General features: G+C 70.1%; 55 protein-coding genes (1 of these 55 running past the window's edge). 37 read left to right on the plus strand and 18 right to left on the minus strand.

Features of this window, described 5'->3' with window-relative positions; genetic code table 11:
• Positions 1 to 78: 78 nt before the first annotated feature.
• Positions 79 to 1,902 (plus strand): phosphoenolpyruvate carboxykinase (GTP), encoded by a 1,824-nt coding sequence (locus tag IE325_RS09280; protein ID WP_190069295.1) that lies wholly within the window; start codon positions 79 to 81, stop codon positions 1,900 to 1,902.
• Between the two features lie 249 nt (positions 1,903 to 2,151).
• Here IE325_RS09280 and IE325_RS09285 read toward each other — a convergent pair whose 3' ends face one another.
• The 6 genes from IE325_RS09285 to IE325_RS09310 form a co-directional block, all read right to left on the minus strand.
• Positions 2,152 to 2,778 carry a hypothetical protein gene (locus IE325_RS09285; RefSeq protein WP_190069296.1) on the minus strand — a complete coding sequence of 209 codons (627 nt, stop codon included), beginning with the start codon at positions 2,776 to 2,778 and terminating at the stop codon, positions 2,152 to 2,154.
• Positions 2,765 to 4,303 (minus strand): substrate-binding and vWA domain-containing protein, encoded by a 1,539-nt coding sequence (locus IE325_RS09290; RefSeq protein WP_190069297.1) that lies wholly within the window; start codon positions 4,301 to 4,303, stop codon positions 2,765 to 2,767. The genes IE325_RS09285 and IE325_RS09290 overlap by 14 nt, the downstream gene beginning before the upstream one ends.
• Entirely contained in the window at positions 4,300 to 5,472 is a 1,173-nt protein-coding gene (locus IE325_RS09295; protein ID WP_190069298.1) for a toxic anion resistance protein, read from the minus strand. The genes IE325_RS09290 and IE325_RS09295 overlap by 4 nt, the downstream gene beginning before the upstream one ends.
• A 15-nt stretch (positions 5,473 to 5,487) precedes the next feature.
• Positions 5,488 to 6,552, minus strand: coding sequence for a substrate-binding domain-containing protein (locus tag IE325_RS09300; RefSeq protein ID WP_190069299.1), 1,065 nt, complete (start codon positions 6,550 to 6,552; stop codon positions 5,488 to 5,490).
• Between the two features lie 248 nt (positions 6,553 to 6,800).
• The gene (locus IE325_RS09305; protein ID WP_190069300.1) at positions 6,801 to 7,220 is read right to left on the minus strand and encodes an SCO4983 family protein; all 420 of its coding nucleotides are present in this window, start codon (positions 7,218 to 7,220) and stop codon (positions 6,801 to 6,803) included.
• Positions 7,221 to 7,318: 98 nt separating this feature from the next.
• Positions 7,319 to 8,530 carry a pyridoxal phosphate-dependent aminotransferase gene (locus IE325_RS09310; protein ID WP_190069301.1) on the minus strand — a complete coding sequence of 404 codons (1,212 nt, stop codon included), beginning with the start codon at positions 8,528 to 8,530 and terminating at the stop codon, positions 7,319 to 7,321.
• Between the two features lie 126 nt (positions 8,531 to 8,656).
• Here IE325_RS09310 and IE325_RS09315 point away from each other — a divergent pair, with 126 nt between their 5' ends.
• Positions 8,657 to 9,337: a hypothetical protein gene (locus IE325_RS09315; RefSeq protein ID WP_190069302.1), complete on the plus strand. Its 681-nt coding sequence runs from the start codon at positions 8,657 to 8,659 to the stop codon at positions 9,335 to 9,337.
• A gap of 86 nt (positions 9,338 to 9,423) precedes the next feature.
• Here the strand turns inward: IE325_RS09315 and IE325_RS09320 are convergent, their stop codons facing one another.
• Positions 9,424 to 11,424: a glycosyltransferase family 2 protein gene (locus IE325_RS09320; protein ID WP_190069303.1), complete on the minus strand. Its 2,001-nt coding sequence runs from the start codon at positions 11,422 to 11,424 to the stop codon at positions 9,424 to 9,426.
• A 286-nt stretch (positions 11,425 to 11,710) separates the two neighbouring features.
• Between IE325_RS09320 and IE325_RS09325 the strand changes: the two genes are divergently transcribed.
• Entirely contained in the window at positions 11,711 to 12,646 is a 936-nt protein-coding gene (locus tag IE325_RS09325) for a S1 family peptidase (protein WP_190069304.1), read from the plus strand.
• 11 nt (positions 12,647 to 12,657) lie between these two features.
• Here IE325_RS09325 and IE325_RS09330 read toward each other — a convergent pair whose 3' ends face one another.
• Entirely contained in the window at positions 12,658 to 14,265 is a 1,608-nt protein-coding gene (locus IE325_RS09330) for an N-acyl-D-amino-acid deacylase family protein (protein ID WP_190069305.1), read from the minus strand.
• 11 nt (positions 14,266 to 14,276) lie between these two features.
• Positions 14,277 to 15,548, minus strand: a complete 1,272-nt coding sequence (locus tag IE325_RS09335; protein WP_190069306.1) for an amino acid deaminase — start codon at positions 15,546 to 15,548, stop codon at positions 14,277 to 14,279.
• Positions 15,549 to 15,686: 138 nt separating this feature from the next.
• On the opposite strand from IE325_RS09335, the gene IE325_RS09340 reads away from it, so the two are divergent.
• From IE325_RS09340 to IE325_RS09360, 5 genes are all read left to right on the plus strand, one after another.
• Positions 15,687 to 16,940, plus strand: coding sequence for a sugar kinase (locus IE325_RS09340; protein WP_190069307.1), 1,254 nt, complete (start codon positions 15,687 to 15,689; stop codon positions 16,938 to 16,940).
• A complete protein-coding gene (locus IE325_RS09345; RefSeq protein ID WP_190069308.1) occupies positions 16,937 to 17,698 on the plus strand; it encodes an IclR family transcriptional regulator in 762 nt (253 codons plus the stop codon). The genes IE325_RS09340 and IE325_RS09345 overlap by 4 nt, the downstream gene beginning before the upstream one ends.
• Positions 17,695 to 18,108 carry a RidA family protein gene (locus IE325_RS09350; RefSeq protein ID WP_190069309.1) on the plus strand — a complete coding sequence of 138 codons (414 nt, stop codon included), beginning with the start codon at positions 17,695 to 17,697 and terminating at the stop codon, positions 18,106 to 18,108. The genes IE325_RS09345 and IE325_RS09350 overlap by 4 nt, the downstream gene beginning before the upstream one ends.
• 113 nt (positions 18,109 to 18,221) lie before the next feature.
• Positions 18,222 to 19,703 (plus strand): GntP family permease, encoded by a 1,482-nt coding sequence (locus tag IE325_RS09355; RefSeq protein WP_190069310.1) that lies wholly within the window; start codon positions 18,222 to 18,224, stop codon positions 19,701 to 19,703.
• A 54-nt stretch (positions 19,704 to 19,757) separates the two neighbouring features.
• Positions 19,758 to 20,297: a hypothetical protein gene (locus tag IE325_RS09360; protein WP_190069311.1), complete on the plus strand. Its 540-nt coding sequence runs from the start codon at positions 19,758 to 19,760 to the stop codon at positions 20,295 to 20,297.
• On the opposite strand, the gene IE325_RS09365 is transcribed toward IE325_RS09360, so the two are convergent.
• Complete coding sequence (locus IE325_RS09365; RefSeq protein ID WP_190069312.1) at positions 20,298 to 21,644, minus strand: M14 family metallopeptidase; 1,347 nt, start codon at positions 21,642 to 21,644, stop codon at positions 20,298 to 20,300.
• A 366-nt stretch (positions 21,645 to 22,010) separates the two neighbouring features.
• Here IE325_RS09365 and IE325_RS09370 point away from each other — a divergent pair, with 366 nt between their 5' ends.
• From IE325_RS09370 to IE325_RS09385, 4 genes are all read left to right on the plus strand, one after another.
• Positions 22,011 to 24,374 (plus strand): ATP-binding protein, encoded by a 2,364-nt coding sequence (locus IE325_RS09370; RefSeq protein ID WP_190069313.1) that lies wholly within the window; start codon positions 22,011 to 22,013, stop codon positions 24,372 to 24,374.
• Between the two features lie 50 nt (positions 24,375 to 24,424).
• Positions 24,425 to 25,339: an anti-sigma factor RsbA family regulatory protein gene (locus IE325_RS09375; protein ID WP_190069314.1), complete on the plus strand. Its 915-nt coding sequence runs from the start codon at positions 24,425 to 24,427 to the stop codon at positions 25,337 to 25,339.
• Positions 25,340 to 25,415: 76 nt separating this feature from the next.
• Positions 25,416 to 25,913, plus strand: coding sequence for an ATP-binding protein (locus IE325_RS09380; RefSeq protein WP_190069315.1), 498 nt, complete (start codon positions 25,416 to 25,418; stop codon positions 25,911 to 25,913).
• Positions 25,914 to 25,918: 5 nt separating this feature from the next.
• On the plus strand, positions 25,919 to 27,241 hold the full coding sequence (locus IE325_RS09385) for an Nramp family divalent metal transporter (protein ID WP_190069316.1): 1,323 nt from the start codon (positions 25,919 to 25,921) through the stop codon (positions 27,239 to 27,241).
• Between the two features lie 13 nt (positions 27,242 to 27,254).
• Here IE325_RS09385 and IE325_RS09390 read toward each other — a convergent pair whose 3' ends face one another.
• Together IE325_RS09390 and IE325_RS09395 are read right to left on the minus strand one after the other, a co-directional pair.
• Complete coding sequence (locus IE325_RS09390) at positions 27,255 to 28,517, minus strand: hypothetical protein (RefSeq protein ID WP_190069317.1); 1,263 nt, start codon at positions 28,515 to 28,517, stop codon at positions 27,255 to 27,257.
• Between the two features lie 30 nt (positions 28,518 to 28,547).
• Positions 28,548 to 29,063 carry a SigE family RNA polymerase sigma factor gene (locus IE325_RS09395; RefSeq protein WP_190069318.1) on the minus strand — a complete coding sequence of 172 codons (516 nt, stop codon included), beginning with the start codon at positions 29,061 to 29,063 and terminating at the stop codon, positions 28,548 to 28,550.
• A gap of 121 nt (positions 29,064 to 29,184) precedes the next feature.
• On the opposite strand from IE325_RS09395, the gene IE325_RS09400 reads away from it, so the two are divergent.
• The gene (locus IE325_RS09400; RefSeq protein WP_190069319.1) at positions 29,185 to 29,568 is read left to right on the plus strand and encodes a hypothetical protein; all 384 of its coding nucleotides are present in this window, start codon (positions 29,185 to 29,187) and stop codon (positions 29,566 to 29,568) included.
• A 1-nt stretch (position 29,569) separates the two neighbouring features.
• On the opposite strand, the gene IE325_RS09405 is transcribed toward IE325_RS09400, so the two are convergent.
• On the minus strand, positions 29,570 to 31,285 hold the full coding sequence (locus IE325_RS09405) for a chitinase (RefSeq protein ID WP_190069320.1): 1,716 nt from the start codon (positions 31,283 to 31,285) through the stop codon (positions 29,570 to 29,572).
• A gap of 230 nt (positions 31,286 to 31,515) precedes the next feature.
• Here IE325_RS09405 and IE325_RS09410 point away from each other — a divergent pair, with 230 nt between their 5' ends.
• A complete protein-coding gene (locus tag IE325_RS09410) occupies positions 31,516 to 32,325 on the plus strand; it encodes a hypothetical protein (protein WP_229911764.1) in 810 nt (269 codons plus the stop codon).
• Positions 32,326 to 32,424: 99 nt separating this feature from the next.
• Here IE325_RS09410 and IE325_RS09415 read toward each other — a convergent pair whose 3' ends face one another.
• Positions 32,425 to 33,627, minus strand: a complete 1,203-nt coding sequence (locus IE325_RS09415) for an RNA-guided endonuclease InsQ/TnpB family protein (RefSeq protein ID WP_190069322.1) — start codon at positions 33,625 to 33,627, stop codon at positions 32,425 to 32,427.
• A gap of 155 nt (positions 33,628 to 33,782) precedes the next feature.
• Between IE325_RS09415 and cpaB the strand changes: the two genes are divergently transcribed.
• From cpaB to IE325_RS09490, 16 genes are all read left to right on the plus strand, one after another.
• The gene (gene cpaB / locus IE325_RS09420) at positions 33,783 to 34,490 is read left to right on the plus strand and encodes a Flp pilus assembly protein CpaB (protein WP_190069323.1); all 708 of its coding nucleotides are present in this window, start codon (positions 33,783 to 33,785) and stop codon (positions 34,488 to 34,490) included.
• Between the two features lie 9 nt (positions 34,491 to 34,499).
• Positions 34,500 to 35,765, plus strand: a complete 1,266-nt coding sequence (locus IE325_RS09425; protein WP_190069324.1) for a CpaE/TadZ family protein — start codon at positions 34,500 to 34,502, stop codon at positions 35,763 to 35,765.
• A 50-nt stretch (positions 35,766 to 35,815) separates the two neighbouring features.
• Positions 35,816 to 36,139 (plus strand): pilus assembly protein, encoded by a 324-nt coding sequence (locus tag IE325_RS09430; protein ID WP_229911765.1) that lies wholly within the window; start codon positions 35,816 to 35,818, stop codon positions 36,137 to 36,139.
• A gap of 1 nt (position 36,140) precedes the next feature.
• A complete protein-coding gene (locus tag IE325_RS09435) occupies positions 36,141 to 36,521 on the plus strand; it encodes a TadE/TadG family type IV pilus assembly protein (protein WP_190069326.1) in 381 nt (126 codons plus the stop codon).
• Positions 36,518 to 37,855 (plus strand): TadA family conjugal transfer-associated ATPase, encoded by a 1,338-nt coding sequence (locus IE325_RS09440; protein ID WP_190069327.1) that lies wholly within the window; start codon positions 36,518 to 36,520, stop codon positions 37,853 to 37,855. The genes IE325_RS09435 and IE325_RS09440 overlap by 4 nt, the downstream gene beginning before the upstream one ends.
• A 10-nt stretch (positions 37,856 to 37,865) precedes the next feature.
• Positions 37,866 to 38,813, plus strand: coding sequence for a type II secretion system F family protein (locus IE325_RS09445; protein WP_190069328.1), 948 nt, complete (start codon positions 37,866 to 37,868; stop codon positions 38,811 to 38,813).
• 13 nt (positions 38,814 to 38,826) lie between these two features.
• Entirely contained in the window at positions 38,827 to 39,726 is a 900-nt protein-coding gene (locus tag IE325_RS09450) for a DUF5936 domain-containing protein (RefSeq protein ID WP_190069329.1), read from the plus strand.
• Between the two features lie 90 nt (positions 39,727 to 39,816).
• Positions 39,817 to 41,085, plus strand: coding sequence for a sensor histidine kinase (locus IE325_RS09455; protein ID WP_229911766.1), 1,269 nt, complete (start codon positions 39,817 to 39,819; stop codon positions 41,083 to 41,085).
• A complete protein-coding gene (locus IE325_RS09460) occupies positions 41,082 to 41,798 on the plus strand; it encodes a response regulator transcription factor (RefSeq protein WP_190069330.1) in 717 nt (238 codons plus the stop codon). The genes IE325_RS09455 and IE325_RS09460 overlap by 4 nt, the downstream gene beginning before the upstream one ends.
• A 133-nt stretch (positions 41,799 to 41,931) precedes the next feature.
• Complete coding sequence (locus IE325_RS46010) at positions 41,932 to 42,123, plus strand: Flp family type IVb pilin (RefSeq protein WP_229911733.1); 192 nt, start codon at positions 41,932 to 41,934, stop codon at positions 42,121 to 42,123.
• The gene (locus IE325_RS46015; RefSeq protein WP_373315144.1) at positions 42,123 to 42,755 is read left to right on the plus strand and encodes a pilus assembly protein TadG-related protein; all 633 of its coding nucleotides are present in this window, start codon (positions 42,123 to 42,125) and stop codon (positions 42,753 to 42,755) included. Before IE325_RS46010 ends, IE325_RS46015 begins: the two co-directional genes overlap by 1 nt.
• Before the next feature lie 33 nt (positions 42,756 to 42,788).
• Positions 42,789 to 43,373 carry a hypothetical protein gene (locus IE325_RS09470; RefSeq protein WP_190069332.1) on the plus strand — a complete coding sequence of 195 codons (585 nt, stop codon included), beginning with the start codon at positions 42,789 to 42,791 and terminating at the stop codon, positions 43,371 to 43,373.
• A gap of 7 nt (positions 43,374 to 43,380) precedes the next feature.
• On the plus strand, positions 43,381 to 44,010 hold the full coding sequence (locus tag IE325_RS09475) for an OmpA family protein (protein ID WP_190069333.1): 630 nt from the start codon (positions 43,381 to 43,383) through the stop codon (positions 44,008 to 44,010).
• Positions 44,011 to 44,057: 47 nt separating this feature from the next.
• Positions 44,058 to 44,543: a PH domain-containing protein gene (locus IE325_RS09480; RefSeq protein WP_190069334.1), complete on the plus strand. Its 486-nt coding sequence runs from the start codon at positions 44,058 to 44,060 to the stop codon at positions 44,541 to 44,543.
• Positions 44,544 to 44,668: 125 nt separating this feature from the next.
• A complete protein-coding gene (locus tag IE325_RS09485) occupies positions 44,669 to 45,115 on the plus strand; it encodes a hypothetical protein (protein ID WP_190069335.1) in 447 nt (148 codons plus the stop codon).
• A gap of 14 nt (positions 45,116 to 45,129) precedes the next feature.
• Positions 45,130 to 45,705 carry a hypothetical protein gene (locus IE325_RS09490; protein WP_190069336.1) on the plus strand — a complete coding sequence of 192 codons (576 nt, stop codon included), beginning with the start codon at positions 45,130 to 45,132 and terminating at the stop codon, positions 45,703 to 45,705.
• 4 nt (positions 45,706 to 45,709) lie between these two features.
• Here IE325_RS09490 and IE325_RS09495 read toward each other — a convergent pair whose 3' ends face one another.
• The gene (locus IE325_RS09495; RefSeq protein ID WP_190069337.1) at positions 45,710 to 46,399 is read right to left on the minus strand and encodes a hypothetical protein; all 690 of its coding nucleotides are present in this window, start codon (positions 46,397 to 46,399) and stop codon (positions 45,710 to 45,712) included.
• Positions 46,400 to 46,487: 88 nt separating this feature from the next.
• Positions 46,488 to 46,853 (minus strand): DUF192 domain-containing protein, encoded by a 366-nt coding sequence (locus tag IE325_RS09500; protein WP_190069338.1) that lies wholly within the window; start codon positions 46,851 to 46,853, stop codon positions 46,488 to 46,490.
• A 34-nt stretch (positions 46,854 to 46,887) separates the two neighbouring features.
• On the opposite strand from IE325_RS09500, the gene IE325_RS09505 reads away from it, so the two are divergent.
• Both IE325_RS09505 and IE325_RS09510 read left to right on the plus strand, forming a co-directional pair.
• Positions 46,888 to 47,793: an LLM class flavin-dependent oxidoreductase gene (locus IE325_RS09505; protein WP_268256340.1), complete on the plus strand. Its 906-nt coding sequence runs from the start codon at positions 46,888 to 46,890 to the stop codon at positions 47,791 to 47,793.
• A 34-nt stretch (positions 47,794 to 47,827) separates the two neighbouring features.
• A complete protein-coding gene (locus tag IE325_RS09510; protein ID WP_190069340.1) occupies positions 47,828 to 48,313 on the plus strand; it encodes a GNAT family N-acetyltransferase in 486 nt (161 codons plus the stop codon).
• Here IE325_RS09510 and IE325_RS09515 read toward each other — a convergent pair.
• Complete coding sequence (locus tag IE325_RS09515; protein ID WP_190069341.1) at positions 48,298 to 48,798, minus strand: DinB family protein; 501 nt, start codon at positions 48,796 to 48,798, stop codon at positions 48,298 to 48,300. The genes IE325_RS09510 and IE325_RS09515 overlap by 16 nt on opposite strands.
• 51 nt (positions 48,799 to 48,849) lie before the next feature.
• On the opposite strand from IE325_RS09515, the gene IE325_RS09520 reads away from it, so the two are divergent.
• On the plus strand, positions 48,850 to 49,629 hold the full coding sequence (locus tag IE325_RS09520) for a class I SAM-dependent methyltransferase (RefSeq protein WP_190069342.1): 780 nt from the start codon (positions 48,850 to 48,852) through the stop codon (positions 49,627 to 49,629).
• Positions 49,630 to 49,639: 10 nt separating this feature from the next.
• Here IE325_RS09520 and IE325_RS09525 read toward each other — a convergent pair whose 3' ends face one another.
• A complete protein-coding gene (locus IE325_RS09525; RefSeq protein WP_190069343.1) occupies positions 49,640 to 50,806 on the minus strand; it encodes a winged helix DNA-binding domain-containing protein in 1,167 nt (388 codons plus the stop codon).
• An 807-nt stretch (positions 50,807 to 51,613) separates the two neighbouring features.
• Between IE325_RS09525 and IE325_RS09530 the strand changes: the two genes are divergently transcribed.
• From IE325_RS09530 to IE325_RS09545, 4 genes are all read left to right on the plus strand, one after another.
• Entirely contained in the window at positions 51,614 to 52,387 is a 774-nt protein-coding gene (locus IE325_RS09530; protein ID WP_190069344.1) for an isoprenyl transferase, read from the plus strand.
• Positions 52,388 to 52,752: 365 nt separating this feature from the next.
• The gene (gene phoH2 / locus IE325_RS09535; protein WP_190069345.1) at positions 52,753 to 54,078 is read left to right on the plus strand and encodes an RNA 5'-3' helicase PhoH2; all 1,326 of its coding nucleotides are present in this window, start codon (positions 52,753 to 52,755) and stop codon (positions 54,076 to 54,078) included.
• Between the two features lie 417 nt (positions 54,079 to 54,495).
• Positions 54,496 to 55,191 carry an aggregation-promoting factor C-terminal-like domain-containing protein gene (locus IE325_RS09540; protein WP_229911735.1) on the plus strand — a complete coding sequence of 232 codons (696 nt, stop codon included), beginning with the start codon at positions 54,496 to 54,498 and terminating at the stop codon, positions 55,189 to 55,191.
• Between the two features lie 139 nt (positions 55,192 to 55,330).
• Positions 55,331 to 56,417, plus strand: partial view of an AI-2E family transporter gene (locus IE325_RS09545; protein WP_190069347.1) — the 5' portion only. The gene runs 251 nt beyond the window's last position; only the first 1,087 of its 1,338 coding nucleotides appear in the window; it begins with the start codon at positions 55,331 to 55,333; its stop codon lies off the right edge, out of view.

Here is a 56,417-nt window from a genome sequence, read left to right on the forward strand (position 1 = left end):
GCGGCCCCCACGGGGCATACAAGGGCATAGTCGAACATCCTGTACAGCCAGGAAAAATCCCTCATTCTAGGAGCAACCGTGGCGCGCGACATCGCGGCTCCCCCCGTCGTCCCCACCAACCACCGCGAACTGGTCTCGTGGGTGAACGAGATCGCAGAACTGACGCAGCCGGACAGCGTGGTCTGGTGCGACGGATCCGAGGCCGAGTACGAGCGTCTGAGCGAGGAGCTCGTCGCCAAGGGCACCTTCAAGAAACTCGACCCGATCAAGCGCCCCAACTCGTACTACGCCGCCTCCGACCCGACCGACGTCGCGCGCGTCGAGGACCGGACCTTCATCTGCTCCGAGAAGGAGGAGGACGCGGGCCCGACGAACCACTGGATGGCCCCCGCCGAGATGCGGGACGTCTTCTCCGGTGAGAAGGGCGTCTTCCGCGGCTCGATGCGCGGCCGGACCATGTACGTCGTCCCGTTCTGCATGGGCCCCCTCGGCTCGAAGCTCTCCGCGATCGGCGTCGAGATCACCGACTCCGCCTATGTCGCGGTCTCCATGCGCACCATGACCCGCATGGGCCAGGCCGTCCTCGACGAACTCGGCGACGACGGCTTCTTCGTCAAGGCCGTGCACTCCGTCGGCGCCCCGCTGGAGGCCGGCGAGCAGGACGTCCCGTGGCCCTGCAACCAGACCAAGTACATCTCCCACTTCCCCGAGAGCCGCGAGATCTGGTCCTACGGCTCCGGCTACGGCGGCAACGCCCTGCTCGGCAAGAAGTGCTACGCCCTGCGGATCGCGTCCGTGATGGCCCGCGACGAGGGCTGGCTCGCCGAGCACATGCTGATCCTCAAGCTCACGCCCCCGCAGGGCGAGTCCAAGTACGTGGCGGCGGCCTTCCCCTCCGCCTGCGGCAAGACCAACCTCGCCATGCTGGAGCCCACCATCTCCGGCTGGACCGTCGAGACCATCGGCGACGACATCGCCTGGATGCGCTTCGGCGAGGACGGCCGCCTGTACGCCATCAACCCCGAGGCCGGTTTCTTCGGCGTCGCGCCCGGCACCGGCGAGCACACCAACGCCAACGCGATGAAGACGCTGTGGGGCAACTCGGTCTTCACCAACGTGGCGCTGACGGACGACGGCGACATCTGGTGGGAGGGCATGACGGAGGAGACCCCGGCCCACCTCACCGACTGGAAGGGCAACGACTGGACGCCTTCCTCCGACGTCCCCGCCGCCCACCCCAACGCCCGGTTCACCGTCCCCGCGTCCCAGTGCCCGATCATCGCGCCCGAGTGGGAGGACCCCAAGGGCGTGCCGATCTCCGCGATCCTCTTCGGCGGCCGCCGCGCCACCGCCGTACCGCTGGTGACCGAGTCCTTCGACTGGAACCACGGCGTCTTCCTCGGCGCCAACGTGGCCTCCGAGAAGACCGCCGCCGCCGAGGGCAAGGTCGGCGAGCTGCGCCGCGACCCCTTCGCGATGCTGCCGTTCTGCGGCTACAACATGGGCGACTACATGGCCCACTGGATCAAGGTCGGCAAGTCCGCCGACCAGGCCAAGCTGCCGAAGATCTACTACGTCAACTGGTTCCGCAAGAACGACGAGGGCAAGTTCGTCTGGCCCGGCTTCGGTGAGAACAGCCGCGTCCTGAAGTGGATCGTCGAGCGCCTCGACGGCAAGGCCGAGGGCGTCGAGACCCCCATCGGCATCCTGCCGGCCAAGGGCGCCCTCGACACCAACGGCCTCGAACTGGCCGAGTCCGACCTCGACTTCCTCCTCACCGTCGACAAGGAGATCTGGCGCGAGGAGGCGGCGCTCGTCCCCGACCACCTCAACACCTTCGGCGATCACACGCCGAAGGAGCTGTGGGACGAGTACAACGCGCTGGTGCAGCGCCTGGGCTGACGCCGCCCACCGAACTCCGCGGCCGGTTGGGATTGCCCTGACCAGTGATCGTCACGGCCGGCCGCGGTGCGAAACCGGCGAGGTTCCGTACAACGACGTACGGGGCTCTGGGCCTGTCGCCGCGTCCTCGTCCGCCCCGACGGAGACACGGCGGCAGGCCCTCGCCTGCATCTCCGGGGCTCGCGCTGAACGCCGACGGCACCTTCACGATCAACGACCCGCACCAGCGTCGACCGCCCCGGCCACTGTCTACGTCAGAGGCTGATCGCCGCCCGTCCCGCCCCGGTCCTCCAGATACCGGGTGTGGGTCTCCTGGCGGCGGGCCTCCACCTCGCGCAGGCCCGCCGCCAGGTTCTCCGCGTCCTTCTTCAACAGGCCGAGCTGCCGCTCCAGATGGAGCTCCGGCGACTCGGTGCCCGGCGACATCCGCGTCCACCACCGCGTCCGCGCGAAGCTGTCGACGGCCTCGGGCAGATCGCGCCGGACAATACGGGAGAGGACATGCACGCCCTCCGGGTCGTGCGCGAGCAGCTCGGCGACCCAGCCCTTGTCGAGCAGCGCGGTCAGGAGCTCGGTCAGTTCTCGGAGACGGGCCGCGGCCGTCACCGACAGCTCGACGTCCGTCAGATAGCCGCGCAGCTTCTCGAAGTCTCCGCGCAGTTCGTCCAGCTGGGCCGAGGGGTCCGGGAAGTCGGGCGGCGCGGGCCGCTCCGGCGGGGCGATCAGCGCGCCCGCGCCGTACAGGCCCACGACCACGACCGGCCAGTACGGTCCCGCCACCCCTGTGAAGGTCAGCGCCAGGCCGACCAGCCCGCACGCGCTGCCGGCGATGTTCTTGCGGGACTCCAGGTACGCCCCTGCCCTACTGGTAGCCACGGATCTCCTCGAAGGCACCGTCCAGTGACCCTTGCTGGGCGTCGAAGAGCCGGCCGCCGGTCAGCTCGGCGATGTACTCCAGCTCCGACTTGCTGGAGTCGCCGAAGAGGATGGGGAAGACGGGTGTCGAGCGTCGCTCGCGGTCCAGGCCGATGTACCAGGCGTGGAAGCCGGCCGAGTCGGTGCCCGCGGTGTTCTCGCCGTCCGTCATCAGCACGATCGACGTGAACGTGTCCCTGCCGGAGCCCAGATGCTGGTACGCCGCCTCCAGCGAGGTGTAGATCGCGGTGTCGCCCTCGGCGGTCAGCGCGTCGGTGTCCTCCCGGATACCCGCGAGCCCGGCCTTCGGGTCGGACGGCTCCACGACATGCGTGGCCACGCTCTTCACACTCGACCCGAACGGCATCAGCGTGACCTCCTCGCGCTCGCGGAAGTCACCGGTGAGGTCGGTGAGCGCCTTCTTCAGCTGCTCCAGGCGGTCGCCCTCCATCGAGCCCGAGGTGTCGAGGACGTAGACCGTCCTGGACGGGCGGCGCAGCTCGTTCTCGTACGAGTCGAGGAGGCCGTCGGCGACGGAACGGGTGCCCGGGAAGGGCAGTTCGCGCCGGCGGCCGGGGTCGAGGCCGGGTGCGGGGTCGACGGAGGGGACGACCGGGCGGCGATGGGTGCGCTCCGTGATCAGCCGCTGCGTGCCGTCTGTGCGCAGGGCCTCGGTGAGGCGGCGGACGTCCTCGCGGGTCGCGGCGTTCGTCGAGGCGAGGGAGGAGAGCGGGTAGTCGGCGGTGACGACGCCGTCCTTGGGGCGGATCACGGTCAGGCCCGGGATGCCCTTGAGGACGGACTCGTAGTTGAGCAGCGCGTCGACGTTGCCGCGCCGCTTGTACGCCGTCGCCAGCCAGCCCGACGAACCCGACGTCAGCTTCTGCCCCTTGAAGAACTCCTTCAGCCGGGGCGAGGCCTTGTCGACGTCCGCGTCCGTCAGGGCGGCCTGCGCGCCGGACAGGGCCGAGGCGACGGAGACCAGGGTGGCGAAGCCGGAGTTGGAGCGGGCTGGGTCCGTCATCCCGTACGTCAACCTGCCGTCCTGGACGGCCTGTTCGATCTGCGACCAGGTGACGTCACCGGGCTTCCAGCCCAGCTGGGCGAGCCGCGTCGACTTGACGCCGACCGCGACCGGGCTCGACATGACCGGCGTCTCCGACACGACCTTCTTGGCCGCTTCGGGGCGTAGCCGCAGATAGTCGTTGGAGGACAGCCACAGCGCGTCGTAACGCCCGTCCGCCTTGCCCTTCGCCAGCAGTTCCACGGCGTCGAGGGTGCCCATGTAGGTGGGCCGGACCTCGATGCCGGTGTCGTCGGCGATCCGCTCCAGGACCGGGGCCATGTCGCTGAGCTCGCTGGAGGCGAGGATGCGCAGGGAGCCGGGTCTCGGGGCGTTGTCGGGCTCGTCGGCCGCCTTCTGCGAGGTGCAGGCGGTCAGCAGCGCCAGCGCGGCGAGCGCCGGAGCGAGTATGCGTGCTCTCATCCGAGGCCGCCTTCCAGCGCGCCCTGCGAACGGCTGCGTTCCAAGTAGCCGCTCGCGTTCTGCAGTTCGGCGGTCAGGTTCTCCACGGTCGCCGCCATCGCCTCGGTCGCCTGCACCTTGTAGGAGTCGATGGCGTCGAGCGTGCGGTAGATCTGCTGGAAGGCGCTCCGGAGGGTCTCGGCGCCCACCGCCGGGTCGGCGGCGATGCGCTGGATCTCCCCGCTCTGCGTGGCGAGCATCTCGGCATTGCCCCGGATCAGGTCCTCGGTGGTCCCGCGCAGGGCGTTGACCTGCTCGATGACCTTCTTCTGGTTGTCGAGCGCCGAGGCCAGCATCACGGAGATGCGCAGCGCCGAGACGGTGGTCGTGGCCGCCCGGTCGACGCCCTTGATCAGCTCCTCGTTGTTGCGTCGTACGACGTCCATGGCGAGGTATCCCTGCGCGCACACCGCGAGCTGGGTGAGCAGATCCTGGTGCTTCTGCCGGACGGGGAAGAGGATGTCGGCGCGCAGCCCGTCGGCCTGCTGCGGGTCGACGACCTGCGCGATGTGCTGCTCGACGGCCGTGTCCAGGGCCTCGGTCAGCACCACATACTCCTGGAGCTTGCCCATGGTCTCCCACAGCCGCACCCGCTCCGTCTGAAGCGCCGCGTTGTCCCGCCGCAGCTCGTCCTGCCCGCCCCGCAGCGACCCCACGATCTTGTTCAGGGTGCCTTGCGCGGAGGCGTACTTGGCGACGTGGTCGCGCAGCTTGTTGCCGCCCGGCAGCCGCGACAGGAACTTCCGCCCCTTGGAGGCGGGCAGATCCCTCGGGTCGAGGTCCTCGACCACCCGGCGCAGTTCCACCAGCGATCCGGCGACCTGCGACTGCGCGTCCCCGCCCTTGTCGGGCAGGCTGCGGATGGTCCGCTCCAGCATGCGGTTGGACTGCGCGGCCGCCGACCGCATCTCCCCGGCCCCCAGCGCGGTGATCTCACCGACCTTGCCGGCGAACTCGGGGGAGCGGGCGTCGAGTCCGGCGAGCGCGTCCACATAGGCGGACGCCTTGCCGGCCATGTCGCTGCGGACGCCGTCGTCGACCGGGACGAGTCCACCGGCCTTCTCGCGCGGCACGGCGGCCACGGGCTCGGGCGGGGTGAGGACGAAGTCGCCGTCGTCGTTGATGCTCATCTGCTGTTGCCCCCCTTATCCGCGCGCCCGCAGCGCCAGCTCGTGCAGCACCTTGGAGGTGGGCACGGGGGCCTGGTGGACGCCGGTCAGTTCCTGCTTGAGGTAGTTGGTGTCCGAGGCGAACCCCGCGATCTCGCCCTGCGGCCGGAACCCGTGCCGGACCTCCAGCTTGCGCAACTCCTCGTCCGTGGAGAGGAGTTCGGCGACGGCCTTGCCGTTGTCGGTCAGCGGTACGACGGTGTGGTCGCTGTTGACCGTGGTGTCCGGGTAGAGGACGACCAGGTCGTCGGGCTGCTGTCCCTGGGCCAGCAGGGAGGCGACCTGGGACTCGTAGACCACGACCAGCGGATTGCCGGCCCCGCTGACGAAGTCCCGGAACACGGCGTCACTGCTCGACTGCTGGGCGCCCTGCACACTGACCAGCTTGTGCAGGAGGGGCGCGGTGCGGCCGACCTCCTGCTCGCCGGCGACGACCTTGCCGCCGTTCTCGACGTAGGAGGCGGCGGCGAGATAGAGGGCGCCGGAGTTGGAGGTCTCGGGATCGGTGCTGGAGAGGTAGAGGGTGCCGGTCAACTCCCCGTACTTCTTGGCCCCCTTGAGCTGCTGCCAGGTGCGATCCGCGCGGGCGGCGTCCAGATAGGCCGCCATCTTCAGCGTCCCCCGGTGGGCCTCGTCCAGCGTGGCGAGCCCGTTGCTGGCGAGCACCTCGGCGGCGTTCTTGTGCGCCACCACGACGAGGGGCGAGTAGAAGGGCCGGGGCAGGGTCCCCGTCACCTTGTACTTGGCGGCCAGCTCACGGGCCGGCGCCTGACTCGACGGGAGCGCGAGGTCGTACCCCTTGAGGTCCAGCCCCTCCATGGCCCAGGACCCGGAGGTCTCGGCCTTCACGGTGTAGCCCTTGGCGGCGAGGGCCTTCACCACGTCGGGATCGGCGAAGAACTCGGCCTTCTCCGACCCGATCACCGCGCGCACGGTCTTCGTTGCCGTGCCCTTGTCCTCATTGCTACGGCCTGCGACGACGGCGGCCACCACGCCACCGATCAGCAACACCGCGAGGACGATTCCTGCGATACGTCTCACGGGGTGGAGAGTGCTCGCGGAATCCAACGTTCCCGAGCGAAAGGGATGAACGGGGGGTGTCGTCCTGGTCCCGTTACAACACGGGGGACGCTGACGCCCTCAGGGGCGCGAGGCTGTGTCGATTTGCGGCTCCGCCGCGTGGGCGCGACCAGCCACAGACGACGGTCAGCCGCCACACAACAAACCATGGCAACCCGGTCCGCGCGTCACTGCGGTGCACACGCGGACCGGGGCCGATCAGGGGCCGCTCAGCCGACGCCGCTAAGTTCCTGCGGCTCAGCCTGCGCAGCAACATGCGCATCCATCCGCTCCGCAGCCAGAATCGCCGCAGCGGTATCCGCCCGAGACGCCGCGACAACCAGCGCCCGCCCGGCAAGGGCATGCGCGCGACGATGCAGGGCCGCGAGCTTCGAGTCGCCGGTCGTCGACGTCCGGACCGGCGTCGTCCCACCCCGCAGCCGGGCCACCTGCTCGGCGAGCCGCTCGGCGGCCGCGTCGAGGTCGGTGGACGGTTCGAGCGAGCGCAGCGCATCCGTGACGGTGAGCAGCGCCGCGAGATGCCCGGCGAGCTGGATGTCCAGCTCCTCCTCGCGCGAGCGGTGCGGGAAGTCGGACGTGGTGCCGGCCATCGTGCTGTGGACCGACTTGGTTCGGATCGGTTCGTACATGGGGATGGCCTCCTGTGCGCTGACAGGAAACCATCCTAGCTTAGATTCAGTCTAAAGTTGAGCGCTTCGCAAAACAGGACTCGTCCGCCTACGCAGGGTCACGGCTGGCCGTACCCGTCCAGGAACCGCCCGATCCGGCCCACCGCGTCCCGCAGGTCCGTGACCGTCGGCAGCGTCACCACCCGGAAGTGATCCGACTCCGGCCAGTTGAAGCCGCTGCCCTGCACCACCATGATCTTCTCGCGCCGCAGCAGGTCCAGGACCATCTGGCGGTCGTCCTTGATCTTGAAGACCTTGGGGTCGAGGCGCGGGAAGAGATACAGCGCCCCCTTCGGCCGTACACAGGTCACGCCGGGGATCTGCGTGAGCAGCTCATAGGCGACGTCCATCTGCTCCTTCAGCCGCCCGCCGGGCAGCACCAGGTCATTGATGGTCTGGCGCCCGCTGAGCGCGGCGACCACCCCGTGCTGACCGGGCATGTTCGCGCACAGCCGCATGTTCGCGAGGATGGTGAGGCCCTCGATATAGGAGTCGGCGTGCGCGCGCGGGCCCGAGATCGACATCCAGCCCACCCGGTACCCGGCGACGCGGTACGCCTTCGACATGCCGTTGAAGGTGAGGGTCAGCAGGTCGGGGGCGATGGCGGCGGTCGCGGTGTGGGTGGCGCCGTCGTAGAGGATCTTGTCGTAGATCTCGTCCGAGCAGACCAGGAGGTTGTGCCGGCGGGCGATGTCCGTCAGCCCCCGGATCATGGCCTCGTCGTACACCGCGCCCGTCGGATTGTTGGGGTTGATGATGACGATGGCCTTGGTGCGGTCGGTGACCTTGCGCTCGATGTCGGCGAGGTCGGGCATCCAGTCGGACTGCTCGTCGCACCGGTAGTGCACGGCGGTGCCGCCGGACAGCGACACGGCGGCGGTCCACAGGGGGTAGTCGGGGGCCGGGACCAGCACCTCGTCGCCGTCGTCCAGCAGCGCCTGCATGGCCATGACGATCAGCTCGGAGACGCCGTTGCCGATGAAGACATGCTCGACGTCGGTCTCGATGCCGAGGGTCTGGTTGTGCATGACGACGGCCCGGCGCGCGGCCAGCAGGCCCTTCGCGTCGCCGTAGCCATGCGCCGACGACACATTGCGGAGGATGTCCTCCAGGATCTCGGGCGGGCACTCGAAGCCGAACGCGGCCGGGTTGCCGGTGTTCAGCTTGAGGATCCGATGCCCCGCCGACTCGAGCCGCATCGCCTCCTCGAGTACCGGGCCCCGGATCTCGTAACAGACGTTGGCGAGCTTGGTCGACTGGATCACCTGCATGTCAAGGAGCTTACGGCCCGGTAAAGCGCCTTGGTCGGTGTTTTCCGCCACGTGAGACGTGGGGGTTTGGGTCGTTACCGCCGGTAGCTGTCCCAGGGGTCACTCGCGTCCCTACAATCCACGGCCATGTCCAGGCCACCCGAGCGCGAGAACGCGGCACCCCAGGGCCAGCCGAACGTGTACCACCCACGGTCGGCGGCGCCCCCGGCCTACGAGGAGTACGCGGACCCGGCGGCCGCGCACGGCTGGCAGAACGGGTACGACGAGACGGCGGAGCTGCCTCGGTCGGTGGACGGCCACGACGACAACCCCGCGGACGCGGGCCCTCGCCGTGGGCGTCGGTCGGGCGGCTCGGGGCGCGGGGTGCGCCGCAGGCCGCGGGCTCGGACCCCGCGGCGCGTGGTGCTCGCGGCAGGTGCGGTGGGTGTGTCGGCGGCGGCGCTGGTGGCGGGGTTCTCCTTGTCCGGCTCTTCGTCGGACGGAGGCTCGCGCGGCAAGCAGGGTGACACGAGCCCGGCGTCGGAGGTCTCGGTGGACCGGACCGGCTCCCCGGGCGGCGATCCGGCCGCGCCCGGCTCGTCCGATGCCACCGGGGCGCCCCCGGCGAAGGCCCTGGACGCGTCGCCGAGCGCTTCCGCGTCCGATGCGGCTCGCGAGGACGACGGGACCCTCACGCCTTCATCGACGCCCGCCACCACGGGCACCGCGACCCCGGCCCCGACCGCCACGGCGAGCACGACGGCACCGGGCGGCGGACGGGGCGACAATCCGGGGCGGGGGCTGGGGAACACGAAGGGTCCCAAGTGAAGGGTTCCCGAGTTAAGGGGCCCGAGTAGGGACGCCCTCGACCGCGCATCAGCCCCCCGACCGCGCATCAGCCCCCGGCCCGCTCCTCAGCCCTTGACACGCCGGGCGACGGCCCGGACGAGGTCGGTCCTGGCGACCTGCAGCGCGAACCCCGCTCCGCCGTTCGGGGCGGGCTTGGCGTACCGCGGCAGGGTCCCTCGACGCCACTTGGCGGGCGGAAGCTTCTTCGGGAGCGCCGGAAGGGGCAACGACCAGCTGCCCAGCCGGAGTTCGCCGCGCCAGACGCCGGCCGGGAGTTCGGTGACGGGTACGCGGACGACGAAAGAGCCACCGCCTTCGGTGCGCGGGACCGCCCGGTGGGAAACCGTTTCGCCCTTTCCGTTCCGCAGCGTCACCGTGAGGGCGCCCTCGGGGTGCGCGGCGAGTGTGCAGCGGCCGGTGAACTCCAGCTCGGTCGGGGCGTCCGGGGCCCACCGGATCACGTCGTCGAGGCTGAGCCGAGAGCGCACCTTGTGCTTGCGCTCGCCGAGGTCGAGCGTGAAGTTGCCGTGCGGGTGGGTGGTGTACAGGGTGACCGCCCGCAGGCCCCCGGCGGTGGTCACGAGGTGTGTGGCGGCCTCGCCGGACACGTCCCCGGCCCGCTTGCTGCCGATGCGGACCTCGCGGGTGATCCCCTGGGCGCCGATGGCGAGGGAGATGTCCCACAGCCCGTCGCCGAGCGGGGTGCCGTCGGCGGCCGTGGCGATGTCGACGGAGACCTCGAACCCGGCCCGCTCGTAGCTGAACCGTCCGCCGTCCTCGCCGGCACCGGCGTCGGGCGTCGCGGTGTGGGTGACCGGCAGCCGGTACTCCACCTTGCTGTCGCGCTCGCGCAGCACCAGCTCGGTGCTGACGTCGAGGGTCTCCACGCGGTGGAGATAGCCGTGCCCGGCCAGATGCAGCACGGTGCCGCGCAGGTCGGCCCGGGTGACGTGATGGCGCACGCCGAGCTGGGCGGTGACGTCGTAGCAGTCGTCCGGGACGGCGCGGTCGGGGTCGCGCAGGAAGGGATAGAGGGCGAGGGCACGGCCGCCGTCGACGAGGACGGGCGTCGACACCTTGCTCTTGGCGAGCGCGCGCTCGAAGGCGACGAGTTCCAGCAGCTCGTCGAGCATCCGGTGACGTACGAGATGCAGGCGCAGCCGGGCCATGGCCGACAGCTGGTCGTTCAGCCCCTCGTGCCAGATCGGGGCTATGGCCTCGGCGAGGCGGGTGAGGGCCTTCTCCTGCACCTCGCGGGGTTCGCGGGCCAGGTGGCCGAGGAGCTGGTGGACCTCGACGGTGAGGTGGCGGTGGGCCAGGTGGTCGCGGCCCGGGCCGGGCGGCACGTTCTCCAGGAGCATGTCGATCACGCGGGGCAGGAAGGCCAGCCGGGGTTCGGTGCCGCCGGTGCGCAGCGTGATGTTGCCCTCGTCCTCCCGCCGCACCCAGTACAGGCAGTCGTAGGAGGCCAGCACGGATATGCCGCGCGCGTGCACATAGGCGGGGCCGACGAACAGCTGGTCCTCGCCTATGGACAGATCGGTCGGGAACCGCAGCCGGAGCCGCTCCAGCAGCTCCCGGCGGAACAGTTTCATCGGGTTGAGCGTCCAGTACACGCGGGACGAGAAGACGTCCGTCCGCGGCTGGTCGCGCTTGAACATCGAGGTGGGTGCGCCGCGCCCGCCGACGCCCACCATCTTGCCCAGCACCACATCGGTGCCGTTCTGCTCCGCCATGGCCACCATGCGCTCCAGGGCCTCGGGGCCCAGGTGGTCATCGGCGTCGAGGAAGAACACGAAGCGTCCGCGGGCGTGGTCGAGACCGAGGTTGCGCGGTGCGGAGGGGCCGCCGGAGTTCTCCTGCCGGAAGACGCGCAGCAGGTCGGGGTACTCCCCGGCCAGCCGGTCCAGTTCCGCGGCGGTGCCGTCCGTCGAGCCGTCGTCGACGACGATGATCTCCAGCTCGCTCCGGCCGATGGTCTGCTCGACGACGGAGGTGAGGCAACGCGTCAGATACGGCATCGCGTTGTAGGCGGCGACTATCACCGACACGGCAGGGGCAGCCATGGTCACGCTCTCCAATTGATACGGGGCACAACCCCGTTTCTCTTGGATGGCTCCGATATCGCACGATTCGTTGCCGTATAACGCCATTTGCGGGGAGATCTGCCAGCAGAGTTGTGAAGATATCACGACCTGTTGGTGCCTTTGAGGTGACCTACGCCCCACGGGGGCGAACTCGCCGGTAATCAACTCCTTGTCCGCACCCCCCTCCTGCGTGAGAATGCGCATGACAAAAGTGCGGGTGGCCGGAGATTTTCCGGTCACCCTCCTCGTATGAGGGGACCCCCACATGAGAAAACCGCTCGGCGCCGCCCTCCTCGCCCTGGCGATAGCCGGGGCCGGCGCCGCACCCGCGGCCGCGGCTCCCGTGGACTCCGCCGCCTCCTTCGGCAAGGGACTGGACACGGGCTCGGTCACGTCGGTCGTCAATGACACCGTCGCGTCCACCGCGGACACCCTCGGCCAGGTCCTGAGCCCCAACGCCAAGGCCAAGGCCGTCAACTTCGCGGGCACCGTCGCGCTCAGCAACTGCTCCGGCTCGGTCGTCCGCTTCCCGGCCTCCGAGGACAACGACCCGGCGCTGGTGATGACCAACGGCCACTGTCTGGAGACCGGCATGCCGGGCCCCGGCGACGTCGTGGTCGACCAGGCCTCCAGCCGCACCTTCAGCCTGCTCAACGCCTCCGGCAGCAAGGTCGCCACGCTGCGCGCCAGCAAGATCGCTTACGGGACGATGACCGACACGGACGTCGCCTTCTACCAGCTCACCACCACGTACGCGCAGATCAAGAGCTCGTACAGCATCAACGCGCTGACGGTGGCCGACACCCACCCGGTCAAGGGCACCGCCATCACCGTCGCCTCCGGCTACTGGAAGCGGTTGTACAGCTGCAACATCGACGGGTTCGCCTACCGCCTCAAGGAAGGCGACTGGACCTTCAAGGACTCGGTCCGCTACACCTCCGCCTGCAACACCATCGGCGGCACCTCCGGCTCCCCCGTCATCGACCAGGCCAGCAACAAGGTCGTCGCCGTCAACAACACCGGCAACGAGTCCGGTGAGCGCTGCACGGTCAACAACCCGTGCGAGGTCGACGAGAGCGGCAACGTCACCGTTCGCCAGGGCATCAACTACGCCCAGGAGACCTACCAGATCCCCGCCTGCTTCGGCGTCGACAACAAGCTCGACCTGAACGCGAGCGGCTGCGTGCTGCCCAAGCCGTAATCGATCAACGGCTATCGGGTTCTACGGATCGCCCGTCCCGCCAGTACGTCCGTGCGCCGGCCGTCCTCGATCACGAAACGGCCGTCGATGAGGACATGCGGGATGCCCGTCGGTAGCGTGCGCGGCTCCTCGAAAGTGGAGCCCGCCGCTACCGACTCCGGGTCGAACAGCACCAGGTCCGCCCGATACCCCTCGCGGACAAGACCCCGGTCCGGCAGCCGCAGCCGCGCCGCCGGGCGCGAGGTCAGATGGGCCACGCACTCCTCCAGGGACAGCACCCCCAACTCCCGTACGTAGTGGCCGAGATAGTGCGGGAAGGTGCCGTACGCCCGCGGATGCGGCTTCGTCCCTTGAAGGATGCCGTCCGAGCCGCCCGTGTGGACGGGGTGCCGCATGATCGTGCGGACGTTCTCCTCATGGCCGACGTGCTGGAGGATCGTCGAGCCCAGCCGGTCGGAGAGAAGCAGGTGGCGGGCGGTGATCCAGGGGGTTTCGCCGCGTGCGGCCGCGGACTGCCGCACCGTACGTCCGACGAATTCATTCAGCCCCGGGTCGCTCACGCCCGAGATCTCGATCGTGTCCCACTCGATGGGTACGCCGTGGCAGCCGTCGGCGCCGATGACCTCCATGTGGTGCCGGATGCGCTCGGCGGTGTCGTCGTCGGAGAGGCGGGCCAGGATCGCCTCCGGGCCGCCCTCGCTCGCCCAGCTCGGCAGCATGGCGACGAGGGTCGTGCAGCCCGGGGTGTAGGGGTAGGTGTCGAGGCTGATGTCGGCGCCTTCGGCGAGCGCCTTGTCGAGGAGGGCCAGCAGCTCGGGTGCCCGGCCCTTGTTCACGCCGAAGTTCATGGTGGCGTGGGCGAGATGGAGGGAGCAGCCCGCCTCCCGGGTCAGGTCCACCATCTCCTCGTACGCCGTGAGGGCCCCGGCCCCGTAGGAGCGGTGATGCGGGCAGTAGTACCCGCCGTAATCCGCGACCACCCGGCACAGCTCGGTCAGCTCGGCGTCCTTGGCGTACATGCCCGGGGTGTAGGTCAGCCCGGACGACAGCCCGACGGCGCCCTGCTCAAGACCTTCGGCGACGAGTCGCCGCATGTGCTCCAGCTCGGCGGGCGTCGCCTCCCGGTCCTCCCAGCCGACGGCGAGGGCGCGGACGGTGCCCTGCGGGATCAGATACGCGGCGTTGACCGCGATGCCCCGGTCCAGCCGGTCCAGGTACTCACCCACCGTCCGCCAGTCGAAGTCGATGTCGTCGCCGGAACCGTTCCAGCCGGTGATCGCGCGGCGGACCTCGGCGAGGGTGCGGTCGTCGACCGGGGCGTACGACAGCCCGTCCTGGCCGATGACTTCGAGCGTGACCCCCTGCGCGGCCTTCGCGCTGTGGTCGGGGTCCCGCAGCAGCGCGAGGTCACTGTGGGCGTGCATGTCGATGAAGCCGGGGGAGAGGACGAGCCCCTCGGCGTCCAACTCCCGCCGCGCCTCGGGCCGTTGGCACCCGGCGGCGGCGGGTTCCTGGACGATCGACACGATCCGACCGCCGTCCACGACGACATCGGCGCGGTAGGACGGACCGCCGCTGCCGTCCACGACGTCCGCGTCCCGTATGACGAGTTCTTCCATGGCCGTCTCTCCTAGAAGAACGTACGGATGTAGTCGACGACCGTCCCGTCCGCCTCCGCGACCGGGATCAGCTGCCACTTGTCGAACGACGTGCACGGATGCGACAGCCCCATCCCGACCCAGTCCCCGACCTCCAGATCCGCCTCGCCGGTCGTCGCCAGCCACGCGTGCTGGTCGGACAGGCCGGTCACCGAGACGCCGGTGGCCGGCCGCTCGACGCCATCGCGCCGCACCACCTGCGCGAACGGCAGATCGAGGTCGTACGCCGCGTCCCGCTTGCCCGCGTTGACGAAGGCCTGCTCGGCGGAGGGGCGGGAGACGACCTGGGCCCACAGCCGGAAGGCGGGTTCCAGGGCGCCCTCCTCGGGGACCCGGTTGAAGGGGGTGAGCTTGCGGTAGTGGCCGTCGTCGTGCGAGACGTAGGCGCCGGAGCGCAGCAACTTCAGTACGGGGGCGGAGAGTTCGGGGATCTCGGCGAACACGTCCGCCACCGCGTCGAACCAGGCGCTGCCGCCCGCGCTGACGACGATCTCGTCCAGGCCGGCGAACCGGCCCGCCTTGTCGAAGTCCACGACCATGGCGATCACCCGGCGCAGCCAGCCCCGCACCCGCTCGGAGTCCGCCTGCGGAACCTCGCCCTCGTAGCCCGCGACGCCGACCAGCCGCAGCGTGGACACGGCGGCCACCGCGTCCGCGACGGCGGCGCACACCGCCTCGGTGCGGGCGCCGGTCCGGGCGTGCTCACCGGCCGCCGGCTCGATCACGACATCCACCGGCCGGGTGGCCCCGGCGTCGCGCAGCGCCGCGTCCATCTGCTCGACGCCGCGCACGGAGTCGACGTAGCAGATGAGGCGGAAGCCGGGGTCGGTGGTCAGCTCGCCCGCGATCCAGCGCAGGGAGGCGGCGTCGACGAGTTCGTTCGCGAGGAAGATCCGCTGGACGCCGTAGGCCCGCGCCACCCGCACCTGGTGCGGTACGGCGAGCGTGATGCCCCAGGCGCCGCGCTCGATCTGCCGCTGGAACAGCTGCGGGGCCATGGAGGTCTTGCCGTGCGGGGCGAAGGCCAGGCCGTGGCGGGTGGCGTACGTCTCCATGAGGGCGAGGTTGTGCTCCAGGCGCTCGGCGGAGAGGGCGAGCACGGGGGTGGCGAAGCCGTCGGTGAAGAGGTTGCGGCGCTGGGCGGTCAGCTTGGCGACGGTGAGGCCGTCGGCGTCCGGGGGGAGGCCCTTGAAGCGGTGGTCGACGCGTTCCTCGGCCAGACGGGCGAGTGCCTCGTTGCTCATGGAACCTCCCTGATCAGCGGTGTTGCACTTCTTGCAACACCCATTGCGTATATCGCTTACCGCTGTCTAACATCTCGGCCAACCGCGGGTCAACGGAGCCGCCGATCCACCCGCCCAAGCCCTGGAGCTACGACCATCGTGACCCTCACCGGACCCTGCAACGCCCCCGACGGCCTGGATGTCGTCGCGCTCGGCGAGTCCATGGTCACGTTCCTGCCCACCCGACCGGGTCGGCTCGCCGACGTTCCGTCTTTTGACCGGGGGATCGGTGGGGCGGAGTCGAACGTGGCGTGCGCACTGGCGGCGGGCGGGCATTCGGCGCGGTGGGTGAGCAGGGTGGGGGCGGACGGGTTCGGCGACCACTTGGTCGAGGCGATCGGGGCGTACGGCGTCGATGTCTCGGCGGTGGGCAGGGATGCGGCGCGGCCGACCGGGGTGTACTTCCGTACGGCCGGGGACCGGGCGACGGATGCGCATGAGGTGGCGTACTACCGGGCGGGGTCGGCGGCTTCGGCGATGTCCGTGGAGAACGTGGACCTTGGGGCGGTTCGGGCGGGGCGGGTGCTGCATCTTTCGGGGATCACGGCGGCGTTGTCCGAGAGCTGCTCCGGGCTGCTGCGGGAACTTGTCACACGGCCGCCGGGTGGTCCGCTGCTCTCGTTCGACGTCAACTACCGGTCGGGGCTGTGGGGGAACGGCGACGGGCCGCGTGTGCTGCTGGAGCTGGCGCGCCGGGCCGATGTCGTGTTCGTGGGGGAGGACGAGGCGGAGGAGGCGTGGGGGATTTCGGGGGGACCGGAGGCGGTGCGGGCTGCGTTGCCGGAGCCGGGGGTGTTGGTGGTCAAGCAGGGGGCGGTGGGGGCTACGGCATTCGTGTCGGGTGCGGGTGGTCGTGGGCTGGTCGCGCCCACGCGGCGGAGCCGCACATGTAACAGCCCCGCGCCCCTTGGGTCGGCAGGCGTCCCGGCGTCGCAAGGCACCCAGCCCCAGCCTGCGGGCAGTCGTGCCGCTGGGGCGGCGCCCGCCCCACAGAGAGGCGGCACCCCGCCAGCGCGGGTGAGCGACCCCACCCCCGCCCCGGCCCAAGCGCCGAGCACCTTCGTCCCCGCCCTGACCGTGGACGTCGTATCAACCATCGGGGCCGGTGACGCCTTCGCCGCCGGGTTCCTCTCGGCCACCCTCCGTGGGCTGCCAATAAGGGACGGCCTCCGCCACGGCCACCTCTGGGCGGCAGCCACCCTCACCACCCCCGGCGACCTCGCCCCACCCCCCTCCCGCGACACCGCCGACCGCCTCGTCGCCCTCGACGACGCCGCGTGGGAGAAACTTCGACTCGGCCCCGGCTGGACGCAAGCCGTGCGAAGGGCCGACGAGGAGGTACGTACGTCATGAGCCAGACCGTCGACCGAGCGCTGAGCATCCTGCCGCTGCTCGCGGAGGGCCCCGCCGACCTGGGCCAGGTCGCCGACCGCCTCGGCGTGCACAAGTCCACGGCCCTGCGCCTCCTGCGCACGCTGCACGAGCACGGCATGGTCTACCGCCAGTCCGACCAGCGCTACCGCCTCGGCGCCCGGCTCATCGCCCTCGCCCAGGAGGCGATGGAGAACCTCGACATCCGCGAGATCGCCCACCCCCACCTCGTACGGCTGAACGAGCAGTGCGGGCACACCGTCCACCTCGCCGTGTACGAGGAGGACGAGGTGCTGTACATCGACAAGGTCGAGAGCCGGTACCCGGTGCGGATGTACTCGCGGATCGGGAAACCGGTGGCCATCACCGTCGCGGCCGTAGCGAAGCTGCTCCTCGCCGACATCCCCGAGCACGAGCGCCGCGTCCTCGCCGAGAAGCTCGACTACCCCATGTACACGGCCCGTTCGACGCCGAACCCGGACGCCTTCCTCAAGGAACTGGCCAAGGTGCGCGAACAGGGCTGGGCCACCGACCTCGGTGGCCACGAGGAGTCCATCAACTGTGTCGCCGCGCCGATCCGCGGCGCCGACGGCCGCGTCGTAGCCGCGATGTCGGTCTCCGCACCCAACGTCGTCGTCACCGCCGACGAACTCCTCACCCTCCTCCCCCTGGTGCGCCGTACCGCGGACGGCATCAGCGGCGAGTACTCCGGCAGAACCTCAGCGAAGGGCACCGCATGACGACCGAGAAGATCGCACTCACCCCGAAGACCCACACCACCCCGCCCGCGAAGTTCTCGCACGGTGTGAAGAAGGGGAACATCCTCCAGGTCGCCGGCCAGGTCGGCTTCCTGCCGGCCGAGGAGGGCAAGCCCCCGACGCCCGCCGGGCCCACCCTGCGCGCCCAGACCCTCCAGACCCTCGCCAACGTCAAGGCGATCCTGGAAGAGGGCGGTTCCTCCTGGGACGACGTGATGATGATCCGCGTCTATCTGACGGACGTCGCCCACTTCGCCGAGATGAACGACATCTACAACACCTACTTCGAGGAGCAGGGGCTGACCCAGCCGCCCGCCGCGCGTACGACCGTCTACGTCGGTCTCCCCGCGGGGCTGCTCATCGAGATCGACGCGCTGGCCGTACTGGGCTGACGCCTCCTCAACCCCCCGCACGCCGTGACCGGCATGGTGGCCCGCACCCCCTGGGCGCCATGCCGCGATCCCCCCTGCCCGAAAGCTCCATGTACTTACCCAGAGGACCCCCAATGTCGTCCCATCCGCTCGCCGCAGCCGCCGCCCCCGAGGCACCACCCCACACCGGCGGACTGCTCCTCCTCATCGACGGTACGGCCGGACTGCTCACGGTCGCCGCCATCGGCATAGCCCTGCTGCTCTTCCTCATCATCAAGGCCCGGCTCCAGCCCTTCGTGGCGCTGCTCGCCGTCTCCATAGCCGTCGGCCTGATGGCCGGCCTGTCCGTCACCGAACTCTTCGGCACCGTCCAGCGGTCGGACGCCGTGTCCACCATCGAGTCCGGCATGGGCGGCATCCTCGGCCATGTCGCGATCATCATCGGCCTGGGCACCATGCTCGGCGCGATCCTCGAAGTCAGCGGCGGCGCCGAGGTGTTGGCGTCCAGACTCCTCAACCTCTTCGGTGAGAAGCGGGCGCCTCTCGCGATGGGCCTCACCGGTCTCATCTTCGGTATCCCGGTCTTCTTCGACGTCGGCATCTTCGTCCTCGCGCCGCTCGTGTACGCCGCCGCCAAGCGCTCCGGCAAGTCCGTCCTGCTCTACTGCCTGCCGCTGCTGGCGGGCCTGTCGATGACCCACGCCTTCCTGCCCCCGCACCCGGGCCCGGTGGCGGCCGCCGGTCTGCTGCACGTCGAGCTGGGCTGGGTCATCCTCATGGGCATCATCTGCGGTATCCCGGCGGTGCTGGCCGCGTGGGTGTTCTCGGCGTGGATCGGCAAGCGCATCTTCGTCGCCGTGCCGCAGGACATGGTCGAGGCGGCGGCCGAGGCGAGGCTCGCGGTCATCAACGAGCAGCGGGAGGCCGGGGTCGAGCCCCAGGAGAAGCCGGTCCCGCTCGGCACGGTCCTCGGCATCATCGGTACGCCGCTGATCCTGATCCTGGCGGCGACGTTCTCCTCCATCGCGCTGGACCCCTCCACCACCCGCTCGGTGATCGAGTTCTTCGGCAACCCGTTCGTGGCCCTGACGATCGCCCTGCTGCTGGCGTACTACCTGCTGGGCATCCGCCGCGGCTGGTCCCGCAAGTCCCTGGAGACGGTGTCGACCTCGTCCCTGAAGCCCGTCGGCAACATCCTGCTCGTCGTCGGCGCGGGCGGTGTCTTCGGCGCCATCCTCAAGGCCAGCGGCGTGGCCCAGGCCCTGTCCGACACCTTCAACGACGTCGGCCTCCCCGTCATCGTCCTGTCGTACCTCATCTCGGTGGTCCTCCGCATCGCCCAGGGCTCCGCGACGGTCGCCATCGTCACGACGGCGGGCATCGTCGCCCCCCTCCTCACCGAGGGCGACCACTCCCAGGCCTTCGTCGCCCTCGTCATCATGGCGATCTCGGCCGGCTCGATCTTCGCCTCCCATGTGAACGACGGTGGCTTCTGGATCGTCGCGAAGTACTTCGGGATCAGCGAGCGGGACACGTTGAAGACGTGGACGGTACTGGAGAGTGTCCTGTCGGTGGCCGGGTTCGTGGTCGCCGCGGTATTGAGCCTCTTCGTATAACGATGCGGGGGCTGGTTGTGCGGGACACAGGGTTGTCGACCATACTCGTCGGCTGTGGAGCAGCGCATAGGTTCAGGCAGCCAGCCCCTGGAGGGCGCCGGGTTCGACCCGGCCTTCATCCCCGGACTCACCTCGCCCGCGTCCGCCGCGAAGGACGCGGACAACGCCGAGGAGGGCGTGGCGGAGGAGGAGACGGTCCTCGACGACGCCGACGAGCCGGAGGCGGAAGTCGCTGAGGACGTCGAGGAAGAGGCCGACGGCGAGGGCGAGGAAGACCAAGACGCCCCGGTCGACGGGCCCGTCTTCGAGGCCTCCGACCGTCGCGCCAGAATCCTCGCCGACCACAACGGCGTTCGGCTCTCGCTGGACGACCAGGAGTGCGAGTTCCGCTGGGACGAGATCGGCGCGATCGAGACCGAGGTGCCCCGCTTCGGCAAGCGGCTCACCATCACGGTGCACACTCCTGACCGCCGCTGGTACCCGATCGAGATCGAGGCGACGGCCAGGAGCCGCTTCAAGGAGTGGGACGAGGAACTGGACGCGGTCCTCGACGCCTACTTCGAGCACGACGACGAGGAAGCCCCCGCCGAGTAGCTAGCTGCAGTACTGGTCCTCCTTGCCGATGGACCGGTACATGCAGTCGGCGTTCTCCAGCAGTTGCAGCACCGCGTCCCGGTTCCGGGACGTCTCCCGCTCGATGACCTCGTCGGGCGGGTAGAACCCTCCGCCACCGGACCGCGGGTACATCTCGAAGGTGTACGAGAAGACCTTCTGGTCGCCCCACAGCCAGTCGTCGATCGAGCCGTCCGTGATGTACAGGTCGCTGGCCTGCTCCGCCGTATAGCCGTTGCTCGCGGCCATCTTCTGTCCGACCGCGGCGAAGGCGTTGCGGTCGTCGGCGGTCATCCCCGTCGTGGTGTCCGAGTAGGTGTACCCGAACGGCCACAGCACCAGCTCGCTGTAGGTGTGGAAGTCGATCCCGGCCTTGATCTGCTGCTTGCCGCCGACGACACGGCTGCGCGCGAAGTCGGCGACGACCTTCACCTCGGGCGCCGACTCGGCGGAGGCGCCCCGGTACGTATCCGAGGACGTCGACCCCGACGAACCGCCGCAGCAGCCCCACCGATAGGCCCAGTTGCGGTTGAGGTCGGTCCCGACGGCCGACGAACCGGAGTTGGGCTGCCGGTTCTTGCGCCATGACCGGTAGGAGCCGGTGGCGATGTCGTACTCGCCGCCGTCCGGGTTGAGGTCCGGCACGATCCAGATCTCCCGGTTGTCGACCATGCCGGTGACCCGGGAGTCGCTGCCGTAGTCGGACGTCAGCTCGCGCAGCAGATACAGCGCCATCTCGACGGTGAGGTGCTCGCGGGCGTGCTGGTGGTGGGTGAAGAGGACCTCGGGCTCGGACTCGTCCGTCCCGACGTTGTCGCTGATCTTGATCGCGACGATGTTCCGGCCCTGGTAGGACTTGCCGATCACGCGCTGGCTCGCGATCGAGGAGTTGGCCGAGACGATCGAGTTGATCTCGCTCGTCATCTCCGCGTAGTTGTGATAGCGCGAGTCACCGGACGGGAAGTCGCGGAGGCGTACGTCGTCCTCGGCGGCGGAGCGGTCGGGGACCGCGCCGAGCGGGGTGACGTCGTAGCCGAGCGCCCTCAGCTTCTTGATCTGGTCCGCGCGGCCGGAGACGACGACACCGTGGTCGTCGGCCGCGTCCACGGTGACACCGGCCCGCTGAAGTGCCGTGCGGTCCTTGGCCGTCGAGTGCAGCCGGACCTCGTACTGCCTGATGGCGTCGGCCGACGAGGCCGTGCCGTCGGGCCGGTCGCCGCTGTCGGCGTTCGCGGACAGCGGTGCCGCGAGGGTGAGCGCGAGCAGCGCGGCGAGCGCGGCGGTCCGTCTGCCGCTGCGGGCGCCGGAGCCGCGTATGCGGAGTCGCATGAATTCTCCTTGTGGGAGTGGGGGGTGGGGTTCAGTGCGACGTACGTGCGTGGTGCGGTGGCGCTCATGGTGCGGTCATGGCATGAACGGGTCAAGGGTGGGTGGCCGTCCGATGGCGTGAACCATCCGAAAATCAGCCGCGCAGTGTACGCATGGCGCGTCCAGGGCGAGCGGTCCCCGGGGAAGTCCACCCGGGGGTGTGATCCGGACGTGCGGGGCGGCGCGGGACCGGAGCAGGGTGGTGATCCGCGCAAGGGGGGAGCGGTGGGAGCGGCGGAGTGGCGGGGACCGTCGCACCCGCCGCCTCCCCGACTCCCGGCCGCCGACACCCGGTCCCCTCGCCACCACCCCGGAGGACGGCTGATCATGGGCGGATCAGCGCCACGAAGGGAACAGCAGCTCCCGGTCGAGACGACCAGCTTCGTCGACCGGCGCGGTGAACTCGCCGCCGGACGCGAGCTGCTGGCCAGGACCAGGCTCGTCACCCTGACCGGGCCCGGCGGCGTCGGCAAGACCCGCCTCGCCGCCCGTATCGCGGCGGGCGTACGGCGCACCTTCCCCGACGGCGTCCGCTTCGTGCCCCTCTCCGGCCTCGACGACCCGGCCCTCGTCCCGCACGCCGCCGCCGATGCGCTCGACCTGCACGACCGCACCGCACGGCCGCCGCTCCACGCGCTGGTCGACCAGCTGAGGGACCGCCGGCTGCTCCTGCTGGTCGACAACTGCGAACATCTGCTGCCGGCCTGCGCCGAACTCGCCGCGGCCCTGCTGCACGGCACGACGGGCGTACGGATCCTCGCCACCAGCCGCCACCGCCTGGGCCTGACCGAGGAACACCTCCTGGACGTACGGCCCCTACCGGTCCCCGACCCCGACGGCGACCTGTCCTCGCCCGAGGGCTGTCCGGCCCTCGCGCTCTTCGCCGACCGGGCCGCCGCGGTGGTCCCCGGCTTCCGCCTCACCGCCGCCAACCGCACGGCCGTCGCCCGGCTGTGCCGCCGCCTCGACGGCCTCCCCCTCGCCATCGAACTCGCCGCCGTGCGGATGCGCGTCCTCGACGTCGACCAGCTCCTCGACCGCCTCGACGACCGCTACCGCCTCCTCACCGGCGGCAGCCCGGCGGCCCTGCCCCGCCACCAGACCCTGCGGGCGGCCGTCGACTGGAGCCATGAACTGTGCACCGGGCGCGAGCAGTTGGTGTGGGCGCGGCTGTCGGTGCTGGCGGGCAGCTTCGACCTGGAGACGGCGGAGGCGGTGTGCACGTGGGCACCTTGTGCAGAGCCCGACACGATCGACGTCCCCCACACTCTCGACACCCTTGATGTCCTCGACGCCATCGCCGGCCTCGTCGACAAGTCCGTGCTCTCCCGCGAGTCCGGCCCCGACGGCACCCGCTACCGCCTCCTCGACACCCTCCGCCACTACGGCCTGGAGCGGCTGCGCCGGATGCCCGGTGAGGAGGCAGCCGCCCGGTGCCGGCAGCGGGACTGGATGCTGCGGCGGGCCGCCGGCTGTGAGCGGGCCTGGTTCGGGCCGGGGCAGCGGGAGATCGCCGCCCGGCTGCGGGCCGACCTGGACAACATCCGCACCGCCCTCGACTTCAGCCTCACCACACCCGGCGAACGCCTAGGCGGACTGCGCCTGGCCGGCACCCTGTGGTTCTACTGGCACGCCTGCGGCGCCCCGCGCGAGGGCCGGCACTGGCTCGACCGCGCCCTGGCCGCCAACCCGGAACCCACCCGGGAACGTGCCCGCGCCCTGTGGATCGCGGGACTCCTCGCCGCCGCCACCCACGCCCTCACCGCAGGGCTCGCCCTCGCCCGCGACGCCCACCTCCTCGCCCAGGACCTCGGCGACGAGGCGGAGGCCGCGCACGCCGACTACGTCATCGGCGTCATCACCCTGTTCATGGACGACCTGCCGACCGCGCTGCAGCACTTCGAGGCCAGCGTCGCCCGCGGCCCCGTCCCCGGCCAGCACCTCAGCCTGCACGGCCTCGACCAGGTCGAACTCGCCTGCGCCCTCGGCTTCCTGGGCGAGGCGGACCGCGCCGTCGAGGTCTGCGAGCGGGCCCGGCGGATGTGCGAACGGCACGGTGAGGAATGGGTCCACTCCTACGTCCTGCGGATGCTCGCCCTCGCCCACAGCGTGCGGGGCGACTGGACGCGGGCCGAACACCACGCCCGGCAGGCCCTGCGCCTCAAACTCGCCGTGCGCGACGTCATCGGCATCGCCCTCACCCTCGACCTCCTGGCCCGCACCGCCTCCGAGACCGGCGCCCACGAACGCGCGGCCGTCCTGCTCGGCGCCGCCGACCGCACCTGGACCGCCATCGACCGCGACCGCTGGGGCTCGGCCGCCCTCAAGGCCACCCGCAGGGCCGGCGAGAGCAGGGCACGCGAGGCACTGGGCGCACCCGCGTACCGGCGGGCGTACGAGAGCGGCGCCGCGCTCGATCTCGACGGGGGCGTCGAGTACGCCGTCGACGACGACAGCGGCCGGGCCCGGCGCCCCACGGCCGCCCGCAAGGCGGACGCACCCGGCGTCCGCCTCACCCGCCGCGAGAGCGAGGTCGTCGAACTCGTCGCCCAGGGACTCGCCAACCAGCAGATCGCCGACCGCCTGGTCATCGCCCGCCGCACCGCCGAGGGCCATGTCGAACGCATCCTCGGCAAGCTCGGCTTCAGCAACCGCAGCCAGATCGCGGCCTGGGTGGCGGCCCAGCGCTGAGCCGCACGGCCCGCACCACAGAGAACACGCACCCGAGGGGAGCACCATCCTTGAGCACCCGACCCGCCCCGCCCCACAGCCACTTCGACCATCGCATGGCCGTCTTCCGCACCGACGGGGAGTTCCTCGCCACCGCCCTGCCCTTCCTCACCGAAGCCCTCGCCGCCCCCGACGAGCCCACGCCCGTCGTCATCGCCGCCCCCGGCAACCTCGACCTGCTGCGCGACGCCCTCGGCACCGACGCCAAGGACGTCGGCCTCGTCCCGCACACCGAGTGGTACACCGGCTCCGCCGCCAACGCGATCGCCCGGAGCGCCGGTTACCTCATCGACAACGCCGGCCCCGGCGGCCGTATCCATCTGCTCATGGAACCCGTCTGGGGCGGGCGCGCGGGACGCTCGCCGCGGGAGACCGCCGAGTGGATCCGCTACGAGGCGCTCGCCAACCTCCTGTTCGCCCCGTTCGCCACCACCGCCCTGTGCGCCTACGACTCCCGTGTCGCCGGTCATGCCATCGTCGCCGCCGCCCGCCGGGCCCACCCCGACACCGATGTGTACGAGGACCCGGTCAGGATCGCCGCCGAGCTCGACGCCGTACCGCTGCCGCCGGCGCCCGCCGACGCCGAGCGGCTGCCCGGCCCGGTGCCCGCCGCCGACGCCGTGCGCACCTGGGCCACCGTGCAGGGGCTGTCCGCCGCGGACGCGGAGCTGTTCGCCACGGCCGTCACCGAGGCGGCCGCCGCCCTCGGTCCGCTCGACGGACTCCAGCTGTGGGGCGAGGCCCCGGCGTGCGTCTGCGAACTGCTCGCCGCGCGCCGGGTCGCCGACCCGCTGGCGGGCTTCGTACCGCCACCGGGCGTGGCACCGGAACCGGGGCAGGGGCTGTGGTTCGCGCGGCAGGTGTGCGCGTACGTCGATGTGCGGGACGAGCGGGAGGGGGCGAGCGTACGGCTCCAGTACGGGTGACCCCCGGGGAGAACAGGTATGGAAACGGGTATTCCTCCCCGTGCGGCCGTTCCCCCGCACCCGTCACCCTGGGTCCATGCTGCACCTGTACGGGGCACGCTTCCCTGATTCCGGTCCTCAGTTCGGCTCGTATCCCCAACCGCCCATAGGGGCCGGGCATGTGAGCGTCGAGTACGACCCCCGTCCCTCCGCGGTCAAGGAGGCCCGCGCGGAGGTCCGCCGCCAGCTGGAGGGATGGGGGCTCGCGGACCGGGACGACCTGGCGGACGTGGCCGAGCTGCTGGTGAGCGAGCTGGCCACCAACGCGGTGCGGCACGCGGAGAGCCGGTTCCGGCTGACGCTGTCCGCCGCGCACGGGGTGCTGCGGTGCGAGGTCTCCGACACCGGGCGCCGGTTGCCCGCGGTGCTGGAGGCCGGGGACGCGGAGAGCGGGCGGGGGATGTTCCTGGTGGACACGCTCGCCCGGCGGTGGGGATGCCAGCGGGACACGCGGGGGAAGACCGTGTGGTTCGAGCTGGGAACGTGTGGGTGTGTACCGCCCTCTTGTAGGTTCCCGCTCTTTACGCTTTCTTGATCTGCATGGCGGACACCACAGGCAACCCCACGTCCACTGAGGCATCCACCGGCGGCAACCCCCCACTCGGTAAGTCCCGTTGGCGCTACATCGGGCCCGGCATCGTCGTCGCCGCGACCGGTGTCGGCGCCGGCGACCTCGTCGCCACCCTCATCGCGGGCAGCAACTTCGGCTACACCCTGCTCTGGGCCGCGGTCATCGGCTGCCTGGTGAAGATCTCCCTCGCCGAGGCGGCCGGCCGGTGGCATCTGTCCACCGGCCGCACCCTGTTCGACGGCTGGGCCAGCCTCGGCCGCTGGACCACCTGGTTCTTCGTCGTGTACGTGGTGATCTGGGGCTTCGTCTACGGCGCCGCCGCCATGTCGTCCAGCGCGCTGCCGCTGCAGGCCCTGTTCCCGGACGTGATGGACCTGGAGTGGTGGGCCATCGCCTGCGGACTGGTCGGCCTGGTCTTCGTCTGGTTCAACAAGTACGCCGTCTTCGAGAAGGTCATGACGGTCCTCGTCGGCGTCATGTTCGTGGTGACGGTGTACCTCGCGATCCGCGTCACACCGAACCTGGGCGACGCCTTCGCGGGCCTCCTCCCCGTCCTGCCCGACGAGAAGGACTCCATCCTCAACACCCTGGGCCTGATCGGCGGCGTCGGCGGCACGATCACGCTGGCCGCGTACGGCTACTGGGTCAACGCCAAGGGCTGGACCAACACCGGCTGGATGAAGGTCATGCGGCTCGACAACCGCGTCGCCTACGCCACCACCGGCATCTTCGTCATCGCGATGCTCTTCGTCGGCGCGGAATTGCTGCACTCCGCGAACGTCGCCATCGCCAGCGGCGACAAGGGGCTGCTGCAACTCACCGACATCCTGGAGGCGGAGTACGGCACGGCGACCGCCAAGTTCTTCCTGATCGGCTTCTTCGCCACGTCCTTCACCTCCCTCATCGGCGTCTGGCACGGCGTGAGCCTGATGTTCACGGACTTCGTGTTCCGCTTCCGGGGCCAGGGCGAGCAGAAGGGCGAGGAGGTCGCCTCCGGGGCACGCGAACGCTCCTGGCCGTTCCGCGCGTACCTGCTGTGGCTGACCTTCCCGCCCATCGTCCTGCTCTTCCAGGGCGAACCCTTCCGCCTGATCATCATCTACGGCGTGCTGGGCGCGGCCTTCCTGCCGTTCCTCGCCGGCACCCTGATGTGGCTCCTCAACTCCTCGCGCACACCGAGCCAATGGCGCAACGGACCGGTGAGCAACGCGATGCTGGCGATCGCCGGGCTGCTGTTCCTGGTGCTGTGCGTGAAGCAGGTCTGGGACCAGCCGTGGTCGGAGTTCTTCTAGGGCCTGTCCGGCCCTAGCGGTACTGCTCCCACTCCGGGCTGAGCGCGATTTTCCGGAGCTGCTCCTCGGTGAGGGCGGGCGTCTCGCGGCTCGGGGCGTCGTGCTGGGTCGCGGCGTTGAAGGCGCTGACGACGACCCGGAAACCGTCGGTGCGCAGGGTGTCGACGGTCCACATCACGGCGCCGGCCACGCCCTTGTCGCCACCGCTCGCACGGAAGCCGACCTTCGTCCCGTCCGGCAGGGTCTCGGCCCCGTCCCCGAACAGCTCGCCCGCCGCATCGCCCATGCCGCGCTGGACGTCGATCTGGAGGTAGCTCCTGCCCTTGCCGTCGTCGAGGACGACGTAGGTGTAGTCGCGTCCCTTCTCGACGACCTTGATGTTCTTGGGGAGGAGGGCCTGGAGGGTGCCGAGGACGGCCTCGGTGGTCGGCGGCTCGGCGGTCTCGTGGCCCGGGGTGGCGGAGGCGGTCGGCTTTTTCGGGTCCTCGGGAATGGAGTCGACGTATCCGCGCCACACCTTCGCCGTCACCAGGTCCTTCAACTGCCCGGTGGACAGCGGAGGTTCGCTCCTGCTGACCGGCGCGTCCTTCTCGGCGGCGGCGTTCCACTCGCTGACGGAGATGTGCTGCCCGGTCGGGGTGATCAGGTCGGCCGACCACAGCTTGGTGTCGACGCGCCGGTCGGGATACTCGTAGCCCCGGAACAGCTTGAGCAGGGAGCCGTCCGGCAGCCGGGTGGAGTCGCAGTCGTCGTGCGGGACCAGCGCCTTGTCCGGGCAGGCGGTCGTCTCGCGGGCCTGGTCGCTGCCGGGCTCGATCCGATTCAGGCTGACGGCCACGGCGCCGGGGCCCTTTCCGTCGTCGTACACGAGACGGACGTACGGCAGCATCAGGGGGCCCTCGTCGGCGCCGCGAGCTTCCTGCGCGCTGAACTTTCCCTTGGGGAGCAGGCCTTCGAGTGCCTCGATGAGTCGGCCGCCCGTCACGGCCGGCGTCTTGGAAGGCTGCTCGGCCACGCTGGAGCTCGACGGCAGTGGCTCGGCCGCACCACCCCACGGCACGAGCAGCGCCCCGCCCACGCCGACCAGCGCGATCCCGGCCGCGCCCCCGGCCACTGCCGCCCGGCGCCTGAGCCGCAGCCGGTGACCGCGTGCCCGGCCTGCGGCGGCGAGTGCGGTGCGGTCGGTGTCGAAGCCGCCGCCGAGGTCGTGCAGGGCATGGCTGAGCTGCCCCTCGAAGCGTTCCTCGTCGTGTTCCTCGTTGAGTTCGACGGGCATGGCAAACCACCGTTTCTCGAATGGGGGTCGTCAGGAAGTCGCGTACTCGCTCAAGTCCTCGCCCAGCAGCTCCCGCAGCCGCCCGAGCGCCCGGGTGCACCGCGTCCGCACCGCCGCCGAACTGGCGTTGAGGGCATCCGCGGTCTCCTCGACGGACCGGTCCTCCCAGTACCGCAGGACGACCACCGCCCGGTCCTTGGCGGGCAGCCGGGCCAGCGCCTGGAGCAGCGTCAGCCGCAGCGGCAGATCCCCCGGCCCGCCGCTCTCGGCCGCACGGTCGGGCAGCACGTCCGTGGCCCGCTCGGTGCTGCTGCGCCGCCGCTGATGGGCGAGGAAGGCCCGGGTCAGCACGGTCTGCGCGTACCCGGCGGGGTTGTCCACCCGGGACACCCGGCCCCAGCGGACGTACAGCCGGCCCAGCGTCTCCTGCACCAGGTCCTCGGCGAGATAGGTGTCCCCGGCGGTCAGCAGACAGGCCGACCGGTACAGATGCCCGGCCCTGGCCACGGCGAACTCCGCGTAGTCGTCCGCGCGGGCCTGTCTCATACGTCCCCCTTGCTGCGGTGCCCTTCACTTCACTGATGCGGTGGGGCAGGGAGAATGTTTCACCTCAGCACTGAAAAACTTCGAGACGTCGCAGCGAGCACGAGAATCCAGGAAGCCACCGATGACCGAGCAGCCGGGCTTCGGCCCGCCCCCGCCCCCGCCGCAGTACGCGCCCGCGCCGCCCGCCTACGCACCGGTCCCGCCCTACCCCGCCCCGGCACCGGCCGGCCCCGAGTTCCTGGCCGTCGACAAGCACAACGCGGTCGTCGTCGACGTGTCCGGTGTCGCCTTCGAGCTGTCCGGCCACACGCTGGAGTTCCGCTGGCCGGAGATCCACGGTGTCCACTACCGGGCGAGCCCCGACGGCAAGGCCCTGATGGTGGCCGTGGTCCATCCGGACGGCCGGTTCCACGAGTGCGTGGTGGAGGCCAAGCCCCGGGCCAGGCTGCAGGAGTGGTTCGCGCAGCTGGCCTGGGTGCTCGGCCACTATCGTCCGGCGGGGTGAGCTACGGCAGCGCGTGCACGTGCGGGCCCACCGCGTTCGACCAGGCGTTGCCCGCCGTCGCGTCCCAGTTCGTCGACCAGGTCATCGCGCCCCGCAGGTCGGGGTACGTCCGCGAGGGCTTGAAGGAACCGCACCCCGTGCCCTTGGCCAGACAGTCCAGGGCGTTGTTCACGACGGACGGAGCGACGTACCCGCTGCCCGCGCCCCGCGTCGAGGCCGGCAGCCCGAGGCCGACCTGGGACGGGGCCAGGCCGCCCTCCAGCTGGATACAGGCCAGGGCGGTCAGGAAGTCCACCGAGCCCTGGCTGTAGACCTTGCCGTCACAGCCCAGCATCGAACCGCTGTTGTAGTACTGCATGTTGACGACCGTGAGGATGTCCTTGATGTTCAGGGCCGTCTGGAAGTAGGAGTTCGACGTCGACTGCATGTCGATGGTCTGCGGTGCCATGGTGATGACCAGGGACGAGCCCGCCTTCGACGACAGTGAGCGCAACGCCTGTGTCATGTAGGTGGCGTTGAGGCCGTTCTCCAGGTCGATGTCGACGCCGTCGAAGCCGTACTCCTGCATGACGGAGTACACCGAGTTCGCGAAGTTCGTCGCGGACGTCGAGTCGTTCACGCTCACCGTGCCGCGCTCGCCGCCCACCGAGACGATGACCTTCTTCCCGGCGGCCTGCTTCGCCCTGATGTCCGCCTTGAACTGATCGACGGTGTAGCCGCCGAGTCCGGCCGAGTCCAGGTTGAAGGTCACCGCGCCCGGCGTCGTGGTCGCGTCCGCGAAGGCGACGGCGATGATGTCGTACTGCGACTGCACGTCGGAGAGCTTCTGGACGGTGGCGCCGTTGTTGAAGTTCTGCCAGTAGCCGGTCACCGCGTGCTTGGGCAGCGCCGGGCCCACCGGACCGGCCGTGGTCGTGCCCGTCACCGTCGTCGACTTCGGCGACTCACCGGCCGCGTTGGTCGCCGTGACCTGGAAGGAGTACGAGGTCGAGGCCGCGAGCCCGGTCACGGTGGCGGAGGTGCCGGACACCGCGGTCACCTTCGTACCGCCGCGGTAGACGTTGTAGCCGGTCGCGCCCGAGACGGTGTTCCAGGCCAGGGAGACGGACGAGGAGGTCGTACCCGAGACGCTGAGCCCGCTCGGGGAACCGGGGATCGTGGGGGAGGGGTCGGTGCCACCGCCGCCGTCGGGGCCGTACACGGAGAGGTCGTCCGCGTAGTAGGCCGCCTGTCCGTACCAGCCGTGGGTGTACACAGTCACCGAGGTGGTGGAGCCGCCGGTGGTGAACGTGGTGGACAGCTGCTTCCAGTTCGGCGAGTCCGGGGTCCAGGTCGACACGTCCGTCGTGCCCGTGCCCGTGACGCCGAGGTAGGTGTAGCCGCCCTGGACCCAGGCGCTCAGTGTGTACGTCGAGTTGGGCTTGACGGCGACGGCCTGGGTGCAGCGGGCGTTGTCCTGACCGGCCGGGGTGGCCTTCAGGGCGGTCGTGCCGCCGTGCACGGGGGAGGAGACGGTGCTGCCGCTGTTCGCGGAGCACGTCCAGCTGCTGAGGCCGGCCTCGAAGCCGGCGTTCTTGGCGTTGTTGACGTCCGCGGCGGACGCTTGGCCCGCGCCGAGGAAGGTCACGGAGAGGGCAGTGGTGACGGCCGCCGCCCAGAGGCGGGCCGGCCGGCTGCGGGGCCCCTGTCGTCTGTTCTTGAACCTGTCTGTGAACATGTCAACAAGTTGGTCCAGACCAATCCCGGTGTCAAGGTGTTCCGGTCGTGGAGAATTGGTGTGCGCAACATGCCCTGTTTTGACGTGACTTGTGCGACTGGAGTTGCTTCTCCGCTGGAGAGAAGCTGTTCTCCGGCCGCATAGCCGTGGATACAGTGCTCAAATAGTCACGCAATGAAGTCATCGGGGAGCTGCGCGTGCCAACTGCCATTGCCGTGACCAGTGCCGACATGGCGCTGCCGGCGCAGGACGAGCGAACCGTGCCCGCCGTCGTGCTCCAGGACCTCGAACGCGAGCCGCTGGAGCGGTCGCTGGCGGGCATGCAGACCCTCGTCGAGCAGCACGGCCATGTGATCGTCGTCTGCTCGACCGCCGCCTCCCGCGCCGTGCGCCAGCGGCTGCACACCGTTCGGTCCTTGCTTGAGAGCGACCGCATCGCCGTGTTCCGGCCCGAACTGCCCCCGCTCGGCCTCGCCGTCCTCGTCCGCCAGCTGCGCCAGCTCGCCTCCTGCGACCTCAGCCCCGGCGTCCTCGCCTCGGCCGGCCGTCTGCTCACCCACTACATACACACCGGGGCGCTCCTCGGCTCCGTCGCCCGCCTCGACCGCGTCCCCGTCGACCTCAAGTCGCACGCCAAGTCCTGGATGCCCGGCAGCCAGTTCGGCGTCCTCGCCCACCCCGCCCCGCAGCTCGTGCGCATCGGCCCCGGAGTCACCCTCCCCGGCCCCGAGTTCGGCACCTCGATGCTGGTCGCACAGGGACAACTCCAGTCCGACTGGGTCACCGCGACCCTGGCCAAGTCCTGGAACGCACAGGGGCTGCGCGAGGTCCCTCTGCCCGCCGAGTCGGCCATCTGGTGGGGGACGCCCAAGCTGATCGAGTTCTGCGCCTATCTGCCCGACCTGTCGGTGCTTTACCAGCTCGTCACCTCCGTACGGCAGAACTCCTGTCACTGGTGCGGCATCGACGTCATCGGCGACCGCTGCGTCTTCTGCTCCGCCGTCCCACCCGTCCACGAACAACCGGCCCGCGCGGGCTGACCGGACCCGAGCCCCATCCGACCGCCCCCGACCGATTCCCCCAAATTCCCATGAGGTTTCACGGTTCTTGGCTTCCTCCCCTCCTGAAGGAGGGGATTCCTACGGCTCGCGCCGTAGGGGTTCCTGCTTCATCGCCGACCGCCCCGTCCGGGAGGACTCCCGTTGAGGTCTTACACCGGCTCCACAGGCCGACACCGCCAGCCCGGCGGCGCGAAGGTTCCTGGCTGCGTTCACGTCCCGATCATGGGTCGTAGCACAGCTGTCGCACGTCCAGGTGCGGACGTTGAGCGGCATCCTGCCCTGCAGAGCGCCGCAGGTCGAGCACTGCTTGGAGGACGGGAACCAGCGGTCGATGGCGACCACATCGCGGCCGTACCAGGCTGCTTTGTACTCCAGCATGCTGCGGAACTCGCCCCACGCCGCAGCGGAGATGGCGCGGGCGAGACGACCGTTCTTCAGCAGGTTGCGAACGGTCAGATCCTCGATCACGATCGTTTGGTTTTCACGAACGAGCCGAGTGGTGAGCTTGTGCAGATGGTCCCGTCTGCGGTCTTTGATGCGGGCGTGAATGCGGGCGACCTTCCGCCGCGCCTTGGCCCGGTTGGCGCCATTCCCCTTGGCCTTGCGGGACAGCTTCCGCTGGGCTTTGGCCAGCCGGGCCCGGTCCTTGCGCTCGTGCCTCGGGTTGGCGATCTTCTCCCCGGTGGAAAGCGTCACCAGGTGGCTCAGGCCCGCGTCCACGCCCACCGTGGTGTCCGTGGCGACCAGCGGTCGCACCGCAGGATCATCGACCAGGATGGAGACGAACCAGCGACCGGCCGCGTCCTGGGACACGGTCACCGTGGAGGGTTCCGCGCCCTCGGGCAGCGGCCTGGACCAGCGGATGTCAAGGGGCTCGGACATCTTCGCCAGCGTCAGAGCGCCATCGCGCCAGCGGAACGCGCTGCTGGTGTACTCGGCGGACTTGCGGGAGTTCTTCCGCGACTTGAAGCGCGGGTACTTCGCCCGCTTGTCCCAGAACGCGGCGAACGCGCCCTGCAGGTGCCGCAGCGCCTGCTGGAGCGGCACCGAGGAGACATCGCCCAGGTAGGCGAGTTCCTCGGTCTTCTTCCACGCCGTCAGCATCGCGGAGGTGGCGTTGTAGTTGACCCGCTCCTGCCGCAGTGTCCACGCCTCGGTCCGGGCCGCGAGCGCCAGGTTGTAGACCCTCCGCACGCATCCGAACGTGCGCGACAGCTCCGCTGCCTGCGCATCGGTCGGATAGAAGCGGTATCGATAGGCCCGCTTCATGCGACTGGCCATGGCTCACAAACTCTCATGTCAACTTGTAATGGTAAGCGGGTGGTTGGACGGTGGACGGTGAATCGCCCGGTGGCGATTCGCCTTTCTCTCCACTGCCCCGCAGGGATCCGTTTCCTCCCCCGCCTGACCGCGGGGGTTTCCAAGAAGGAATCCTGATGAACTCCCGTCAGCGCCGCGGCGTGATACTCCTGCTCCTGTCGGTCCTCTGCGCCCTCGGCGCCTTCGCCGGCGTCCTGTCCGTCATCAACGACGTGAAGTCCAAGGTCGGGCCGGAGGTCTCCGCCTATCAGCTCAAGCGGGACGTCGCCCCCTACACCCCGCTCAGCGCCGCCCAGTTCGAGAAGATCGAGATGCCCGAGCGATGGTTGTCGAAGAACGCCGTCACCAGCCTGCGCGAGATCCAGGGCAAGATCGCCGTCACCACCCTGAAGTCCGGCTCCCTGCTGCAGAGCGACATGATCGTCGACCAGCCCGCCCTGCAGACCGGCGAGCAGGAGCTGGCCATCATGATCGACGCGGCGACCGGTGTGGCCGGCAAGATCACCCCGGGGTCCACGGTGAACGTCTACGCCACCTTCGAGGGGCAGAGCGACAACGACGCCGACCAGTCCCGGCTGATCGTGGAGAACGCCCGGGTCATCGACGTGGGCGAGCTGACCTCGCTCAAGCCCGACGAGGACGACCGGCGCCGGGAGCCCACCGATGCCGTACCGATCACCTTCGCGCTGGAGCCGATCGACGCCCAGCGCCTGACGTACGCCGAGTCGTTCGCCGACGAGGTCAGGCTCGCGCTGGTGGCACCCGGCGGCGACTCCGACATCCCCGCGACGAACCGCACGTACGAACTCGCCAAGGACAAGTGAGAGGCCCCCATGCCCACGAGGATCCTCCCGGCCGTCGGCGACGCGGACGCGGTCCGGTCCCTCACGACGCTGCTCAGCCAGCTCCCCGACGCCGAGCCGGTCGCCCCGGTCACCGACTCCACCCAGCTCGTCGACACCCTCGCGCGCCTGGCCGCCGAGTCCATCGACGAACTCCCCGAGGTCGTCGTCGTCCATGAACGTATCGGCCCCGTCCCGGCCCTGGAGCTCATCCGCGAGGTCGCGCTCCGCTTCCCGGCGGTGGGCGTCATACTCGTCACCTCCGACGCAGGGCCCGGCCTCTTCCAGGCCGCCATGGACTACGGCGCCCGCGGCCTGGTCGCTCTGCCTTTGAGCTACGAGGAGCTGGCCAGCCGGGTCAACGCCGTCGCCCAGTGGTCGATGGGCGTACGGCGTCATCTGGGCGCCGGCGGCGATGTGTTCAGCGGCGTCGGCGGCACCGTGGTGACGGTGAGCGGTGCGAAGGGCGGCGTGGGGGCGACGCTGACGGCCATCCAGCTGGCGCTCGCCGCGCAGGCCTCGGGCCGTAGCGCCGCGCTGTTGGACATGGATCTCCAGACGGGTGATATCGCGTCCTACCTGGACATCCAGTTCCGGCGCTCGGTGGTCGACCTCGCGGCCATCAACGACATCACGCCTCGGGTGCTGGCGGACGCCGTGTTCCGGCATGACACCGGGGTCGCCCTGCTCCTCGCCCCCGGTGACGGTGAGCGCGGCGAGGAGGTCACCGACCGGGCCGCCCGGCACATCGTCAGCGCCCTGCGGTCCCGCTACGAGGTCGTCGTCATCGACTGCGGCTCCCAGCTGTCGGGCGCCAGCGCTGCAGCCGTGGAGATGGCCGACACCGCGCTCCTCGTCACCACCCCGGACGTGGTCGCCGTACGCGCCGCCAAGCGCACGGTGCGGATGTGGGACCGGCTCCAGATCCGCAAGGCGGAGGAGACGATGATCGTCGTCAACCGCCACACCCGCGGTGCGGAGATCCAGCCCGCCCTGATCCAGCGCATCACCGGCACCGGCATCGCCGCCACCGCGATCCCCGCGAACTTCAAGGAGCTCCAGGGCCCCGTCGACTCCGGCCGGGTGCACGAACTGGACCCCAAGAGCACGATCAAGCAGGCGCTCTGGGGACTCGCGGGCGAGCTGGGGCTGGTCAAGGGCACCGAGGGCACGGTCCAGCCGCACCGCAACGGCCGGGCGCGCGGCGCGGACCGGGCGGCGCTGACCTTCCGGAGGCGGAAGGAGATAGGGCGGTGAGGCGGCGGCCCAGGGGCGACCGGGGGCAGGTGACGGTCGAGTTCCTCGGGATGCTGCCGACGATCATCATCACCCTGGTGCTGCTGTGGCAGTTCGTGCTGGTGGGGTACACGTTCACGCTCGCGGGGAATGCTGCCGACGAGGCGGCACGGGCCGGGGCGGCATCCGAGGGGCAGGCCGCCTGCCAGGAGGCCGGGCTGGCGCATCTGCCCGGCGCCTGGAAGGGCGGCGCGCGCGTGGACTGCGTGGGGGACGGCGACTACGTCACGGCCGATGTGCACCTGGAGGTGCCGGTCCTCTTCCCCGGCGCGATCGGCTTCCCGTTCACCGTCGACGGCCATGCGGGGGCCGTACAGGAGGAGAAGGGGGACTGAGATGTCGTACGACTCGAAAGTCCGGGTCCGTGACCGCGACCGCGGTCAGGTCGCCATCGAGTATCTCGGGTTCATCCCGATCCTGATCCTCGTCGCCCTGGCCGGAGTTCAGGTCGGGCTGATCGCCTACACCGCCCAGCAGGCGGGGACGGCGGCCAGGGCCGGGGCGCGGGCCGCCTCCCTCGACCCCGGTACCGCGCAGGACGGATGCGTGAACGCGGTCAGCGACTGGCTGACCGTGACCTGCTCCGAGGGGCAGGGCGACGACGAGGTCACCGTCACGGCCACCGTCGAGATCCCGTCGCTCGTCCCCGGCTGGGACTTCGACCCCGCCCAGAAGACCGCGACCATGCCGCTCGACGCTGAACGAGGATCCACATGAGCCTGAGGTCACGCATCAACACCCCCGAGGAGCACGGCAGCCGGGGCGAGGACGGGCATCTCGTCTCCTCGTACCGCGCCAAGCTCCTCGAGGAGATCGACCTCGCGGAGATGAGCTCGCTGGCCGCCGCCGAGCGCCGGGCCCGCCTTGAGCGGGTGCTCGGGCACATCATCAGCCGTGAGGGGCCGGTGCTGTCGACCGTCGAGCGCTCGCAGCTGATCCGCAGGGTCGTCGACGAGGCGCTCGGCCTGGGCATCCTGGAGCCGCTCCTGGAGGACGCCTCGATCACCGAGATCATGGTGAACGGCCCGGACGCGATCTTCGTCGAACGCGGCGGCCGGGTCGAGCAGTTGCCGCTGCGCTTCCCCTCCCACGACCAGCTGATGCAGACCATCGAGCGGATCGTGTCGACCGTGAACCGGCGCGTGGACGAGTCCAACCCGATGGTGGACGCCCGGCTGCCCTCCGGCGAGCGTGTCAACGTCATCATCCCGCCGCTGTCCCTGACCGGCGCGACCCTGACCATCCGCCGCTTCCCGCGCTCCTTCACCCTGCACGAGATGACCGGCCTCGGCTCGCTCGACGAACCCATGGTGTATCTGCTGGCCGGGCTGGTGCAGGCGAAGTTCAACGTCATTGTCTCCGGGGCGACCGGCACCGGGAAGACGACCCTGCTGAACGCTCTGTCCGGTCTGATCCCCGAGTCCGAGCGCATCATCACCATCGAGGACTCCGCCGAACTCCAGCTCCAGCAGTCCCACGTCATCCGCCTGGAGTCCCGCCCGCCGAACGTCGAGGGCAAGGGCCAGGTGACGATCCGCGATCTGGTCCGCAACTCCCTGCGGATGCGCCCCGACCGGATCGTCGTCGGTGAGGTCCGCGGCGGTGAGTCCCTCGACATGCTCCAGGCGATGTCGACCGGCCATGACGGCTCGCTGGCCACCGTGCACGCCAACAGTGCCGAGGACGCCCTGATGCGGCTGAAGACCCTCGCCTCCATGTCCGATGTCACGGTCCCCTTCGAGGCGCTGCACGACCAGATCAACAGCGCGGTGGACGTGATCATCCAGCTGACGCGGTTCCCGGACGGGGCGCGCCGGATCACCGAGATCGCGATCCTCGACAGCCATGGCGCGGAGCCGTACCGGCTGGCGACGGTGGCCCGCTTCAACGCCCGGCCCATGACACCGGACGGCCGGGTCCACGGCGCCTTCGCCTACCATCCGCTCCCGCGCCGCACCGCCGACCGCCTCTACATGGCGAGCCAGCCGATACCGCAGGCCTTCGGCGTCGCCCAGTCCCCACTAGAGCTCGCCACCCGAGAAGCCAGGTAGGACCCCGACCATGGACCTCCAGACCCGCATCACGCTCACCACCGGCATCGCGCTGCTGACCTGCGCGCTGGCCGTCGTGGGCGTCCACGCCTACGCCGCGGGCCGGGCCCAGCGCCAGGCCCTGGTCGACCGGTTGTCCGCGGCCGGCCAGCTCACCGGGGCCGGCGGCAGGCGACGCCGCTTCGCCGACCTGGACCGGCGGCTGCGCCGTACGAAACTGGGCAAGCAGTTGGAGCTGCGGCTGGTGGCGACGGGCCTGGACGTCACGCCCGGTGAGTTCTTCGTCTACATGCTGGCGACGGTGGCGGGGCTGTGGCTGACCGGCCAGGCGACGCTGGCCCCGTTCTTCGGCCCGATCGCGGGCCTGCTGGGCGTCTGGGCGGCGGTCCAGTTCCTCAACTGGCAGCGCCAGAAGCGCATCGAGCGGTTCATCAACCAACTCCCCGAACTGGCCCGCATCCTCGCCAACGCCGCCCACGCGGGCCTCGCCCTGCGCACCGCGATCGGCCTCGCCGCGGAGGAACTGGAGGCCCCGGCGGGCGAGGAACTCGCCAATGTCTCCAACCAGCTGGCCCTCGGCGCCTCGATGGACGACGCCCTCGGCGAACTCGCCGAACGCCTCCCGTCCCGGGAACTGGTCGTCCTGGTCACCACCCTGGTCCTCTCCAACCGGGCCGGCGGCCAGGTGGTGAGCGCGCTGCGCAACCTCACGGAGACGCTGGAGGAGCGCAAGGAGACCCGGCGCGAGGTCCGTACCCAGCTCGCCCAGGTGAGCATGACGTCGTACGCCGTGCCGGTTCTCGGCATCGGGTCGCTGTTCCTGATGAACGGCGTGCAGGACGGCGCCCTGGACCGGATGACCGGCTCGCCGCTGGGCCAGGGGGCGGTGCTGATCGCGTTCGGGCTGTACGCGGTGGGCTTCATCCTGATCCGCCGCATGTCGCGGATCGACGTCTGAGGAGGGACTGCTGATGACCACGGGAATCGGACTTCTCCTCGCGGCCGTCATGGCCCTGAGCGTCTGGGGCGTCTTCGCCGGCATCCGCATGTACCGCGCGGAGACCAAACTGCCCAGCGATCTCGCGCTGGCCCTGGAGGTCGGCGCCACCCGCACCGGCGCCGTGGACTCCCTCATCGACCGCATGGGCATGCGCTACGCACCCGCCGTGCTGCGCCTGATGGGCCCCAAACTGGTCGCCAAGTACCGCAGGAGGATCGACCTCGCGGGCAACCCCGGCGGCCTCACCATCGACCGCTACGCGGCCAGGCGGGCGGTGTACGGCCTCCTGGGCGCGGTCGGCTTCCTGGTGTTCCTGCTGCGGGGGCAGTTCCTGGTGGCCTTGCTGCTGCTGGCGTTCGGCGCCTTCTGGACGGAGGTCGGCATCTGGGCGGCGATCCGGATCAGGAAGGACGAGATCGAACGCACCCTGCCGGACTTCCTCGACGTCCTCGCGGTCGTCGTCAGCGCCGGCCTCGGCTTCCGCCAGGCACTCGACCGGGTCGCCTCCAAGTACGAGGGTCCCTGGGCCGACGAACTGCGCATCACCCTGCGCCAGATGGACCTCGGCATGAGCCGCCGCCAGGCCTTCACGGAGCTGCGGCGGCGCAACGACTCCGAACAGGTCGCCATGTTCGTCACCGCCCTCCAGCAGGGCGAGGAACTCGGCGCGCCGATCGTCGACACCCTCGTCGCCCTGGCCAAGGACATGCGCCGCACCGACGCACAGAACGCCCGCCGTAAGGCGGCCCGCGCGGTGCCCAGGGCCACGCTGATGATCACCACGTTCATGGTTCCGGCGACGATGCTGCTGCTGGGGGCGGGGCTGTTGCTGGGCTCGGGCACGGACTTCGGGTCGTTGACCGGGGAGTAGCGGGGAGGGACTGTGGCAGGCGTGCCGTTAAGGGTGAGAACGGGCACCAGGAGGTTCGGCTCCGGGCTGCTGCGCGGCAGGCGCCGGGACGTGGTCGGCCCGGGGGAGCCGGACCGTTCGGTGCGGATACCGCTCCAGGTCAACGCCCTCCAGGCCATGTGCCGCCAGGTCTTCGGCTTCCGCCTCGCGATGATCGCCCTCGCCGCCCCCGCGGCCCTCCTCAACGCGGCCCCCGGCCTCGGCGCCCGTCTGGTCGGCGCGGCGGTCGTGGTCACGTTCATGCTCTCCTACGCCCTGTTCCGCGACTGGGAACGCTTCGGCCCCCTCCTCCTGCGCCACCCCACCCTCCTGGCGGCGGACACCCTCTTCACCTCCCTCCTCCTCATCTCCGCGGGCCCGGACACCACCCTCGCCTACGTCAGCGTCTGCACCCCGCTGCTGGCGGGCATCGTCTACGGCTACCGGGGCGCGGCCGTGTTCGCGAGCGCACAGTCCCTGATCCTGCTGCTGGCCTACGCCATCAACACGGACGCGAGGTCGGCGAGCCTGGCGGACAAACTGCTCCTGCCGGGACTGTGCGTCATCACCGGCGCCCTCGGCTCGTCCCTGCGCCACCTCATGCTCCGCTTCGGCACGGCCACCCAGGCCCTGACGACCGTCCAGGCACGCCTCGCGGTCACCGAGGCGGTCGGCGCGGAACGGGCCCGTCTGGCCCGCGAGATGCACGACTCGGTGGCGAAGACACTGCACGGCGTGGCCCTGGCGGCGGACGGCCTCGCGGTCTCGGCGAGGACCACCCCGCTCGACCCGGCCCGCATCGCGGAACAGGCGGAACTGGTCTCCCGCTCGGCCCGCAGAGCCGCGGCCGAGTCCCGGGAACTCCTGGCGGACCTGCGCCGCGAGTCCGACCCGGACAGCATGACGGACCTGGCACCGGAATTCCTCGGCCAGACAAGGGACTTCACGGCGAGAACAGGCCTGCCGTCGACGTACGACACCACCGGCGAGGCCCCCGCACCCCCCGTCCCGCCCGCCGTGGCCCGCCAGCTCCTCACCATCACCGCGGAGGCCATGGAGAACGCCCACCGGCACGCGGACGCGACCCGGGTGGACGTGAGAGCGGGGGTACGGGCCGATGTGCTGTCAGTGACGATCACGGACGACGGCCGGGGCCTGCCGCCCGGCACCACCCTCGAACACCTGCGGAGAACCGGCCACTTCGGGCTCCTCGGCATGGCCGAGCGAGCCGCGTCGATAGGCGCCCGCATCCACTTCGGCAAGGGCGGCCACGCCCGTGGCACCCAGATCCGCCTGGAGCTGCCGCTGGCGGCCCTGACGACGACGAAGGCGGCCCCATGAACCCACCTCTGCGGATCGTCGTGGCCGACGACAACCCAGTGGTCCGAGCCGGTCTGACGGCGCTCCTGTCCACGCACGAGGACCTCACGGTCGTGGCGGAGGCGGCCGATGGCCAGGAGGCCTTGGCGGCGGCCGGCCTGCACCGCCCCGATGTGATCCTGCTGGACGTCCGCATGCCGGGGACGGGGGGTGTCGAGGCGCTGCCGCACCTGGTGCGTATCGCGCCTGTGATGATGCTGACGTACAGCAGCGAACCGGAGACGGTCCGGGAGGCCCTGCGGCTGGGGGCCGTCGGCTACCTGGTCCACGGTGAGTTCACCACGGACGAACTGGTGGCCGCCGTACGGGACATCAAGCGGGGGCGACCCCTCCGGCTCAGCCCCGGAGCGGCGGATTCACTCGCGCAAGCAAACGCCCAACTCGCCGCTGCCGTAAGCAATTCAGCGGAACCGCTTTCGCGAATGCAACCAGATGTGGGACAGTCGTCGTCGTACAGTTCGCGGTTCCGGCTGAGCAGGAGGGAGGCGGAGATCATGGACCTCATCGCAGCGGGCATGAACAACCAGCAGATCGCCGCCACCTGCTTCATCAGCGAGAAGACGGTCAAGAACCACATCAACCGGATCTTCGCCAAACTCCACAGCACCAGCCGCGCCCAGGCCGCCGCCAAGTGGCTGGGCACGGCCCCGGGTTCACACCCAGGACGGAGCTGACCGGCGATGACATATGGATGGTTTTCGGCCGAGGCATGGAATTGGGCCCAGGGACCCTCTGGCGTTCGGGGTGTCCACGCTTACGTTTCTGCCGATACTTCTCACAGGACTTGCGAGCCCCGAGGGGAACACCATGAGCAACTGGATCCACACCACCGTCGCCCACCTACGCTCGCGCGCGGCGCGCGACGACAAGGGGCAGACGGCGGTGGAGTATCTGGGCATCATCGCGGTGGTGGTGGCGATCGTGCTGGCCATCACGGGGACGGACATCGGGCAGACGATCTACGACGCCATCGTGGATCAGATCGACGAGCTCACCTGATCGGGCGGCGCGCGTCCGACGACGCAGGGCAGGCCTTCCCCATCTACATCATGGTGGTGGCGGGCCTGCTCTTTCTCGCGTTCGCGTATCTCGCGGTCGGTCAGGCCGCGGCGAATCGGAACGGCGCCCAGACGGCCGCCGACGCGGCTGCCCTGGCGGCTGCGCAGGAGACCCGCGACCTTCTGGCGGCGGACTGGCGGGACGTCGTGGCCGACCCCGCGAAGTGGCAGGAGATCTTCGACGGCGACGGCTTGCTGTTCAAGGAGTGCTGGCGGGCGGAAGAGCTGGCGGACCAGAACGACGCCAACGTCGAGGACTGCGGGAAATCGGAGGGCCGGGTCGGCTACACGGTGGTCGTGGAAGCCAACGAGTCCGTGGGCGACTCGATCGTCCCCGGCACGGAGGACTACAAGTCGACGGCGACGGCCACCGCCGTGATCGAGCCTCTCTGCGACTTCGACCTCCCCGGCGGGGACGGCGGCGAAGGTGACGAGGGCGACGAGGGCGACGGCAACGACACCCTGCCGCTTCCGCAACTCACCTGTGACGACGGGGAGTTCGAGCCGGATCCGGACGACCCGGACACCCTTCCGCACCCCGAGGACCTCTTCGACGTCCATCTGGCCGACTGACAGCGAACGACGAATGGCGAAGGAAGCAGAGGCATGAGCATTCGGTTCACCACGAAGGCCCGTAGGGGGATGGTCGCGATGACCGTCGCGGCCGGACTGGCCCTCGCCGTGGCCGGCTGCGGTAGCGGCGGAGACGACGGCAAGGAGCCGAAGACATCGGCGTCGGCCTCCAAGAGCGACGGCGGGGGGTCCGATCCGAGTGCCCAAGAGGGAACCGACGATCTCCTCGCCGAGCTCAAGGGCGAGGACGGCCTGATCCTCAGCATCACCTCTGCTCAGCGGGACTCCGGTGGATTCGTCACCGTGAGCGGCGAGTTGAAGAACGACGGCGACGAACCCGCCCGCGTCTCGGTGCGTGCGTCGGGTGACGAGACCGAGATCATCAGGCACGGAACCTCGTTCGGCGGAGCGACACTCGTCGACTCGGCGAGCAAGAAGCGCTACTACGTGCTGCGGGACACCGACGGCCGTCCCCTGACGACGACGGGCATGCCACGCATCAAACCCGGCGACTCCATCCCGGTGTTCATGCAGTTCCCGGCCCCGCCCACGAGCGCGAACGAGGTCAGCTTCCAGCTGCCGACCTTCGCCTCCGCCACCATTCAGATCTCCGGGTGAGGGCCCCATGACCCGCACCCCCCGCCTCCCCCTAACCCTCACCGCGGCCACCCTCATGATCGCCGCCAACATCATCGGCGCCACGACGGCCGATGCCGCCGACGACCCGAGCGTCCCGCCCGGCACCGAGGCCACCGCTTCCGCTCCCGTCGAGGTGGACGCCAACGACCCCGACCTCAAGCTCCCGGAAGGCGCGACGCTGGCCGAGGCCAAGGTCCTCGACATCAAGCAGGTCGTCGAGGACCAGGCGGGGGAGGAACGCCGGGAGGACACCAACGCGGACGTGAAGTTCGCGCTCCAGGCCGAGGTCCTGTTCCCCAAGGACAGCGCGAAGCTGACCGGCGAGGCGAAGGCCCGTATCGCCTCGATCGCGGAGGAGATCGGGAAGCAGAACGCCACCCGGATCCGCGTCTTCGGCTTCACCGACAACCTGGGCTCCTCGGCCCACGGCGACGTCCTGTCCAGAAAGCGCGCGAACGCCGTACAGGGAGTCCTGGAGTCGGAACTGAACGACTCCACGGTCACCTACGAGGTGCGGGGCTACGGCGAGCAGTACCCGATCTCCTCGAACGAGACGGAGTCGGGCCGCAAGAAGAACCGCCGGGTGGAGGTGTCCTTCCCGCGCTCGGACGGCTGATTCGTGCACCGGGACCGGTCCCGAGCCCTCTGGCTAGCCTGCTGCCCGTGACCGCTGATGACTCGGATCGCCGTGAATACCGCTACTCGGGCGGCAGTTGGCTGTGGGTCGGCCTGGCCGCTCCCTTCGTGGTGGGAATCGGGCTGATCGCGCAAATGGCCCAGGACGACGACGTGCCGGTGGTAGTTCCCGGCGCCATCGGCGCGGTGCTCGTAGCCCTGCTCGTGTTGGTGCTGCGCGCGAGCACGGTGACGGCGACCATCACCGACGCGACCCATCTGACGGCCCGCGGCGCCTTCCGTACCCACGTCACGGCATGGCCGGACGTGCAGGGCATCGAGATCGAGGTCAACCCCGGGGCGGGCGCGCAGGGAGCGCCGAGCCGGATGGTCGTCCTGTACGACGCGTCGGGCCGCCGCCGTATCCTGCCGCACCTCAACGACCGCAACACTCCCGACCTCGCACACGAGGTGGCGGCCCTGCGCGAGGTGTGGATGCGGCACCGGGGCGAGGACTGGACACCTGCACCCTAGGCCGCGAACAAGATCGAGTGCACGGCGGTGATGACCGGGACGGGTCCCGGGAGTTCCTCTGTACCGTGCGCCGGTGAGCTGTTCGTCATTCAGTTCCACCGTGCGTTTGCCCATCGGGAGGGACCATGAGCACGGCCCGTGAAGACGCGAAGACCGGATTCTGGATCATCGGCGGAATCGCCGCCCTGGTCACGATCGGACTTATCGTCACCCTCGCAATCGGTGGCATCAGTTGGCTGACCGCCCCGTTCCGCGGCGAAGTCGACAAGCGTGACCGCACCGAAGGTTCAGGTGCTTTCCGGATCGCCACGTACGAGGAGTTCTTCGGAATCTGCTCGACGGTGCAGTCGAAGGAAGGGGTCATCAGGACTCTTGAGGAGGAGGAAAAGGCGGCCTCCGCGTCCAGGCGCGCGCAGATCAGCACCTCCCTCACCGCCCTGAAGGCGTCCCGCATCGAAGCGGTCAACGAATACAACGCCAAAGCCGCACAGGAGCACCGGAGCGCCTTCAAGGACAAGGACCTGCCGCCGCGGCTGGACGTGAACGACCTGAACACGACGTGTGCGCCATGACGAGGGGAGAGGGCATGAAGCGCATCATCCGCACCGTACTCGGCGTCGTCACCGTCCTGGTGGTCGGCTTCAGCGCCACCGCCTGTGATGACGACTCCTCACAGGCTAAGGAGACGGAGGCGAAGGAGAAGGGCTACGACAAACTCGTGGCGAATCAGCCGATCGAGGTCCCCGAGTACTCGACGACACGCGAGACCATCAACCGATGGATCAAGACCTGGGGGAAGAACAGCTCGAAGGGCAAACTCAGCTACGTCTACCTTCAGAACGCGAAGGGCGAATACGGCTACTTCGTTCTGAAGGGGCTCCCCGTCTCGTACTGCGCGCTGGGCACGCCCCCGTCGAAGACGAAGTCCAACAACGGCAGCGGAATGGTCAACATCCCGCTCCCGGAAATGGACGGCACCTACAGCAAAGGGTCCGGGGAGTGCAACACCTACTACGGCTTCGACGCCACCACGGATGCCTACCTGGAATTCACCCTCGGCATGAACCAGAGCTTCTTCCTCTTCGACCAGCCTTCGACATTGCCGGAGTTCAGCTCCGCGTCGCAGATGGGGCCCAGCTCGATCGAGGATGTGGACCCCTGAGTACCTACGGCTGTGAAGGACCGAGGGCGGGCGGCGTCTCCTGCTCGCCCGACGGGCCGATGTCGCCGGTCTTCCACCCCGGGTCGTAGGCGCAGGGCATGGTGACGCCGCCCATGAAGTACTCCCGGTCCGGGTACCAGGTGAAGGACATCCCCTCGTCCCCCTCCTCCCCGTCGTCCCGGTGGGTGGTCAGGCGCCAGTCCTCGGTCTTTCCGCCCTCGCGGTAGGCCGTGACCTCCCAGCCGTCGTCTCTCAAGCGCTGATGCAGCCGGCGCAGGCCCGCGACGGCCTCGCTCGCGGGCACATGGTCCAGGGCCCAGCTGTGACTGATGCTGTACGCGCCGTCCACGGTCTTGTCCTCCAGCCCCAGCGGGCCGCTCGTCCAGCAGAAGTCGGAGCCGAAGGTGTTCTCCGGGCCGACGCCGCCGTTGTCCGTGGCTCCTGGCCGCACGGTGCGCGTGAATCCCATGACGTCGTACGCCTCCTGGGAACGCTGGAACGCACGGCTCGCCATGTCCCCGGGCGCGACCCGGGGAAAGTCCGTGGAGCCCCGGTTGTCCCAGGCGAGGGTGGCGATCAGAAGGAGTACGGCCCCCAGCGGCAGGCCGATGAGCGTGGCGCAGCCGCAGCCGAGGGCCCTCAGGGCGGGCGAGGGGGAACCGGACTCGGGGGCGGGGGCGGTCGCTTCGGGCATGCGGGGACGGTAAGTCGGCGGAGGAGCACGGCGTATGGGCGCGGTCACCTGGCCGGACGTAGGTACACGTACTCAATCCGCGGTGCACTCACCCGCCCTCGACCGAGACCCGCACCCCCCTCCGCAACCCCCACCCCTCCATCGCCCCGGCACCCGCCTCCACCACATGCCGCGACCGCAGCCGGGGCAGACCCAACCGCCCCGGTTTCATGGTGTGTACGGCGATGACGCGCAGGCCGCGGTCGAGATAGGCCACGTCGATGGGGATGCGCATGCGGAAGGTGTGCACCCCGCCGGCGGGGGTGAGCAGCATCGCGCCCTCGACGGAATCCCGGCCGAGCAGGCCCTTCGTACGGGCCCGGTACGACGAGGCGATCTCCAGGGGTACCGATACGTCACCCCGGTCCCCATGGACGACCAGCGCACCCCGCCCGTCGCTCAGGCGTCGCCCCATCCTCAGCCACCTCCTGGATTTCGGGTTGTCGGCGGTGTGTTACCCGGGTAGGAAAGGTCCCATGACCGGACTCGGCGCAGTATTCCGTCCCCAGCTGGCCCCCGAACGACTCCGATCCGTCGCCCGGATCGCCGATGAGGCGGGGCTCGAAGAGCTCTGGCTCTGGGAGGACTGCTTCCGGGAGGGAGGGATCTCCACCGCGGCGGCCGCCCTGGCCTGGACCGAGCGGGTCAGGATCGGTGTCGGGCTGCTGCCCGTGCCGTTGCGGAACGTCGCGATCACCGCCATGGAGGCCGCCTCCCTGCACCGGATGTTCCCGGGCAGGCCGATCCTCGCCGTCGGGCATGGAGTGCAGGACTGGATGGGGCAGGTCGGGGCGCGGGCCGAGTCCCCGATGACCCTGCTCAGGGAGCATCTCGACGCGCTGCGGGCGCTGCTGCGCGGGGAGTTGGTGACCGTCGAGGGGCGGTACGTCAAGCTCGACGACGTCGCCCTGGACTGGCCGCCCGCCGGACCCGTGCCCGTGATCGCCGGCGCCACCGGACCCCGCTCGCTGCGGCTGGCCGGCGCCGCCGCCGACGGGACGCTGCTCACCGCCTCGACCCCGCCCGAGGGCGTGCGCAGGGCGCGGCAGCTCATCGACGAGGGGCGGGAGTCGGCCGGGCGCGCCGGTGGCGAGCCGCATGAGGTCGTCGTCTATCTGCTCACCGCCACCGGCGCCGACGGGCCCGCCCGGCTCAGGGCCGAGCTGGCGGACGAGGGGCTCGCCTCGGTGCCCGATCTCGGCGTCGCCGGGGACGCGGCGGCCGTGGCGAAGGCCGTGCAGCGACTCGCGGACGCCGGTGCCGACACCGTGGTGCTGCAGCCGACCGGGGACGAGCCCGACCCGGAGGGGTTCGTGCGGTTCGCGGCGGAGGAAGTGCGGCCGCTGGTGCCGTAGGGCGTTGTCAGTGGCTGCTGCCACACTCCGGGGTATGAGCGATGACAGCGTGGACACCGCGGACGTAAGCCTCCGGGAGGTGCTGGACGCCGACCTGGAGGCCTTCCTCGTGTACGAGCACGACCCCGAGGCCCTCCGGCGGTCCAGGTTCACGCCCCGGCCGCGCGACGCCTTCATGAAGCACTGGCGGACGAGCGTGCTCGGGGACGAGACCTGTCTCGTGCGGACGGTCCTGGCCGGCGGCGAGGTGGCCGGGAGCATCGTCTCCTGGTGGGAGGGCGAGCGCCGCTTCCTCGGGTACTGGCTGGGGCGGCCGTACTGGGGGAGAGGCATCGGCACCAGAGCCCTCGCCCTCTTCCTCGCCGCAGAGCCGACCCGCCCCCTGTACGCCGACCCCTTCCATGCCAACACCGCCTCCGTGCGCCTCCTCGAACACCACGGCTTCCAGCGGACCGGCACCGTCCGGCACGGCGACGACGAGCATGTGCTGCTCGTACTCGGTGCTCAGTCCGGCCGCTGATCCCCCGTCGCCCCGTCGAGCAGCTCCCGCACGATGTCCATGTGGCCGGCGTGCCGTGCCGTCTCCTCGATCATGTGGACCAGCACCCAGCGCAGGGACACCTCGGTGCCCCGCCACGCCGGCTGCCCCAGGTCGGTCAGCGGGCGCTCGGCGATCACGCGGTCGGCAGCGGCGCGCGCACGGCCGTAGAACTCGACGATCTGCCGTGTCGTCTCGCCCTGGTCGGCCCGCATGTCCTCGTCGCTGTACGGGTCGAACCACAGCGGCTCCACCTCACCGCCGAACGTCGACACGAACCAGCCGTACTCCACCGAGCCGAGGTGCTTGACCAGGCCCAGCAGATTGGTGCCGGACGGCGTCATCGGTCGGCGCAGCCGCTCGTCGTCCAGCCCTTCCAGCTTCCCCAGCACCGCGTCCCGATGCCGGTCCAGGCTCGCCCGGAGTGTTTCCTTCTCGCCCGCCGTGTACGTCGTCGAGTCCGTCATGGCGCTGAAAAATAGCAGCGGCCACCGACAACGCCCTGCGATCATGACGGGATGGGACAGGGGAGCAGGTCGTTCGAGGAACTCGTCGCCGAGGGCGCCGCCGTGCCCACCGAGGGCTGGGACTTCTCCTGGTTCGAGGGGCGGGCCACCGAGGCACGGCCCAGCTGGGGGTATGCCGTGTCCCTGGCCGACCGGCTGGCCGGCGCGACCGCCGCGCTCGACCTCCAGACCGGGGGAGGGGAGGTCCTCGACTTCGCCCTCGGCCGGGCCCCGAAGGCGCCCGTGCTGACCGTCGCCAGCGAGGGCTGGCCGCCGAACGTCGCCAAGGCCACCGCCCTGCTCGCCCCACGCGGAGTCGCGGTCGTCGCCGCGCCGGAGGACGCCCCGCTGCCGTTCGCCGACGAGGCGTTCGATCTCGTCAGCAGCCGGCATCCGGTGCGGGCCAACTGGGCGGAGATCTCCCGCGTCCTGCGGCCCGGTGGCACCTACTTCGCCCAGCATGTCGGGCCGCACAGCGTCTTCGAACTCGTCGAGTACTTCCTCGGCCCCCAGCCCGAAGAGGTCCGCACCGGCCGCGACCCCGGCCGTGAACGGGCCGACGCGGAGGCCGCCGGCCTGGAGATCGTCGACCTGCGCGCCGAGGAACTGCGTATGGAGTTCCACGACATCGCCGCGGTCGTCCACTTCCTGCGCAAGGTGGTGTGGATGGTGCCCGGCTTCACCGTCGAGACGTACCGCCCCCGGCTGCGCGCCCTGCACGAGCGGATCGAGTCCGAGGGCTCTTTCGTCGCCCACAGCACCCGCCACCTCTTCGAGGCCCGCAGGCCATAAGGGCCCCGCCTCATGCGTGCGGCCCGACCGTCACCTCCCCGAGCACCAGTTCCGCCTTCGCCTCCAGCACTTCCCCGACCCGCTCCGCCTGCTCGCCCAGCTCCCGCTCCTGGCGCGCCGTCAGGGACCGCCCGATCAGCTCCACCGTGACCGTCGTACGACGCCCCTGACGCCGCTGGTGCCAGACCCCCGCCACCCGGCCGTCCACCAGCAGCACCGGAAAGTTCCCGGCCTGCCCGCCCGCGAGCGCCCGCCGGTACGCCTCCCCGGGGAACAGCGACTCCCGGGGCTGCGCGGCGATGGCGTACGCGTCGAAGTACGGCAGCAACCGAACCCCCCGCACCCGCCCGCCCGGGAACTCCGTGTCCCCCGCCGCCACCCAGGCCACCGCCCCCTCGAAGGCGACCTCCTCGATCTCCCCGGCCTCCGCCAGTCGGGCGAACAGAGAGGCCACCCAACTCGCCGGTGCCGCCAGCCACTTGGTGAAGTTCTGGGGCGTGGCCGGACCGTACGCGCGCAGATACCGCCGTACGAGCTCCCGCAGGGCCGCCTCACCCGGCAACGGAGCGAAGGACGGCGGTCGGGTGTACGTCACCTTGCGGCCCCGGTTCGGGCCGGCGCACAGGGCGCCGGACTGGCCGGCCCGGTGCATGACCTGCCGCCAGCGCGGCCACAGATCCTGGAAGGCCGGCATCACCAGGTCGCCGGCCCAGGGACCGGTGCGCGCCACGACCTCCTCGCCCAGCTCCTCCACGGTCAGACACACCCCGTCGAGCGCGTCCCCGATCGCCGCCACGATCTGCTCCGCCTGCTCCTCGCTGACCCGGACGTCCGGCGCGAACGCGCTCGGCCCCGTCGGAATCGCGGTCAGCGCCCCGCACCACAGGGGCAGTTCGGCGGTGGGCAGCAGATGTACGGTCCCCCGCGGTCCGAACGTCTTCACCAGCGAGCGGTCCTCCCACAGCGCGGCCCGCACCTCCGCCCGCGTCACCCCGGCCGCCCGCACCCCCACCGACACCTCGGCCGCGGACAGCACCTGCGCATGCGCGCCGAGCATCGCCCCGACCACATCGGCGACCGGAGTGCCGGGCGCGGCGGGCCGGGCCAGGAACTGCCGCTCCAGCCGTCGCGCACTCGCCTCGTCCCAACTCCTGGATTTCGCTGTCCTAGAGGTCATGGAGCGACGGTAGGCCGGATATAGGTCGGAACCCGTCCGCTAACCCGCTCCCCGGGGGTGCCGTGTCGGTGCAAACCGTATATCCATGGGCAAATAGCCCCGACCACCTGCACATCCAAGGATCACTCACCTTTTCCACATCGTTATGGTGGCCGACTCGCAATCCCTTCACTGCTCACGTAAGTTCAGACCAAGGCAATTCGCGTACGCAAAGCTGCGCGGCGGCACCGCGCAGTGGAGGGGGCTGCGCGGTGCTGTGCCTTCTGCGCCTGACGTCAAGGCGGCGTTCGCGGTCGGGGTCACCCGGGCGGGGGACGCACGGACAAGTCATCAGTCAGCGCTCAAGAGCCGCCAAACCCTCCGCATCCGGCCGCATCCCACCCGTTTCCCCTGGGATTCCGCACCGAACCGGCCACGATTCCGCCACGAAGAGGCCCTCCCGCGGCCACCGCCGCGTCGCCGAACGATTCCGGAGAGTAGTTGTGGCACGCCGATGCGCGCAGCATCCCTCACGAAGGGTTATGGTGGAAGCCCCCCCTCGGGCCGGTCCGTCTCCCCCCCACGGACCGGCCCGTTTTTCATGCCCGGAGCAGGGGCATGTCTGAGTGCCGGGTGCAGCAGCGCCCTTTTTAGGGGCGCGGGGAACTGCGCGACCAGCCATGAACCACCCGCAGCCGCCAACGAACCCCAGACACCCCCCACTCATGGCGCCCACACCCACCCCTCCGCACCCAGTACCACGCCCCAAGCCCCGCAGGGGTACGCTTCGCCGATAGGGGACCGTCGTACGGAGGGGCTGACGAACACGTGAACCTGCGCGACAAGCTGCGCAACCTGCTGGTCAGGCTGTACGCACGCCGGGTGGAGGGTCACCTGGACCACGCTCAGGTGCCCAAGCACATCGGCGTCATCATGGACGGCAACCGGCGCTGGGCGAAGGCCTCGGGTTCCACCACCGTGCACGGTCACCGGGCGGGCGCCGAGAAGATCGAGGAATTCCTCGGCTGGTGCTCCGAGACCGATGTCGAGGTCGTCACCCTCTGGCTGCTGTCGACCGACAACTTCGACCGGCCGCAGGACGAACTCGTCCCGCTCCTCGGCATCATCGAGGACGTCGTGGGCACCCTCGCCGCGGACGGCCGCTGGCGGGTGCACCATGTCGGCACCCCGGATCTGCTGCCCTCTCAGATGCAGACCGTGCTGAAGGAAGCCGAGGAGTCCACGGCGCACATCGACGGGATACTGGTCAACGTCGCCATCGGCTACGGCGGACGCCAGGAGATCGCCGACGCCGTGCGCTCGATGATCGTCGACGCCCATGACAAGGGCACCGCGATGGAGGACCTCGCCGAGTCCGTCAGCGTCGAGTTGATCGGCCGCCATCTCTACACCGGCGACCAGCCCGACCCCGACCTCGTGATCCGCACCAGCGGCGAGCAGCGGCTGTCCGGATTCATGCTGTGGCAGACGGCCCACTCCGAGTACTACTTCTGCGAGGTCTTCTGGCCGGCCTTCCGTAAGGTCGACTTCCTGCGCGCGCTGCGCGACTACGCGGCACGGCACCGGCGCTACGGCGGCTGAGCCACTCACGACGCTCCGATCGCCGTATTCCGGCGCTCCGAACGTCGTATTCCGGTGAGGTGAAATCAACCCTCTCCGGGACAGAAGTAACAAGGAGTTCACCAGCGCGCCGTCATATGCGCTGGCATGGCACCGCATGTTCGAGGGCATAAGGCAAGCAGGTCGACACCCGAACCACGGGTGTCGTATCTCAGCGGGCGGCGCCGGAGCCGTCCGCCCGGGAGGCCCTTTGCACCAGCCCGACCGTGCGGTCACGGCACGGAGAGGACGTGGGGGGCCGGTTTTCGGCCCGTGCAGGGCGGCCGACGACCGGTCCAGCTCCACTCCGTCGCTCCCCGACCTCATCCGAGGGGGTACGTCCTTCCGTGGTGACCAGCACAAAGCGCCACAAGCCCGACCGGCGCACCTACGTTCTCGACACCAGCGTCCTGCTGGCCGACCCGAACGCCCTGAACCGCTTCGACGAGCACGAGGTCGTGCTCCCCATCGTCGTGGTGACGGAACTGGAGGCCAAGCGGCACCATCCCGAACTCGGCTATTTCGCCCGGCAGGCGCTGCGTCTGCTCGACGAATTCCGGGTGCGGCATGGCCGTCTCGATGCCCCCATTCCGATCGGGGATCTCGGCGGGACCGTCCGTGTCGAGCTCAACCACTCGGACCCCAGCGTGCTGCCCAGCGGCTACCGCCTGGGGGACAACGACTCCCGCATCCTCGCGGTCGCCCGCAATCTCCAGGCCGAGGGATTCGACGTCACCGTCGTCTCGAAGGACCTGCCGCTCAGGATCAAGGCCTCGTCCGTCGGTCTCCTCGCCGAGGAGTACCGCGCCGAGCTCGCCATCACGGACTCCTCCGGCTGGACCGGAATGTCCGAACTGACCCTGCCGGGCGAACAGGTGGACATCCTCTTCGAGGAAGGCCACATCCACGTCCCCGAAGCGGTCGACATGCCCGTGCACACCGGGCTGACGATCCACTCCGAGCGCGGCAAGGCGCTGGGCCGGATCACGCCCGAGGGCAACGTCCGCCTGGTGCGCGGCGATCGGGAGGCCTTCGGTATCAAGGGGCGCAGCGCCGAGCAGCGCATCGCTCTCGACCTCCTGCTCGATCCGGACGTCGGGATCGTGTCGATGGGCGGCCGGGCCGGCACCGGCAAGTCGGCGCTGGCGCTGTGCGCGGGTCTGGAGGCGGTCCTGGAGCGCCGTCAGCACCAGAAGGTGATGGTCTTCCGGCCGCTGTACGCGGTGGGCGGCCAGGAACTCGGCTATCTGCCCGGCAGCGAGGCCGAGAAGATGAGCCCCTGGGCGCAGGCCGTCTTCGACACACTCTCCGCGGTCACCAGCCGCGAGGTCATCGAAGAGGTCACCGCGCGCGGGATGCTGGAGGTCCTCCCTCTCACTCACATCCGCGGGCGCTCGCTGCACGACGCCTTTGTGATCGTGGACGAGGCACAGTCGCTGGAAAGGAATGTGCTGCTGACCGTTCTGTCCCGAATTGGTGCTAACTCGCGGGTGGTTCTCACTCACGACGTGGCTCAGCGGGACAATCTGCGGGTCGGGCGCTACGACGGTGTCGTCGCCGTCGTGGAGAAGCTGAAGGGGCACCCGCTCTTCGCCCATGTCACGCTGACGCGGTCCGAGAGGTCCCAGATCGCGGCCCTTGTGACCGAAATGCTGGAGGACGGGCAGATCTGACCCAAGTGCTCAACTTGCGGTAGCTACTCGTTGGTTGGCGCCGTTCGGAAAGGCCGAGAGCCTATCCGGGCGGCGCCTCGGCGTGTGCGGCTTTCCGTAAAACCCCAGGGACAAACAAGGTGTGAGCTTTCACACGCAACACAGAATTGCCTTGCGGCGTCCGGGTGCGGCAGAGTCTCACTCCTGTCAGGCCCCGCATACGACACACCTGTACCCCCAGCGGTACGGAACCACAGCAGCACCACCATCAACTGCATAGTGACGTCGTATGCCGCCCGAGTCTTCACGCGGCGCTCCCTCACGGGAGTTGCCCACCGGGTCCGCGCCTCCCGTGACCCCGCAGTTGGGAGGCCAGAGCCAGGGGCACGATTGCGTCCGCCAGGGTCACCGAAGCGGGCGATGCTGGAAGGAAACCGTGTGAGTCCGATTTCGGTCAGGGGATTCGCAGTGGCGTCGGCCACCGCGGTCACCGCTGTCGGAAGCGTCATGGGCGCTGCCGCGGGCAGCACCGCGCAGAACAACGACGCCGAGGCGACGGCTGCCGATTCGACGCTCCTCGCGGACATACCCGCGGGCCAGCAGGCCCAGGTGCAGACCGAGTCCCTGTCGGCGCAGGCGGATGTCCAGGCCATCGCCGCGGACGCGAGCGCCAAGAAGGACGCGGAGGAGGCGGCCCGCAAGGCTGCCGCCGAGAGCGCGATCGAGAAGAAGAAGGCCGCCGAGAAGGCGGAGCAGGCGGCGAAGGAAGCCAAGGAGCGCGAAGAGGCCGAGGAGAAGGCCTCCCGGTCCTCCTCCGCCGACTTCCCCGTGCAGAGCTCGTACAGCATCTCGCAGATCCAGGCGATGGCGCGCTCGATGGTGCCGGCCGACCAGTTCCAGTGCTTCAGCAACATCGTGGACCACGAGTCCGACTGGAACTACCAGGCCGTGAACCCGTCCTCCGGCGCCTATGGCCTCTTCCAGGCCCTGCCCGGCTCCAAGATGTCGTCCGTCGGCGCCGACTGGCAGACGAACCCGGCCACCCAGATCAAGTGGGGCCTCAACTACATGAACGACCGGTACGACAGCCCTTGCGGCGCCTGGTCCTTCTGGCAGGCCAACAGCTGGTACTAGGCCTTCCTTCTCAACCCTGCGTCGCCCCTCACCGTCCTTCGGTGAGGGGCTTTCGCGTTTCCTCGTGCGGTGCCCTGTACGGTCGGAATCGACGACTCCAGGGGGAGTGGTGCTCAGAGACGGGGGAAGAGGACGGATCATGTCGCGAGTGCCAGGGTGGCTCGGTCGGCTCGGAGCCGGTCTGACAGAGATGAGTGAGCGGTTGGACGAGCGCCGCGCCGCGGTCGAGGGGGAGGGCCGCGTGGCCGAGCCGTCCCCGGACGACGTTCCGCCGACCGTCGACCATGTGCCGCCGCCCCCCGACTACGCGCCCGCCGCCCCGCCGCCGCGCCCCGACCCCGCACAGGTCGTGCCCTGGGGTGTACGGGTCGCCGCGGAGGCCGGCTGGCGGCTGCTGGTGCTCGCCGGCACCGTCTGGGTGCTGATGCGGGTCATCAGCGCCGTCCAACTCGTCGTGTTCGCCTTCGTCATCGCGCTGCTCCTGACCGCGCTGATGCAGCCCTCGGTGGCCTGGCTGACCCGGCGGCGCGTGCCGCACGGGCTCGCCACCGCGCTGACCGCGATCCTCGGGTTCGTCGTCATCGGGCTGATGGGCTGGTTCGTGACCTGGCAGGTCATGGAAAACATCGACAACCTCTCCGACCAGGTCCAGGACGGCATCGACGAGCTGCGCAACTGGCTGCTCAACAGCCCGTTCCACGTCACCGACAAGCAGATCAACGAGATCGCCGAGAACCTGCGCGAGGCGATCGGCGCCAACACCGACGAGATCACCTCGGCCGGCCTCGAAGGCGTCACGGTCATCGTCGAGGCACTCACCGGCATCCTGCTCGCGGCCTTCTCGACGCTGTTCCTGCTCTACGACGGCAAGCGGATCTGGCGGTGGACGCTGAAGCTCGTGCCCGCCGCGGCCCGCCCGGGCGTCGCCGGCGCCGGCCCGCGCGCGTGGGCGACGCTCACTGCGTATGTACGGGGCACGGTGCTCGTCGCCCTCATCGACGCCGTGTTCATCGGCATCGGCATCTACTTCCTCGACGTACCGATGGCCGTTCCGCTGGCCGTCTTCATCTTCCTGTTCTCCTTCATCCCGCTCGTCGGCGCGGTGGCCTCCGGTGCCCTGGCCGTGGTCGTGGCGCTGGTGACACAGGGCATCTTCACCGCGGTCATGACCCTGGTGGTGGTGCTGGCGGTGCAGCAGATCGAGGGGCACATCCTGCAGCCGTTCA

Origin of the sequence: Streptomyces lanatus, from assembly GCF_014655715.1 — a bacterium.
Taxonomy (GTDB): domain Bacteria; phylum Actinomycetota; class Actinomycetes; order Streptomycetales; family Streptomycetaceae; genus Streptomyces; species Streptomyces lanatus.

Coding starts and splice junctions, on each gene's coding strand:
- IE325_RS09290 (WP_190069297.1), bottom strand. CDS start 4,303: ATGAGAGCACGCATACTCGCTCCGGCGCTCGCCGCGCTGGCGCTGCTG.
- IE325_RS09295 (WP_190069298.1), bottom strand. CDS start 5,472: ATGAGCATCAACGACGACGGCGACTTCGTCCTCACCCCGCCCGAGCCC.
- IE325_RS09305 (WP_190069300.1), bottom strand. CDS start 7,220: ATGTACGAACCGATCCGAACCAAGTCGGTCCACAGCACGATGGCCGGC.
- IE325_RS09310 (WP_190069301.1), bottom strand. CDS start 8,530: ATGCAGGTGATCCAGTCGACCAAGCTCGCCAACGTCTGTTACGAGATC.
- IE325_RS09315 (WP_190069302.1), top strand. CDS start 8,657: ATGTCCAGGCCACCCGAGCGCGAGAACGCGGCACCCCAGGGCCAGCCG.
- IE325_RS09320 (WP_190069303.1), bottom strand. CDS start 11,424: ATGGCTGCCCCTGCCGTGTCGGTGATAGTCGCCGCCTACAACGCGATG.
- IE325_RS09325 (WP_190069304.1), top strand. CDS start 11,711: ATGAGAAAACCGCTCGGCGCCGCCCTCCTCGCCCTGGCGATAGCCGGG.
- IE325_RS09330 (WP_190069305.1), bottom strand. CDS start 14,265: ATGGAAGAACTCGTCATACGGGACGCGGACGTCGTGGACGGCAGCGGC.
- IE325_RS09335 (WP_190069306.1), bottom strand. CDS start 15,548: ATGAGCAACGAGGCACTCGCCCGTCTGGCCGAGGAACGCGTCGACCAC.
- IE325_RS09345 (WP_190069308.1), top strand. CDS start 16,937: ATGAGCCAGACCGTCGACCGAGCGCTGAGCATCCTGCCGCTGCTCGCG.
- IE325_RS09350 (WP_190069309.1), top strand. CDS start 17,695: ATGACGACCGAGAAGATCGCACTCACCCCGAAGACCCACACCACCCCG.
- IE325_RS09355 (WP_190069310.1), top strand. CDS start 18,222: ATGTCGTCCCATCCGCTCGCCGCAGCCGCCGCCCCCGAGGCACCACCC.
- IE325_RS09365 (WP_190069312.1), bottom strand. CDS start 21,644: ATGCGACTCCGCATACGCGGCTCCGGCGCCCGCAGCGGCAGACGGACC.
- IE325_RS09370 (WP_190069313.1), top strand. CDS start 22,011: ATGGGCGGATCAGCGCCACGAAGGGAACAGCAGCTCCCGGTCGAGACG.
- IE325_RS09380 (WP_190069315.1), top strand. CDS start 25,416: ATGCTGCACCTGTACGGGGCACGCTTCCCTGATTCCGGTCCTCAGTTC.
- IE325_RS09385 (WP_190069316.1), top strand. CDS start 25,919: ATGGCGGACACCACAGGCAACCCCACGTCCACTGAGGCATCCACCGGC.
- IE325_RS09390 (WP_190069317.1), bottom strand. CDS start 28,517: ATGCCCGTCGAACTCAACGAGGAACACGACGAGGAACGCTTCGAGGGG.
- IE325_RS09395 (WP_190069318.1), bottom strand. CDS start 29,063: ATGAGACAGGCCCGCGCGGACGACTACGCGGAGTTCGCCGTGGCCAGG.
- IE325_RS09400 (WP_190069319.1), top strand. CDS start 29,185: ATGACCGAGCAGCCGGGCTTCGGCCCGCCCCCGCCCCCGCCGCAGTAC.
- IE325_RS09405 (WP_190069320.1), bottom strand. CDS start 31,285: ATGTTCACAGACAGGTTCAAGAACAGACGACAGGGGCCCCGCAGCCGG.
- IE325_RS09410 (WP_229911764.1), top strand. CDS start 31,516: ATGGCGCTGCCGGCGCAGGACGAGCGAACCGTGCCCGCCGTCGTGCTC.
- IE325_RS09415 (WP_190069322.1), bottom strand. CDS start 33,627: ATGGCCAGTCGCATGAAGCGGGCCTATCGATACCGCTTCTATCCGACC.
- cpaB (WP_190069323.1), top strand. CDS start 33,783: ATGAACTCCCGTCAGCGCCGCGGCGTGATACTCCTGCTCCTGTCGGTC.
- IE325_RS09425 (WP_190069324.1), top strand. CDS start 34,500: ATGCCCACGAGGATCCTCCCGGCCGTCGGCGACGCGGACGCGGTCCGG.
- IE325_RS09430 (WP_229911765.1), top strand. CDS start 35,816: ATGCTGCCGACGATCATCATCACCCTGGTGCTGCTGTGGCAGTTCGTG.
- IE325_RS09435 (WP_190069326.1), top strand. CDS start 36,141: ATGTCGTACGACTCGAAAGTCCGGGTCCGTGACCGCGACCGCGGTCAG.
- IE325_RS09440 (WP_190069327.1), top strand. CDS start 36,518: ATGAGCCTGAGGTCACGCATCAACACCCCCGAGGAGCACGGCAGCCGG.
- IE325_RS09445 (WP_190069328.1), top strand. CDS start 37,866: ATGGACCTCCAGACCCGCATCACGCTCACCACCGGCATCGCGCTGCTG.
- IE325_RS09450 (WP_190069329.1), top strand. CDS start 38,827: ATGACCACGGGAATCGGACTTCTCCTCGCGGCCGTCATGGCCCTGAGC.
- IE325_RS09460 (WP_190069330.1), top strand. CDS start 41,082: ATGAACCCACCTCTGCGGATCGTCGTGGCCGACGACAACCCAGTGGTC.
- IE325_RS46010 (WP_229911733.1), top strand. CDS start 41,932: ATGAGCAACTGGATCCACACCACCGTCGCCCACCTACGCTCGCGCGCG.
- IE325_RS09470 (WP_190069332.1), top strand. CDS start 42,789: ATGAGCATTCGGTTCACCACGAAGGCCCGTAGGGGGATGGTCGCGATG.
- IE325_RS09475 (WP_190069333.1), top strand. CDS start 43,381: ATGACCCGCACCCCCCGCCTCCCCCTAACCCTCACCGCGGCCACCCTC.
- IE325_RS09485 (WP_190069335.1), top strand. CDS start 44,669: ATGAGCACGGCCCGTGAAGACGCGAAGACCGGATTCTGGATCATCGGC.
- IE325_RS09490 (WP_190069336.1), top strand. CDS start 45,130: ATGAAGCGCATCATCCGCACCGTACTCGGCGTCGTCACCGTCCTGGTG.
- IE325_RS09495 (WP_190069337.1), bottom strand. CDS start 46,399: ATGCCCGAAGCGACCGCCCCCGCCCCCGAGTCCGGTTCCCCCTCGCCC.
- IE325_RS09500 (WP_190069338.1), bottom strand. CDS start 46,853: ATGGGGCGACGCCTGAGCGACGGGCGGGGTGCGCTGGTCGTCCATGGG.
- IE325_RS09510 (WP_190069340.1), top strand. CDS start 47,828: ATGAGCGATGACAGCGTGGACACCGCGGACGTAAGCCTCCGGGAGGTG.
- IE325_RS09515 (WP_190069341.1), bottom strand. CDS start 48,798: ATGACGGACTCGACGACGTACACGGCGGGCGAGAAGGAAACACTCCGG.
- IE325_RS09520 (WP_190069342.1), top strand. CDS start 48,850: ATGGGACAGGGGAGCAGGTCGTTCGAGGAACTCGTCGCCGAGGGCGCC.
- IE325_RS09525 (WP_190069343.1), bottom strand. CDS start 50,806: ATGACCTCTAGGACAGCGAAATCCAGGAGTTGGGACGAGGCGAGTGCG.